General features: G+C 62.3%; 49 protein-coding genes and 2 tRNA genes (2 of these 51 only partly in view). 35 read left to right on the top strand and 16 right to left on the bottom strand.

Features of this window, described 5'->3' with window-relative positions:
• The 16 genes from QQJ96_RS15355 to QQJ96_RS15280 all read left to right on the top strand — a co-directional run.
• Nucleotides 1-2959: the 3' portion of an nSTAND1 domain-containing NTPase gene (locus QQJ96_RS15355; RefSeq protein WP_284332886.1), read on the top strand. 413 nt of this gene lie to the left of the window's left edge; only the last 2959 of its 3372 coding nucleotides appear in the window; its start codon lies beyond the left edge, outside the window; the stop codon is at nucleotides 2957-2959.
• Nucleotides 2956-3366, top strand: a complete 411-nt coding sequence (locus tag QQJ96_RS15350) for a hypothetical protein (protein WP_284332885.1) — start codon at nucleotides 2956-2958, stop codon at nucleotides 3364-3366. The genes QQJ96_RS15355 and QQJ96_RS15350 overlap by 4 nt, the downstream gene beginning before the upstream one ends.
• 491 nt (nucleotides 3367-3857) lie before the next feature.
• Nucleotides 3858-4238 carry a hypothetical protein gene (locus tag QQJ96_RS15345; protein WP_284332884.1) on the top strand — a complete coding sequence of 127 codons (381 nt, stop codon included), beginning with the start codon at nucleotides 3858-3860 and terminating at the stop codon, nucleotides 4236-4238.
• A 149-nt stretch (nucleotides 4239-4387) separates the two neighbouring features.
• Nucleotides 4388-5896 carry an undecaprenyl-phosphate glucose phosphotransferase gene (locus QQJ96_RS15340; protein WP_284332883.1) on the top strand — a complete coding sequence of 503 codons (1509 nt, stop codon included), beginning with the start codon at nucleotides 4388-4390 and terminating at the stop codon, nucleotides 5894-5896.
• A 10-nt stretch (nucleotides 5897-5906) separates the two neighbouring features.
• Nucleotides 5907-6830 carry a glycosyltransferase family 2 protein gene (locus QQJ96_RS15335; RefSeq protein WP_284332882.1) on the top strand — a complete coding sequence of 308 codons (924 nt, stop codon included), beginning with the start codon at nucleotides 5907-5909 and terminating at the stop codon, nucleotides 6828-6830.
• Nucleotides 6827-7615 carry a polysaccharide biosynthesis/export family protein gene (locus tag QQJ96_RS15330; RefSeq protein WP_284332881.1) on the top strand — a complete coding sequence of 263 codons (789 nt, stop codon included), beginning with the start codon at nucleotides 6827-6829 and terminating at the stop codon, nucleotides 7613-7615. Before QQJ96_RS15335 ends, QQJ96_RS15330 begins: the two co-directional genes overlap by 4 nt.
• Nucleotides 7612-9597 carry a GumC family protein gene (locus QQJ96_RS15325; RefSeq protein WP_284332880.1) on the top strand — a complete coding sequence of 662 codons (1986 nt, stop codon included), beginning with the start codon at nucleotides 7612-7614 and terminating at the stop codon, nucleotides 9595-9597. Before QQJ96_RS15330 ends, QQJ96_RS15325 begins: the two co-directional genes overlap by 4 nt.
• The gene (locus QQJ96_RS15320; RefSeq protein ID WP_284332879.1) at nucleotides 9597-10766 is read left to right on the top strand and encodes a glycosyltransferase; all 1170 of its coding nucleotides are present in this window, start codon (nucleotides 9597-9599) and stop codon (nucleotides 10764-10766) included. Before QQJ96_RS15325 ends, QQJ96_RS15320 begins: the two co-directional genes overlap by 1 nt.
• Entirely contained in the window at nucleotides 10753-12105 is a 1353-nt protein-coding gene (locus QQJ96_RS15315) for a glycoside hydrolase 5 family protein (protein WP_284332878.1), read from the top strand. Before QQJ96_RS15320 ends, QQJ96_RS15315 begins: the two co-directional genes overlap by 14 nt.
• Nucleotides 12102-13310 carry a glycosyltransferase family 4 protein gene (locus QQJ96_RS15310; protein ID WP_284332877.1) on the top strand — a complete coding sequence of 403 codons (1209 nt, stop codon included), beginning with the start codon at nucleotides 12102-12104 and terminating at the stop codon, nucleotides 13308-13310. Before QQJ96_RS15315 ends, QQJ96_RS15310 begins: the two co-directional genes overlap by 4 nt.
• A complete protein-coding gene (locus tag QQJ96_RS15305) occupies nucleotides 13301-14410 on the top strand; it encodes a glycosyltransferase family 4 protein (protein ID WP_284332876.1) in 1110 nt (369 codons plus the stop codon). Before QQJ96_RS15310 ends, QQJ96_RS15305 begins: the two co-directional genes overlap by 10 nt.
• Entirely contained in the window at nucleotides 14407-15843 is a 1437-nt protein-coding gene (locus QQJ96_RS15300; protein ID WP_284332875.1) for an O-antigen ligase family protein, read from the top strand. The genes QQJ96_RS15305 and QQJ96_RS15300 overlap by 4 nt, the downstream gene beginning before the upstream one ends.
• Nucleotides 15815-16636, top strand: a complete 822-nt coding sequence (locus QQJ96_RS15295) for an acyltransferase (RefSeq protein WP_284332874.1) — start codon at nucleotides 15815-15817, stop codon at nucleotides 16634-16636. The genes QQJ96_RS15300 and QQJ96_RS15295 overlap by 29 nt, the downstream gene beginning before the upstream one ends.
• A gap of 4 nt (nucleotides 16637-16640) precedes the next feature.
• The gene (locus QQJ96_RS15290) at nucleotides 16641-18074 is read left to right on the top strand and encodes a lipid II flippase MurJ (RefSeq protein ID WP_284332873.1); all 1434 of its coding nucleotides are present in this window, start codon (nucleotides 16641-16643) and stop codon (nucleotides 18072-18074) included.
• A 131-nt stretch (nucleotides 18075-18205) separates the two neighbouring features.
• Nucleotides 18206-20008, top strand: a complete 1803-nt coding sequence (locus tag QQJ96_RS15285) for an alkaline phosphatase family protein (protein WP_284332872.1) — start codon at nucleotides 18206-18208, stop codon at nucleotides 20006-20008.
• A gap of 107 nt (nucleotides 20009-20115) precedes the next feature.
• Nucleotides 20116-20646, top strand: coding sequence for a metal-dependent hydrolase (locus QQJ96_RS15280; RefSeq protein ID WP_284332871.1), 531 nt, complete (start codon nucleotides 20116-20118; stop codon nucleotides 20644-20646).
• Between the two features lie 56 nt (nucleotides 20647-20702).
• Here QQJ96_RS15280 and QQJ96_RS15275 read toward each other — a convergent pair whose 3' ends face one another.
• From QQJ96_RS15275 to QQJ96_RS15265, 3 genes are read right to left on the bottom strand one after another with little or no spacing between them, the layout of a single operon-like run.
• The gene (locus QQJ96_RS15275; RefSeq protein WP_284332870.1) at nucleotides 20703-21512 is read right to left on the bottom strand and encodes a DeoR/GlpR family DNA-binding transcription regulator; all 810 of its coding nucleotides are present in this window, start codon (nucleotides 21510-21512) and stop codon (nucleotides 20703-20705) included.
• Nucleotides 21505-22146: an HAD family hydrolase gene (locus QQJ96_RS15270; RefSeq protein WP_284332869.1), complete on the bottom strand. Its 642-nt coding sequence runs from the start codon at nucleotides 22144-22146 to the stop codon at nucleotides 21505-21507. Before QQJ96_RS15270 ends, QQJ96_RS15275 begins: the two co-directional genes overlap by 8 nt.
• Nucleotides 22146-23321, bottom strand: coding sequence for an MFS transporter (locus QQJ96_RS15265; protein ID WP_284332868.1), 1176 nt, complete (start codon nucleotides 23319-23321; stop codon nucleotides 22146-22148). The genes QQJ96_RS15270 and QQJ96_RS15265 overlap by 1 nt, the downstream gene beginning before the upstream one ends.
• A 152-nt stretch (nucleotides 23322-23473) precedes the next feature.
• On the opposite strand from QQJ96_RS15265, the gene metG reads away from it, so the two are divergent.
• The 7 genes from metG (at nucleotide 23474) to QQJ96_RS15230 (ending at nucleotide 34135) form a co-directional block, all read left to right on the top strand.
• On the top strand, nucleotides 23474-25564 hold the full coding sequence (gene metG, locus QQJ96_RS15260) for a methionine--tRNA ligase (RefSeq protein ID WP_284332867.1): 2091 nt from the start codon (nucleotides 23474-23476) through the stop codon (nucleotides 25562-25564).
• Between the two features lie 76 nt (nucleotides 25565-25640).
• Nucleotides 25641-26243, top strand: a complete 603-nt coding sequence (locus QQJ96_RS15255) for an RnfABCDGE type electron transport complex subunit B (protein WP_284332866.1) — start codon at nucleotides 25641-25643, stop codon at nucleotides 26241-26243.
• Nucleotides 26240-26878 (top strand): endonuclease III, encoded by a 639-nt coding sequence (gene nth, locus QQJ96_RS15250; RefSeq protein ID WP_284332865.1) that lies wholly within the window; start codon nucleotides 26240-26242, stop codon nucleotides 26876-26878. Before QQJ96_RS15255 ends, nth begins: the two co-directional genes overlap by 4 nt.
• Before the next feature lie 104 nt (nucleotides 26879-26982).
• Complete coding sequence (locus tag QQJ96_RS15245; protein WP_284332864.1) at nucleotides 26983-28044, top strand: LacI family DNA-binding transcriptional regulator; 1062 nt, start codon at nucleotides 26983-26985, stop codon at nucleotides 28042-28044.
• A 273-nt stretch (nucleotides 28045-28317) separates the two neighbouring features.
• Complete coding sequence (locus tag QQJ96_RS15240) at nucleotides 28318-30870, top strand: TonB-dependent siderophore receptor (protein ID WP_284332863.1); 2553 nt, start codon at nucleotides 28318-28320, stop codon at nucleotides 30868-30870.
• Nucleotides 30871-30896: 26 nt separating this feature from the next.
• On the top strand, nucleotides 30897-32780 hold the full coding sequence (locus tag QQJ96_RS15235) for an alpha-amylase family glycosyl hydrolase (RefSeq protein ID WP_284332862.1): 1884 nt from the start codon (nucleotides 30897-30899) through the stop codon (nucleotides 32778-32780).
• 32 nt (nucleotides 32781-32812) lie between these two features.
• Nucleotides 32813-34135 carry an MFS transporter gene (locus QQJ96_RS15230; RefSeq protein WP_284332907.1) on the top strand — a complete coding sequence of 441 codons (1323 nt, stop codon included), beginning with the start codon at nucleotides 32813-32815 and terminating at the stop codon, nucleotides 34133-34135.
• A 32-nt stretch (nucleotides 34136-34167) separates the two neighbouring features.
• Here QQJ96_RS15230 and QQJ96_RS15225 read toward each other — a convergent pair whose 3' ends face one another.
• The 4 genes from QQJ96_RS15225 to QQJ96_RS15210 form a co-directional block, all read right to left on the bottom strand.
• Nucleotides 34168-35679, bottom strand: coding sequence for a SulP family inorganic anion transporter (locus QQJ96_RS15225; protein WP_284332861.1), 1512 nt, complete (start codon nucleotides 35677-35679; stop codon nucleotides 34168-34170).
• A gap of 10 nt (nucleotides 35680-35689) precedes the next feature.
• The gene (locus QQJ96_RS15220) at nucleotides 35690-36364 is read right to left on the bottom strand and encodes a carbonic anhydrase (protein ID WP_284332860.1); all 675 of its coding nucleotides are present in this window, start codon (nucleotides 36362-36364) and stop codon (nucleotides 35690-35692) included.
• 156 nt (nucleotides 36365-36520) lie between these two features.
• Nucleotides 36521-36889 (bottom strand): hypothetical protein, encoded by a 369-nt coding sequence (locus QQJ96_RS15215; RefSeq protein WP_284332859.1) that lies wholly within the window; start codon nucleotides 36887-36889, stop codon nucleotides 36521-36523.
• 183 nt (nucleotides 36890-37072) lie between these two features.
• Nucleotides 37073-38758, bottom strand: a complete 1686-nt coding sequence (locus QQJ96_RS15210; RefSeq protein WP_284332858.1) for a coiled-coil domain-containing protein — start codon at nucleotides 38756-38758, stop codon at nucleotides 37073-37075.
• Nucleotides 38759-39060: 302 nt separating this feature from the next.
• Here QQJ96_RS15210 and rnt point away from each other — a divergent pair, with 302 nt between their 5' ends.
• The 6 genes from rnt (at nucleotide 39061) to phoU (ending at nucleotide 44686) form a co-directional block, all read left to right on the top strand.
• Nucleotides 39061-39720 (top strand): ribonuclease T, encoded by a 660-nt coding sequence (gene rnt, locus QQJ96_RS15205; RefSeq protein WP_284332857.1) that lies wholly within the window; start codon nucleotides 39061-39063, stop codon nucleotides 39718-39720.
• Nucleotides 39721-39893: 173 nt separating this feature from the next.
• On the top strand, nucleotides 39894-40925 hold the full coding sequence (gene pstS, locus QQJ96_RS15200) for a phosphate ABC transporter substrate-binding protein PstS (RefSeq protein WP_404649132.1): 1032 nt from the start codon (nucleotides 39894-39896) through the stop codon (nucleotides 40923-40925).
• A gap of 110 nt (nucleotides 40926-41035) precedes the next feature.
• A complete protein-coding gene (locus QQJ96_RS15195) occupies nucleotides 41036-42190 on the top strand; it encodes an ABC transporter permease subunit (RefSeq protein ID WP_284332856.1) in 1155 nt (384 codons plus the stop codon).
• Nucleotides 42190-43056, top strand: a complete 867-nt coding sequence (gene pstA, locus QQJ96_RS15190) for a phosphate ABC transporter permease PstA (protein ID WP_284332855.1) — start codon at nucleotides 42190-42192, stop codon at nucleotides 43054-43056. The genes QQJ96_RS15195 and pstA overlap by 1 nt, the downstream gene beginning before the upstream one ends.
• On the top strand, nucleotides 43049-43852 hold the full coding sequence (pstB, locus tag QQJ96_RS15185) for a phosphate ABC transporter ATP-binding protein PstB (protein ID WP_284332854.1): 804 nt from the start codon (nucleotides 43049-43051) through the stop codon (nucleotides 43850-43852). Before pstA ends, pstB begins: the two co-directional genes overlap by 8 nt.
• Before the next feature lie 99 nt (nucleotides 43853-43951).
• A complete protein-coding gene (gene phoU / locus QQJ96_RS15180; protein ID WP_284332853.1) occupies nucleotides 43952-44686 on the top strand; it encodes a phosphate signaling complex protein PhoU in 735 nt (244 codons plus the stop codon).
• Between the two features lie 94 nt (nucleotides 44687-44780).
• On the opposite strand, the gene QQJ96_RS15175 is transcribed toward phoU, so the two are convergent.
• Genes QQJ96_RS15175 through rnr form a run of 3 tightly spaced genes read right to left on the bottom strand, consistent with a single transcriptional unit; the run spans nucleotide 44781 to nucleotide 48411 of the window.
• Nucleotides 44781-45068 (bottom strand): CBU_0592 family membrane protein, encoded by a 288-nt coding sequence (locus QQJ96_RS15175; RefSeq protein WP_284332852.1) that lies wholly within the window; start codon nucleotides 45066-45068, stop codon nucleotides 44781-44783.
• Complete coding sequence (gene rlmB / locus QQJ96_RS15170; protein ID WP_284332851.1) at nucleotides 45065-45808, bottom strand: 23S rRNA (guanosine(2251)-2'-O)-methyltransferase RlmB; 744 nt, start codon at nucleotides 45806-45808, stop codon at nucleotides 45065-45067. Before rlmB ends, QQJ96_RS15175 begins: the two co-directional genes overlap by 4 nt.
• A complete protein-coding gene (gene rnr / locus QQJ96_RS15165) occupies nucleotides 45805-48411 on the bottom strand; it encodes a ribonuclease R (protein WP_404649131.1) in 2607 nt (868 codons plus the stop codon). The genes rlmB and rnr overlap by 4 nt, the downstream gene beginning before the upstream one ends.
• A gap of 149 nt (nucleotides 48412-48560) precedes the next feature.
• Between rnr and QQJ96_RS15160 the strand changes: the two genes are divergently transcribed.
• A tRNA-Leu gene (locus QQJ96_RS15160) sits at nucleotides 48561-48645 on the top strand.
• A gap of 123 nt (nucleotides 48646-48768) precedes the next feature.
• On the opposite strand, the gene QQJ96_RS15155 is transcribed toward QQJ96_RS15160, so the two are convergent.
• Both QQJ96_RS15155 and QQJ96_RS15150 read right to left on the bottom strand, forming a co-directional pair.
• A complete protein-coding gene (locus QQJ96_RS15155) occupies nucleotides 48769-49758 on the bottom strand; it encodes an alpha/beta hydrolase family protein (protein WP_284332850.1) in 990 nt (329 codons plus the stop codon).
• 102 nt (nucleotides 49759-49860) lie between these two features.
• Nucleotides 49861-50307: a hypothetical protein gene (locus QQJ96_RS15150; protein WP_284332849.1), complete on the bottom strand. Its 447-nt coding sequence runs from the start codon at nucleotides 50305-50307 to the stop codon at nucleotides 49861-49863.
• Nucleotides 50308-50849: 542 nt separating this feature from the next.
• Here QQJ96_RS15150 and QQJ96_RS15145 point away from each other — a divergent pair.
• Nucleotides 50850-51764 carry an EamA family transporter gene (locus tag QQJ96_RS15145; RefSeq protein WP_284332848.1) on the top strand — a complete coding sequence of 305 codons (915 nt, stop codon included), beginning with the start codon at nucleotides 50850-50852 and terminating at the stop codon, nucleotides 51762-51764.
• A 2-nt stretch (nucleotides 51765-51766) separates the two neighbouring features.
• Nucleotides 51767-52735, top strand: coding sequence for a mannuronate-specific alginate lyase (locus tag QQJ96_RS15140; protein WP_284332847.1), 969 nt, complete (start codon nucleotides 51767-51769; stop codon nucleotides 52733-52735).
• 36 nt (nucleotides 52736-52771) lie between these two features.
• Here the strand turns inward: QQJ96_RS15140 and QQJ96_RS15135 are convergent, their stop codons facing one another.
• Nucleotides 52772-53062, bottom strand: a complete 291-nt coding sequence (locus QQJ96_RS15135; protein ID WP_284332846.1) for an NIPSNAP family protein — start codon at nucleotides 53060-53062, stop codon at nucleotides 52772-52774.
• Between the two features lie 118 nt (nucleotides 53063-53180).
• Entirely contained in the window at nucleotides 53181-55130 is a 1950-nt protein-coding gene (locus QQJ96_RS15130; RefSeq protein WP_284332845.1) for a formylglycine-generating enzyme family protein, read from the bottom strand.
• A 106-nt stretch (nucleotides 55131-55236) separates the two neighbouring features.
• Here QQJ96_RS15130 and rnd point away from each other — a divergent pair, with 106 nt between their 5' ends.
• From rnd to QQJ96_RS15115, 3 genes are all read left to right on the top strand, one after another.
• Complete coding sequence (gene rnd, locus QQJ96_RS15125; RefSeq protein WP_284332844.1) at nucleotides 55237-56352, top strand: ribonuclease D; 1116 nt, start codon at nucleotides 55237-55239, stop codon at nucleotides 56350-56352.
• A gap of 54 nt (nucleotides 56353-56406) precedes the next feature.
• Nucleotides 56407-56482 (top strand) — tRNA-Ala (locus QQJ96_RS15120).
• A gap of 200 nt (nucleotides 56483-56682) precedes the next feature.
• On the top strand, nucleotides 56683-57144 hold the full coding sequence (locus QQJ96_RS15115; protein WP_284332843.1) for a hypothetical protein: 462 nt from the start codon (nucleotides 56683-56685) through the stop codon (nucleotides 57142-57144).
• A 66-nt stretch (nucleotides 57145-57210) separates the two neighbouring features.
• On the opposite strand, the gene QQJ96_RS15110 is transcribed toward QQJ96_RS15115, so the two are convergent.
• Nucleotides 57211-57636, bottom strand: a complete 426-nt coding sequence (locus QQJ96_RS15110; protein WP_284332842.1) for a DUF5615 family PIN-like protein — start codon at nucleotides 57634-57636, stop codon at nucleotides 57211-57213.
• A protein-coding gene (locus QQJ96_RS15105; protein WP_284332841.1) for a DUF433 domain-containing protein crosses the window boundary here: on the bottom strand, nucleotides 57617-57671 show its 3' end. The gene runs 680 nt beyond the window's last position; the window shows 55 of its 735 coding nt (coding positions 681-735); its start codon lies off the right edge, out of view; the stop codon is at nucleotides 57617-57619. Before QQJ96_RS15105 ends, QQJ96_RS15110 begins: the two co-directional genes overlap by 20 nt.

Below are 57671 nucleotides of genomic sequence, written 5' to 3'. Positions count from 1 at the left end.
GGCGGAACGATCACCCTACGTCGGCCTGGATTCTTTCGATACCGAGCACGCCGCCGTCTTCTTCGGCCGCGACCATGCCATCCGCCAGCTGCACGAGGCCATGCTGGCCCAAGCCAAAACCGGCCGCGCTCTGATGCTGGTGTTAGGTCCCAGCGGCAGCGGCAAGACTTCGCTGATCCAGGCCGGCCTGTTACCCGCGCTTTCCCGTCAAGGGGGGCGCTTCCAAGTGACAAGCACCGCCATCCTGGACCTCGGCGGCATCGGCGACGAAGCGTTGATGACCGCGCTGGGGGCCGCGCTGATCGACCTGGAGGTGGACGATCAGCCCCTGCTGCGCGGCCATAGCGCCGAAAGCCTGGGCCAAAAGCTATTGCAAGCCCCCGACGCCATCCTGGGTGAACTGCGCAGTATCAGTGCACGGCAACCGCAGGCACGCGCCGCGCTGTTGATCGATCGCCTGGAAGCCCTGTTCACCTCATCCAGGGTCGATGACAGCCTGCGCGACGCGTTTCTGGTCACACTGGACCGCCTGGCGCGCAGCGAGTCGATGATCGTATTGCTCGCCTGCCGCAACGATTTCTATGCGCAAATCGCCCGCGAACCGATGCTGATGGAGAGCAAGTCGTTGGGCGGACACTACGATCTGTCCCCGCCCACCCGCGCGGAAATCGCACAGATGATCCGCCTCCCCGCCGAAGCCGCCGGCTTGCGTTTCGGCATCGACGAACAAAGCCACGCCCGCCTGGACGACCTGCTCTGCGAAGCCGCCGCCCACAGTCCTGACGCGCTGCCGCTGCTGCAATACACCCTGCACGAGTTGTATCTGCAGCGCGAACACACCGGCGAACTGAGCATCAACGCCTATCGTGCCCTGGGTGGGCTGGAAGGCGCGATTGGCCGGCGCGCAGAAACCGTGCTAGCTGGCTTGCCTGCCGCTTCGCAAGCAGCGCTGCCGCGCATTCTGTCGTTGCTGGTAACGCTAAGCGCCAACGGTGATACCGTCAGCGGGCACCATGCGTTGTGGTCGGCCTTGCAGAGTGAAGCCGAGCACGCACTGGTGCATACGCTGGTGGAGCAGCGCTTGTTCGTCAGCCTGGTGATCGATAGGCAGCCCGCGTTTGGCGTGGCGCATGAAGCCTTGCTGCGACAATGGCCGCGCGTGGTGGAGTGGATTGCTGTGCATCGGCAGGCACTGAGAGTGCGTAGCCGCGTGGAGGTGCAGGCCCGGCAGTGGCTGAGCGACGGCCGACATGTGCAGCGCTTGTTGCCACGCGGGAGGCAGTTGGAGGAAGCGCGGGAGTTGCTGGGACAGGAGTCGATTCCGCTGGAAGCGGAGGTCGAAGGCTTTATCGGGGCATCCGTCAGCAGGGTGAAAAGAGGGGAACGGCTGCGCCTGGCTGCCATCGCCATCTTTGCCGTAGTGAGCCTCGTAGCGGGAGGACTTGGCCTGTTCGCTCATCACGCTGAGGAAATGGCGCGGCAACACCAGCAGGAAGCAGACGAACTGATGGGTTACATGTTAGTGGAGCTGGCCGACAAACTGCCGCCCCTTGGCCGTGAAGATCTGCTTGCCGATGTCGGGCGGAAGGCACTTTCATACCTGCTCCGACAACACCCTGAAGAGATCAGCTTCGATGAGCGTACGCAGCAGGCACGTGCTCTGCGACTCATTGCCGATGCCGCACTAGCCCGACATGATACCGGCACTGCACAAGGCGCCCTGTCGCAAAGCCAATCCCTACTAGAGCGCAATTTGGCGAAAAACCCTACCTCGCCCGGATTGCTGCGGGAATTCGCCTTGAACGAGGACCAGTTGGGGCAGCTCCGGTTCCAACTAGGTGACTTGAACGGTGCAACAAAACACCTGAAGCAGTTTCTCTATACAACCGAACAACTACATCACATAGCTCCGGCGAATTCGGATACCGACGCACTACTTTCAGGTGCCCACAATTCACTGGGCTCGATCGCATTCCAGCAGGGAGATGAGGAAACGGCCATTCATGAATTTGCCATCTCCTCTCAACTGAAACGGGACGTCATCGCTCGGCATCCGGCTGACATACACTTTTACCGCGCTGAAGTTGGAGAACTGGCCGACACACTGACCTGGCAGGCCTCGGCACAAGAAGCCACTGGGCATCTGCAACAAGCACTGAGCCTCGACGAACAAGCGATCACCGAGCTGCTCACTCTACAAAAAGATGCTCCAGAAGAGCTCATGTGGACATACCGATTGGCGATCGCTCGATATTGGCACGCCCTTCTACTGAAAGTGCTCGGCCACGAAGAGCAAGCCGGAACCGAGCTGTCAGCCGCTCAGACGCTAGCGACCGACCTTCTTCACCACGACCCCAACAATGGTCCCTGGTTACATATCAGCATGATGATCGCCATGCTGAGCGGCGACGTTCATGCTGATTTGGAGCCATTACCTCTAGCCCTTACGGAACAGCGCGCAACGGCAGCAAAGCTCGATGAATTAATCAAAAGCAATGCGAAGCATGACAGCTTCAAATCGCTGAATGCCCTGAGCCAGGTGTATCTCGCCAATACGCTGCAACGATTGAAAGACCCCTTGAAGGCCCAGGCACTATTGCAAGCAGCACTGGAGGAATTGCCGCCAGCGCAACAAGACTCCCTGACGCCAGAGGTGGCAAGCCGCCGTCCGTTTGCACTCATCCAACTCGCACAGGTGCAAAATATGCTAGGCCAGACAGACGCGTCACATGCGAGTTGCCAACGCGCTGCAAGCTTGCTCGAACCGCTGGTTCTTCGGCGTCCTCACGATTACCACCTGCTCTCGCCATGGATACTCGCCAATGACTGTCTCGGTAAAGGCGAAGCCGTCGAATCTCAAAAAAACTGGCTAGCGCGGATAGGTTATGCCGACCCTCAGTACTTGCGTGACCTGCTCACCTTTTCCCAACCACCGTCAACCGCCAAGGAGACGAAATGAAAGAAGAAAACGTAGTGACCATGGCTAGCGAAGAAGCGAGAGCCCAAGACGGTTCTGTACAGATCCAAGTCACGGTGTGCAAGGATACATTGATCCCCTTTTTGGTCTTCAACCCTGACACGGCGACGATCAATAGCAAACAACGCGTTACCTATGTAATGGAAACCTACGGTTATGCGTTCACGAGCATTTCGTTCACGATGGGCGGGGAAAAACCACCTAAATACAACCCCCACCCGTCTCCCTTCGCCTCACCCACTACAAGCGTTGATGTACATGGGTCCCAATGCGGTAGTGGAGGTTCTTACACTTACAGCGTGACGCTAACTGCCTTCCTTTGCGGTGACGGTGGGGTGGAGGAAGACCCGGTCACAGGTAATACGCAAATTCACAATGTGCCGGAATAAATCGCGGGCTGATTCCGGACGACGAACCAGCCGTCATAACAGGGCAAGACATCGCCACTAACGCCATTGGGCCATCCGATGGGGACAGCCACGACTTGCCCTGTCACGCACAAAGCTGCCGCCATCGCCTGATGGCGTCAGCTTTTTTGATGGGTGGCTATCGTGATGCGTTCCGCAAGCTTCCATCTTCAGCGGGGCATGTAAGGGTTAAGGCGAGTCCGCGAAGTCTTCCTAGGTAGTCATAGCTTCACAGTACCTCGTCGTCATTCCGGCCTTCTCCAATGACGACAAGGCGAGACTGACACTGCGCGGTAGCTGGTACAAATCATCGACACACCACGCCCGTCGGGCGCAGAAAAAGGCTCGCGTAGAAAGCTACCCAATCCTCAAAAATCGTCATTTGTTCAATAGCTTACATAAGAAGAAAATCAGAAGACCAATACCCCTCAGCTTCAGCTAGCTTGGCGCCATCCAATGCAGGGAAGACCGCCATGCACAACACCATCCGTGCGTACCAACTGTGCGGAACGGCCTGGATGATCCACGAATCCGAGGGCCGCTTCGAACCGTTTGCCATTCGATTCACCCGGGACGAAGCGCTCGAGGACGACGCCAACGGGGCCCTTCCGGCCAGGGTGACCTGGAGCAAGGAAGACAGCTTCGGCTTCGTGGTCCAGTACCAGCCGTCCACGCGACAGGAGCCGTGCTATCTCATTTGCTCCATCCGCGACGGTTCGTGGGTCGGTCACTACGCGATGACCGATAGCCAGGATGTGCTGATCGGACAGTTTTCCATGTACATGCATCTGCCGGCCGTCGAGGTGACGCATCGCGCGGCTGGAGCTGGCGCTCATCCGGCCCGGTTGCCATGACCGCCGATAGCGCGCGCAGACCGTTTCACTCATAGGGGAAAACTTTCGTGTACCTACATCGGCTGGACCGGCTTCGCGCCGGCCTGGACAGGACGTTGCGTGCCTTCCGCGACCTGACTTTGAGCAGATGCGCGCCATGGCTCTTGGGCATGTCACCCGATTCGCACGCCATCCGTGCGAACCAGGCTAGGGCATCCAAGCCGCTGCCGTCGCTCCACACTTCAGTCCGGCCAGGATCGATCGCCTTTGCCAGACCTACCGCGCTGCGCAATGCACGCCTGCTTACGCGCCTGGCCCATGGCCTGATCGCCTTCTTGCCCTGTCTGCTGGTGCTCCAAGTACTGCATATCCACGATGCGCCGCTGATCCACCGCTATCTGGCGCAATCGGTGTTGTTCGGGCTGTTGTGCGTGCTGGTCTTCCAGTGTCTGGGCATGTATGGCGAGGACATGTTCAGCAATCGATGGTGCATACGCAAAATATTCTTCGCCTGGTGCCCGGCTTTCGGCTTGCTGCTGATCATGCATGCGCTGTTCCACTACTCGGCGCATATCCCGGTGGCGCTGTTCCTGTGCTGGTTTGCAGGCAGCTACGCTGGCTTCATCGCCTTGCGGCTGGGCACGCTGGAAGTATTCCGGCGCCTGACCCACAAGGGCCATTTCCTGCAGCGTTCGGTCATCCTCGGCTGCACCGAGAACGGCATCCGCCTGGCGCACTATCTGCGCCAGCACAGCGACCTGCGCGCAGTGGTGGTCGGCTTTATCGACGACCGCGAACCAAGCCGGCTACCGCCGGAGGCCAGCCAGCTGCTGCCGCGGCTGGGTGGCATGGCCGACCTGGAACGGCTGGTGCGCGAGCAGCATATCGATCAAGTGCTGGTTGCCCTGCCCTGGTACGCCGAGGCGCGCAACCAGCACTACGCCAAGATGCTGCGCCGCCTGCCGGTACGTGTGCAACTGGCGCCGGACATGCGTGTGTTCCGTTATGCGGGAAGCCGCATCACGCCCATCGCCGGCGTGCCGATGTTCACCATGTCCGAACTGCCCCTCACCGGCTGGTCGCCGCTGCTCAAGCGTGCCGAAGATCTGTTTCTGGGAACGCTCGCCTTGCTGCTGCTGATGCCGCTGATGGGTTTGATCGCACTCGCCATCAAGCTGGACTCATCAGGCCCGGTACTGTTCCGGCAAAAGCGCCATGGCTTCAATCATCAATTGATCGAAGTCTATAAGTTCCGCTCGATGCATCACCACCTGCACGATGCCGATGCGACAAAGCAGACCGGCCGCAACGATGCGCGCGTTACCCGCGTCGGGCGCTTCATCCGCAAGACCAGCCTGGACGAACTCCCGCAACTGTTCAACGTGCTCCGTGGCAGCATGTCATTGGTGGGACCACGCCCGCACGCTACCGCCACCAAGGCAGCCGATATGTTGTTCGGGGATGCGGTGGAGGAATACGCCTCGCGCCATCGCGTCAAACCCGGCATGACCGGCTTTGCGCAGGTCCATGGATTGCGTGGCGAAACCGACACGCTGGAAAAGATCGAACGCCGCGTCGAATACGACCTGGCCTATATCGAGCATTGGTCGCTCTGGCTGGATCTGTACATCCTGGTGCGCACCATACCCGCCGTGCTGCTGGCGCGCGAAGCGTACTGAGGGCGACCACATGCGCACCGCCCTTATCATTCCCACCCGCAACAGCGGCGCCTATCTCGAACGCCTGCTGCCAGCATTGGACCGACAGACCCTGCAACCGGACGAATTGCTGGTGGTCGACAGCGCCTCCACCGATGGCAGCCCGGAACGCTGGCTGCAGTTCGGGGCCCGCGTCGTCTCCATCGACGCGAACCATTTCAATCATGGTGGCACGCGACGCTGGGCCAGCACCCTGGTGAAGGCCGATTGCCTGATCTACATGACTCAGGATGCCGTGCCCTGGCACAAGAACAGCCTGCGGCGTTTGCGCGCCGGGCTGTATGCGGCTCCCGATATCGGGGTCGCCTATGGTCGTCAGTTGCCTCACCCAGGCAGCAGCGTACTGGCAGCACTCGCGCGCAACTTCAACTATCCGCCGCAAAGCCGAGTGAAGCGTTGGTCCGACGCAACGCAATTGGGTATCAAGACCTGTTTCAGCTCCAACGCGTTTGCCGCGTACCGACATGATGCCCTGCTCGTGTCGGGTGGCTTTCCCACGGACGCAATCGGCAGCGAGGACGCGTACGTCGCCGCACGCATGCTGCTGGCCGGCTATGCCGTGCACTACGCAGCCGATGCGCTGGTCTGCCACTCGCACGACTACACGCCGGCGGAAGAATTTCGCCGCTATTTCGACATCGGAGTTTTCTACAGCCGGGAGCGCTGGATCGGCCAATCGTTTGGAACGGCCAGCGGCGAAGGTCTGCGCTTCGTCAAACAGGAGCTACACGCGCTTTGGCGATCCGGCCAGGCTTGGCGTGCACCGACCGCCTTGTACCGCAACGTGCTCAAGCTGCTCGGTTACTGGCTTGGCCGCAGGGAACGGCACCTGCCTGCCGCACTGAAACAACGCATCAGCATGTTTCCCAACTACTGGATGAGGCAAAACCCATGATCAGACCCGCTCCGCTCGTCATCCTGCTGGCGGCGCTGCTGCTCGGGGCATGCGCTCCGCCCGGCACCGTCAAGATGCCCAGCGACCAGCACGAGCTGAAACAGCGCGACATCAGCTTCCGTCCCGATCAACTCCCACCGCCAAAGCTGCTGATCTATCCCAACGATACCTTGCGCATTGTGCGCGATGCGCAAAGTCCGGCCAATGCCGATCAGGTGGATCTATACATGGTGCGTCCGGATGGCAAGTTTGCCTATCCCTTCATCGGCACCGTGCAGGCCGCGGACCGCACACCGGAGGACGTCTCCGCCGATATCAGCAGGCGGCTCGCCTCCATCTATCGCGAGCCCCAGGTCACCGTGAACATCGCCATAGCACCCAGCAATCGCATCTATGTGGGGGGTGCAGTGCGCAATCCGGGCAGTTTCGAGCTTGGCGCAACCGGCACGGCGGAGCAGGCGCTGACCAGTTCCGGCGGTGTGCTGCCGATTGCCGACAGCCGGCATGTGGCATTGATCCGGCTCGACGCGCAAGGGCGACGCCAGGTGTATTTCTTCGATTACGCCTCGCTGCTGTTGCCTCAGTCCAACGGCGTGGCACCGGTGCGTTTGCAGCGCGGCGACATTCTGTTCGTACCTGTCTCGCGGCTCGGCAATGCCGTGCAGGACATGGATCTGTACATGACGCAGTTGATGCCCTTCTTCCGCGGCTTCGGCATTGGCGCCAACTACCAGATCAACCAGCCATCCACACAGGTTCAAATCACCGGAGGCGGCGCGCCATGATCGAGATTCGCAGCTTTCGCGACGTCCTGCGCCTTTTTTTCATTTTCAGGCGCGAATTCATCCGTGCCGTTGCGGTCACCGTGGTGGTGGCCGTACTCGGCGCCCTGCTGTTACCTACACGCTACGCCTCCGACGTACGCCTGCTGGTCAAACCGGGCCAGGCCGACAACCTGATGCAGCCGCAACTGAATGGCGATCAAGGCTACATCCAGCCAAGCAGCCAGCGTGACCCGCTACTGGACGAAGAGAAGATGCTGACCAGCGAGCCGGTGGCTCGCCGCGTTGCCAATGCCTATCTGCAGGCCATGGCCTCGGCACCTGCGCCAAAAGGTATCTGGAAGACCATCAAGCATCGCATCAAAAATGCTACCGAGGCCGTGCTCGAAGACATGCGCGTAGCCCTGGTGAAAGTCGATATCCTGGACGATGCACCACCGACCGATCGGATGGCTGCCAAATTACTGAAGGCTTTCCAGGTCAGCCATGACCCTGGCTCTAATGTCATGGACGTGCAAATCACCTGGGACGATCCGGCGGTGGCGCAGATGATCGCCCAGGCCTGGGTGGACGCCTATTACGAGCAGCGCGCAAACGCAGCTGGCAGTCGCCAGCTGTATGACTTCTATGCAAAACAGTCCAACGAACTGGGCACGCAAATCGCCGGCTTGAAGAAGCAGCTGCTGCAGGGTCTGCACGATCTGGGCGCCACCAGCGTGCAACAGCGAATGGACAGCTTGTCCGATCGATTGCAACGCCTTTACAAGCAGCGCGAGGACGCGGTGGGCGAACTCGATTCGCTGCCCGGCGCACTGAGCGAAGCGCGCCAGCAATTGCTCAAGCTACCGGCTGAGGTGGTGTCCGAACGCGAGGTCAGCCTCAATCCCACGCAACAGGATCTGCTGCTCAAGCTCAATGGCTTGAAAGCGCAGCGGCTGGAGCTGCTACGCACTTACCGCGAGGGCGCACCGCCGATCCGCGAAATCGACGGCAGCATCCGGGCCATGCAGGCGCAGATCGAGGCGATCGACACCAACGTGCAGCGCTCGGAGAACCTCCAGCCCAATCCGCTGGCCACCAAGCTGCGCCAGGACATCCAGGATTCCACGCTGCGGACCGCCGAACTGGGCGCACACATCAAGGCCTACGACGAACAGATCGCGCAGTTGCAAAAGGCGCGCGAAGATACCATGGCGGCCGATTCGTCACTCGCACCGCTCGCACTCAGGCTAACCGCCGCCGAGAAGAACTTCGCGCAATACATGGACTATCTGATGCGCGAGCGGGTGATCCGCGATCTCAACGACAATCGTCTCAGCAACGTCGCCCTGATCGAACCGGCCACCTACTCCCCGGCACGGATTTTCCCCAAGACCGCGATGATTCTGCTCGCAGCGCTGCCGGCGGGCATTGCGGTGGGTCTGTTCGTGATCCTCCTGTGCTACCTGCTTGACCAACGCATTCACGATGGCGGACGGGTCCAAGCGCAATTCGGCGTGCCGTTGTGGGCCAGCCTGCCGGAGCTGGATGCACCCGATGCCCTGCCCTGGCGTGCCCAATTGAGCGTGCTGTATCGCATTTACAACCTGCTGCCGCACGAACTGGTGGCCGAGCGAGGGATCACGGTCGGCCTCACCTCCGCACACCCGGGTGAGGGCGTGCGCTTCGTCGCCCAGCACCTGCAGAAAATGCTGCTTGAACACGGGCATCAGGTCAGCATCGGCGAACGCAGCGCCGGGCCGGGCGAGATCGTGCTGATCACGGCGGCGCCGCTCAATGATGGCCGGGCGCTCCTGCAATTACGTCCAGCAAGCGTGCGCGTGCTGGTGGTGGAAGCACGACGTACCAGCGTGCCGGCAGTGGATCAGGCCCTCATCATGCTGCGCCAGGCGTTCGGCCAGATCGACGGCGTGATCGTCAATCGTCGCCGCTACGAAGTGCCGCAACAGGTAATGGCGTGGCTGGCTCGCTGGCGGGAAGGTTGATGCGTATCGCCCTGCTGTCACCGCTGCCGCCGGTACAGAACGGCATCGCCGACTACGCCGGCCATTGGCGCGCCGCGCTGGAGGCGCGCGGCGTGGAAGTACTCACGCCGCTCGCTAGCGCTTCCGTCGACGCGGCACTGGCAAAGTTCGACTGGCGCAAGGTGGATGTGGTGCACGCGGAGCTCGGCGGCGGCCGCAGTCGCGAATTCCTGCTGCTGGAAGCGCTAAGCAAACAACAGCCGAGCCTGCCGCTGAGTGCCACGGTGCATGATCCGGAACGTCTGATCTGGCGTGCGCCGCAAGGGCTGGCATGGCATCGCCTGCCGCGTCCGCTACCGCAAGTTGCCGCGCTGCTCGGCGACCATCGCACGCTGGCGCGCGAGCGCGCGCTTGCCAAGGCGCTCCATACGCTGGTCACACTCACCGATACCGGGCGCACGACGCTATGCGAACGCATGCGTCTGCCACCCGAACGCGTCAAAGTGATTCCGCATGGCAATGCCTCGCTGGATTTCGTACCGCCACCGGCGGAGGGACCGCTACGCCTACTGTATTTCGGTTTTCTCTACCCCGGCAAAGGCATCGAGGACCTGTTGGATGGATTGTCCCGCTGCTTCGCGACCGCACCCGGGCTGCGCGACCAGCTGCAGCTCACGCTTGCCGGCGGCAGCAAGCCGCAACTGGCTTTCGGCGGCGATCGCGACTACCTCGCTGAACTGCGCTCGCGCGTCAATCGGCTAGGCCTCCACGACGCCATCAACTGGCGACTTGATCTGGCAAGCAGCGATATCCCCACGCTACTGCAAGCGCATCACGCGCTGGTGCTTCCTTATCGCGATTCGCGCAAGCTCGCGCTGCTGGGCCGCATGCGTGGCACCAGCGGCGCATTGTCCTGGGCCAACGCCTGCGGCCGCGGCGCGCTGGTTTCCGATGCGCGTGCGTTAGCCGAGGAGGTCGCGCATGGCAATGGCGTCACCTTTCCGCAGGGCAACGTGGAGGCGCTGGCTGCGCGCTTGATCGAGCTGGCCCGCGATCCGCAGCGTTGCCGCCAGTGGGCTCAAAGTGCCGCGCGGATCGGCCAGGCCCGTCGCTGGGATGCCGTGGCCAGCCAGTTCCAGGCCCATTTCGAATCGCTGTGTCGCGGAGGCATGCGCCATGCGTATTCATAGTCGCCGTCGCTGGCTGGCACCTGCCGCCATCGTCACCTTGTTCCTGTTGTTGCTCCTGCTTGGACAATCACGCAAAAACGAAGCGCTGGCCGCGCCGCTGGAACTGCGCGCGCCGCGTACCGTGGTATGGAAGGATTTTCTTGGCGTCAACGCCCACTTCCTGTGGTTCACGCCGGAGGTCTATCGCCTGCAGATGCAACGTTTGCAGGCGTTAGGTCTGCAATGGACACGCATCGACTTGCACTGGGACCGGATCGAGCCCAGTCGCGGCCAATTCCGCTGGGACGTGCTCGATCCCCTGATGCAACGATTGGTCACGGATCGCCTGAAGGCCGAGGTCTACCTGGTTGGCTCCGCACGCTATGCAAGCAGCGCACCGGCCGATGCGTCCAACAGCGACCAGTATCCACCGCAAGGTCCGCAGCTGTATGCCAACGTGCTGGTGCAACTGGCCAGGCGCTATCCGCAGGTGTCGGCCTGGCAGGTGTGGAACGAACCCAACCTGCCCTCGTTCTGGTATCCGCGCGAAGATCCGCAGGCCTATGGACAACTGCTGCTGGCCAGTAAACAAGCCCTGGATCGAGCCGCTCCAGGTCGCCAGCTGGTACTGGGCGGTATGGCCTATTTCAGCCAGATGCCGGACCAGCATGGGCGGTTGATGGTGCAATCACTAGGAAATCTGGGCCTGTTCTCGTTCCCCATCGTGATTGCCTACCACCCGTATTCGCTCGCCCCGGAAGGCGACGACCCGGCGCAACGGGATTTTATTTTGCGTGCCGAGCAAGGCAATCAAGCACTGCGCGCGGCAGGCGTCAAACAGATCTGGGCCGACGAATGGGGCTGGTCCAGCTATGCCGGCCCGGTGGAACAACAACCCATCATCGGCGAACAAGGCCAAGCCGACTATTTGCTACGGCGCCTGGTCTTGATGAGCGCACTGGATTACGACCGCATTTTCCTGTTCGCGCTGAGCGACCTGGATGACCGGGCCACCGCGCGCGACCGCCATTACGGCCTGCTCGACGAACATGCCCAACCGAAACCGGCTTATTACGCGCTTGCGCGCTTCCTGGCCATCACCGGGCCGCGCGTGCAACCGATCGATCCACCGCATCCCGCTACGGCGCCCCCAGGACTGATCAGCGTGGCCTGGCGCCGCGACGACGGTCATCAACTGTGGATGTTCTGGGCCGCGCAGCCCGGCCAGCTCACCCTGCCCGGCATCCGGCTGGCGACGCTGCACGATCCGCTACGTGGCACCCAGCGCCAGCTGCGTGCCAAGCAGGATCCATTGCAGGTGCCGGTTCAAACCTCGCTGCAAATCCTGGAGTGGCCATGAATCCATCGTTGCGAATGCTCTGGGCCCTGCCCTACCTGCCCTGGCCGACCACCAGCGGCGGCAAGCTGCGCCAGTATCACTTGCTGCGCGAACTCGCTGCACGCGGCCATCGCATCACCTTGCTGGCGCAGTCCAAGATACCCCTGGACGATGCCGCACGGCATGCGCTCGAACCCTTGCTGGATCGCTTGATCGTGCTGCCGCGCCGTCCGCTGAAATCCTTCACCACCATGGCCGCCGCCTTGCTGTCGCCATTGCCCTTGCTGGCGACCGTCAACGGTTACGCGGCACCACTGCAGCGGCGCTTCGAGCAACTGCTGGATGAGCGATGGGACATCGTGCAGATCGAACATTCGTACGCGTTGCAACCTTATGCGCGCAGCCTTGAGCAACGCAGGCAACCGTTTCTGCTCAGCGAGCACAATATCGAGTCGCAACTAGGCAACATCACTTACCAGCGCCTGCCCGCTGCACTGCGCCCGCTGGCGCGACTGGATAACTGGCGCTATCGCCGCTGGGAGCAGCGGGCGCTGCACCAGGCACAGCAGGTGATCGCCGTGACCGAAGCGGACGCGACGGCGTTCAGGGCACTGACGCCGCGGCCGGTACGCGTGGCGATCAATGGCGTCGATGTGCAGGCTGCTGCCCACGTGCGGCCTGACGTACACACGCAGCGCATTCTCTACGTGGGTAATTTCGAGTACGCCCCCAACGTGGATGCGGTGGAATGGGCCGTGCAGGAAATCATGCCGCGGGTCTGGGCCACCCGCCCCAAGGCGCTCCTGTGTGTGTGCGGCTACGCCCTGCCGGAACGCTGGCGCAGGCACATGGAAGATCCGCGCATCGAATGGCTGGGCTACGTGAAACGGCTCGATCACGTGCAAGCGCAAGCCAGCGCGTTCCTGGCGCCATTGCGCGACGGCGGCGGCTCGAAGCTCAAAGTGTTGGAAGCGATGGCGGCCGGATTGCCCCTGGTCAGCACGGCCCAGGGTGTTTCAGGATTGAACGTACGGGAGGGCATCCACTACCGGCGCGGTGACCATGCCGCCGCCTTGGCACAGGCCCTGATCGAATTGCTGCAAGCACCAGAGCAGGCCGTGGTACTGGGCGAAGCCGGCCGCCGCTACGTACGCGAGCAGCATGACTGGCGCATTGCCGCCGACCAACTGGAAGCGGCCTATCGGGAGCACACGGCATGCGCGTAGGCCTCGACTACCGTCCGGTGACCGTCGCACCCAGCTCGGGTATCGCAAGGCAGGTATTGGCCTTGGAACGGGCATTGCAGCAGCATGCGGACGATCTTCTGCTTCGGTTCACCGCCGCCCCGCTGCAACATCCGCACCGGCAGTTTGCGCACTGCCCGATCGAGGGCAGCCCCTTGCACGGCCTGCACCGACCGGCCCAACGCCTGCGCTTCGAACACGCATTTCTGCCCGAGGCACTGCGCGCGAAACGCATCCAGCTATACATCGCAACCGCCAACAGCGGACTACCGATCGGTCGCCGGCCAGTTGGAATGCGCCAGGTGCTGATGCTGCACGACGTATTCCAGTTGACGCTTCGCAACCGTCACACGTCGCTGCTGAAGGCAGCACTGTACTGCGCACTGGATCGCGCCGCGATCCGCTATGCGATAGCACGTGCCGATGCGATCTGGGTGCCTTCGCGTTATACCGCCAAGGAAACAACGCGGATGTTTCCGGCACATGCCAGCAAACTGCGTGTTTTGCCGAACGCTGTGGCGCCATTGCCGGACGCGCCTGCGCCGGCCAGCTTCACTGCCACGCTACCCGGACGCTACTGGCTGGTGGTCGGCAGTCGCGAGCCCCGTAAAAACATCGCCTGGTTCTTGCGGGTGTGGCATGCAACGAGCCGCCATCGGCCCAGCTTGCCCCAATTGCTGATCGTCGGTGCCGCCACCGACGTGCCGACCGAGCTACGCCATCTGCCGGGCTTGCATTGGCGCACTGACGTGGACGACGTTGCGCTGGCTCAGCTTTACCGTGGCGCCGAACGCTTATGGCAGCCGTCGTATGCCGAAGGATTTGGTCTGCCGGTGGTGGAAGCATTGAGTTGCGGTACACCGGTGGCCGTGGCGCAAGGCTCGGCGCTGGATGAAGTGACACCGCTTCCGGCTCCACGCTTCGATCCGCACGATGGCGCCGCATTGGCACGGCTGATGATGGCTCTCGATGGTGCTGCACCTGAACTGTCCGCGCAGGCGTGCCGAGCTGCTGCAGCCGCCTACACACCGGCGGCCTATACGCAGCATGTCGGCGAATTGCTCGAGGAGTGGCGTCGATGAATCCGCGCTTCGCACTTGCCGGGCTGTGCGGCCTGCTGTTCGGTGGCTTGCTGTCGATCGCTTCGCCCGGCCAATTCGCCATGGCGATGGCCACGGCTTTCGTGCTGCCGGTCATACTGCGGCAACCCTATCTTGGCCTTGCGCTGTTCGCCTTCACCGCTACCTTCATGCCTTACTCCACGGTTGAGCTCGGTGTGCGCATCACCCTATCGGAGGCGCTGCTGGCGATGGCATGCCTGGGCACCTTGTGGCAATTGTGCATGCATCGATTGCATTGGTCCTGGGGCCCCACCGAAAAGGCCGTGCTATTGCTGATGGTATTCAGCGCACTGCCGTTTGCGGTAGGGCAGCTCACCATCCATACCGATGACAATGGCCTGGTGAACTGGGCGCGTTGGCTGCTGAATCTGTCGACGATCTTCCTGGTGCCCTTGCTGCTGGCCGACGCCGAGCGGCGCGAGCGTCTGATCGTCGTGTTGCTGGCCGGCAGCCTGGCCTTGCTGTTGTTGTCGCTCACGGAGTTTCTGCGCCACCAGAGCACCCAGGACATGATTTCGCTGCTCACCCGCATGCACTACGCGCATACGGATGCCGTGCGAAGCATTTTCACCGTCGAACATGCTCGTCTGGCCACACCATGGGTCCATCCCAACCTGACCGGCGGCGCCCTGGTGTTGTTCGTTCCATTGGGCCTGAGTTTCGCGCTGGTTCGAGAGGGCTGGAAACGCTGGCTGGGTAGCGCCGTAGCGTTGCTTGGCGGCGTGGCCTTGCTGCTCAGCAGTTCGCGCGGCGCCATGCTCAGCCTGGCGGCGGTCCTGATCTGGATGGCTTGCCTGAGGGTCCCGGCGACACGCCAGATCCTTCTCGCTGCCGCGGTGATAGGCGTGGTGTTGGTGCTGTTCTACCCGCCGCTGCATGCGCGCATCGCCACCATGTTCTCCGCCGGCAACGCGAGCACCCAGGTGCGCATGGACGAGTACCGGCGGTTTCCGGAGGCGGTAGCCCGTTATCCGCTGGGCATCGGCTTCAAGGCTGACCCGCCGGTGCCTGGCAGCGGCCTGCTTGGCATTTCCAATCTGTGGCTGAACTATGTCTACAAACTGGGCCTGCTGGGCATGCTGATGTATTGCGCCGTGATCTGGCGGTGGTGGCGCGAATGCCGGCCGCGCGGAGCGATCGACAAGCTCGGACCAGCCAACGGAATTTGGCTGGGCAGCCTGGCAGGCATAGTCGCGGCCCTGCTGACTGGCCTGTTCGATCATTACTACAGCTTCACCGTGGTGTTGGTCGCGCTGTTCTGGCTGATGCTCGGCATCAATCTGCAGGCTGCACGCGAGCTGTATGGCGTGCGGCGTGCGCAGCGCAACCCTTCTCTTCTCCCTTTCACGGCACGGCTACCCGCGAATGAAACATCGCATCTACCACTCCACTGATCTGCCAGCCCGCCTGGGCGAATATGCGCCGCGTCTCAAGGTCGATGAAACCTCGTTGCGCGCTGCCTACGAATGGCTGCTGCAGCATGATGCCGCGTTCGAGGAATCCTCGGCGGACGGCATCAAGGTTTCGATCTGTTCGGTCGACATCGAGACGTGCATCGAACCACCGCTGGCACGCCGCCTGTACGCCCAATTGAAGCATGAGATTCCCACGCAATTGATCCCGCGCTACGGCATCAACTGGCCTACCTTCAAGGATCGTTGGTTGCGAGCGTGGGAGCAGGTCTACAACATCGTCATCAACAAGATTCCTAGCCACAACCTGCGGCTGCTGTGGCTGCGCCTGGGCGGCGCGAAGATCGGCAAGGGCTCCAGTATCTGGCGGAACACCGAGATTCTCGGCGTCAATAATCTGGTCATCGGCGAAGACAGCACGATCGCCTGGCATTGCCAGATCGACGCACGCGCCGGCCTGCGCATCGGTGACCATGTGGCGATTGCTTCGCATGTACTGATCGTCGCCGGCTCGCACGATCTGGGTGCGGCGGAATTCTGGTCGGTGTCCGCGCCGATCGTGATCGAGGACTATGTCTGGGTGGCCAGCCGCGCCCTGATCGGCCATGGTGCACGCCTTGGCCGCGGCTGCGTCATCACCGCCAATACCTTGGTGACCAAGCAAGTACCGCCTTACAAGATCATCGGCGGCAGCGGGGCCAAGGCAATGGGTGAACGCCCGAGCGAACTCCATTACAAGGTCAACGGCAAAGGCCTGTTCACCCTTCTTCATTGAACGCATGTTTGCCGCGACCTTCAAACTTACCCTCGCTACGCTTGCCGGCTTGCTGGCGGGCTTCGCACGCGAATGGCTGCTGGTTGCCGACTGGGGCAGCGGCGCGCGCACGGATGCCTTCCTGATCGCCATGTTCCTGCCTGAAGCGGTGCGCATGGCGCTGGCCGGCGGCCTGGTCGGAGCCGCGGCGTTGCCAATTTACCAACAGCACGCTGCAGCAAAGCGCGTCGCGTGGCTGCGCGGCCAGAACACGCATTTGTTGTTGCTGGGTTTGCTGTTGGCCAGCCTGATCTGCCTGCTCGCCACACCGTTGAGCAGCATGATCGGTCCCGGCCTGCCCCCGGCAGCTCGTGCACAAGCCGCGGAAAGCTTGCGTGTGCTGGCCTGGTGCTTGCCGGGCATCGTGCTGCAAGCGCTGTGGTCAGTGCCGCATCAGGCCACGGCGCGCTTTGTCGTCGCCGGGATGGGCTCGTTGCTCTACAACGTGCTGCCGGTGCTGGTGCTGCTGATGGGCGGCAGGCACGTCCAGGAAAAGCCCTTGTGCCTGGCCTTCGTCGCAGGCAGCCTGCTGATGGCGCTGGCGTTGTTGCCAGGACTGGGCCGCGATGGTTGGCGCCCGTGGCAGTTGCGTATCGAACGCGCCGATAGCGTCGAACTCTATCGTCGTCTGCTGCCGCTATTGGCCAGCAGCGGCGCCAGCCAGGGTTTGATGCTGGTCGAACGCATCGCCGCATCGTTGTTGGGCGCCGGTGTGATCACCGTCGTCAACCTGGCACGCAAACTGGTCAACCTGCCGTTGGTCGCCTTGATGGGGTTGAACCAGGTCTTGTTGAGCCTGCTGGGACGCCACGACCAGAACCAGCGCCGACTGGGGCTATTGCGCCGAGGCCTGGCCGTTTCCACGTTGCTGACCTTGCCGGCCGCGGTGACCTTGATTGGTGCAGCACCCACCTTGGTCGCCTGGTTACTGCCGCACAATCTCGCCGTCGGGCCGCTACCCGGTCTATTGGCGTGGTTTGCAGGCGTCACCGTATTCGGCAGTTGGAACGCCATGCTGGCTCGCTATGGCTATGCGCAAGGCGACACGCGCACTCCGATGCACTGCGAACTCAGTGGCAGCGCACTGAACGCGCTCGCATTGCTGTTGCTGCCGCACTGGCTGGGCCTACCCGGTATTGCACTCTCGGCCCTGCTTGGCGTGCTACTCACCGGCTGGCTGCTGCTGTGGCGCTTGGACCTGCTCAGCCAGATCAACTTGCTGCGCCAATGGTTGGCTTGCGCCGTGCTGCTGGTGACCACGGCGTTGCTCCTGTTTCCCCTGCATGGCATGCCGTGGTTGCAACTGGAATTGGCTGGCTTGATGGCCTTGCTCACCATCTCTGGAACGGCGTGCTGGTTGCGGCCGGGGAGTCTCGCAGCGTCAGAGCGCCAGCGGTGATGAAAAGCGGCTTCCCTCCCACTCGTCCGGGTCGGCGCCAAGTGCCCCGGGTTGTCCTCTCTCCGTCGCGTGCGCGCAACCACATTGCTGCACAGTCTGGCCCTTCTCATCACAGCAAGGGGAGTTTGCGTATGCGTAACCTGCGTAAGTCATGCGTAAGAAAGGTGCTCGCGACGGCCTGTCTGAGCGGCCTGTTCGCCACACCGGCGTTCGCCACCAACAGCGGCAACCTGCTGGTGAACGGCGATGGCGAAGCCGGCACCTGCACCACCGACTGGTCCGCCGTGAATACCGTGCCGGGCTGGACGGTGACGCAAGGCAACCCGTCGACGGTTTGCTATTCGATCGGCAGTTTCAGCACGCCGGGCGGTGCATCACGCGGCAATGCGTTCATTGCCGACGGCCCGTACGGCGACTCCGCGCTGCGCCAGAACGTGGACGTTTCCAGCGCTGCCGGCGCCATCGACGGCGGCAACATCAGCTACACGCTTTCGGGTTGGCTGGGTGGCTATACCGTTTACAACGGGCAAGCCATCGTGACGGCCACCTTTCTCGACGCCAATGGCAATCCGCTGGGCACGCCGGCGCAGTTGGCAGGCGTGAATGCCTCGGCGCGCAATAGCAAGAGCGGCTTTATCGCCAAATCGGCTACCGGCAACGTGCCGGCAGGCACGCGCACGATCTCGGTGCTGCTGCAGTTCAACAATACCTCGGCGTCCTACAACATCGGCTATGCCGACAATCTGTCGCTGACGCTGTCCACACCCCTCGCCGCGCCTAGCCTGCAGGCACCCGTCTCACAGGTACCGGCGTTCGATCACGTCTTCGTGGTGATGATGGAAAACACCAATTACGACCAGGTGATCGGCGACACCACCGATGCTCCCTTCATTAACAGTCTCGCCAACCAAGGCACCCTGCTGGACAACTACAGCGGCGTCTACCACCCCAGCGACGAAAACTATCTGTCGATCGCCGGCGGCGATACCTTCGTGAAGGGCGCGATCTATTTCCCCAACATCAAGGTGACCGCCCAGCACATCGGCGACGAACTCGAAGCGGCCGGTCAATCCTGGAAAGCCTACGAGCAAGGCATGGGCACGCCATGCAACACCAGCAACAACAACGACAGCTACTACGAGCCGGATGACGCGCCGTTCATCAATTTCACCAACATTTCCTCCAACACCACGCGTTGCGCCGCGCATCTGTTCGATACCACGCAGCTGAGCACCGACCTGCAATCGGCCGCCACCACGCCGAACTTTGCCTGGATCGCCGCGGACGACTATTACGACGGCGAAGCTTCCGGCAACGGTTCGGCGCAGAGCCTGCAGGTGCAGAACGGCTGGCTGCAGCAGACCTTGCAGCCGATCTTCAATTCGCCCGTATGGACGCAGCAGCGCTCATTGCTGATCCTTACCTGGGACGAATCCGAAGCTTCCGGCAGCAATCATGTGGCAACCTTCGTACTGGGCTCGCCGGGTACGGTGCAAGCGGGCTACGTCAGCAACGCCAGCTACAACCACTACAGCATTGGCAGCACCATCGAAAGCGCGCTGGGCATCGCACCGCTCACGCACAACGACCAGTACGCGCAGCCGATCAACGATGCTTTCGTCGCGACACAAGCCATCAGTACGCCAAGCCTCAGCAACACCATGCCGAGCGTCAGCCAGGGCACCTATGTGCACTTCGACTACGCCACGCCGGTGAGCCAGCTCAATAGCCAGAACTGGATCGGCATCTACAAGCCGGGCAGCAGCCCCGGCAACAGTGCCTCCACCAGCTGGCAGTACACGCCGAGCGCCAACGGCACGGTGACGTTCGACACCTCCAGCCTTGCTCCAGGTACTTACAACGTGTGGTACCTGTACAACAATGGTTATACCGTGCTGGCAGGACCGGTTACCTTGACCGTGACCAATCCGTAACGGTTGCATCCTCCCCTACGTGTAGTAGGGGAGGATGCTGGATTGCGCGCACTATGCGCGGACATGCCGGCCAGGGCATGCTAAGCGTCCCAGGGATTGGAACCGCCATGCCCACCATCTTCACCCACGCCGCCGTCCCTGCCCTGCTTGGTGCCGCCGCAGGCAAACAACGCATAAGCAGGAGATTGCTTTGTACCGGCGTGATCGCAGCCATGTTGCCGGACGCCGACACGCTGAGTTTCAAGCTCGGTATTCCCTATGCCGATGCGTTCGGGCACCGCGGCGCCATGCATTCACTGCTGTTTGCTGTATGCATTGCCATGCTTGCCGCACTGCTGCATCGCCCGCTGCGCAGTACGGCCACACGCACGTTTGCATTTGTCGGCCTGTCCGCCGTGTCGCATCCCCTGCTGGACATGCTCACCGACGGCGGCCTTGGCGTTGCCATCGCCTGGCCGTTCAGCACCCAGCGCTATTTCTTCCCTTGGCATCCGATCCACGTTTCGCCCATCGGCGTGCATTTTTTCAGCGCGAGAGCCTGGACGGTGATCGCCTCGGAGCTGCTTTGGGTATGGCTGCCCATAAGCGTGATCGCCCTAGTCGTGTGGCGTTGGCGAATAACCCGTAGGCTGGGATGACAATCCCAGAATCGCTTGGGCCTCGAACAGGACAATGCTGGGATTGTCATCCCAGCCTACGCCCCTGATACCGCCTCGGCTCGATGCACCATCACACCGTGCGCCGCGAAAGCCGCACGTACGGCACGGTCCGCCGAGTGCTCCACCACCAGGTGTTGCACACGCGCGAGTTCCGCCACCTGATGGGCGGCCACGGCGCCAAGCTTGTCATCGCTGGCCACCACCACCGTTTCGTCGCTGGCTTCGATCATCGCCCGCTTGAACAGCGACTCCTCGCTGTCGAAACCCCACAGGCCGTGCGCGGCGTCGATGGCGCAGGCGCCGGGAAAGCACAAATCCGCGCGCATCCTTCTCACCTGCTCCACCGCTTGCGCACCGATCGCGCCGCCGATGGACGGGTCGATACGGCCACCGACCAACAGCACTTCGAAACCTTCCCGGTCGAGCAGCAGCTGCGCGATATGCGGCGCATTGGTGATCACGGTGAGCCGCGCATCTACCGGCAACGCTGCCGCGATGGCGGCATTGGTGGTGCCGGCATCGATCAGCAGCGTCTGCCCCGGTTTCGACAGGCTCACGGCTTTGCGTGCAAGCGCCTGCTTGCGCAACGGATGTTCAGTGCGCCGCTGCTTGAGCGGTGTCAACGTGACCGTGGGCAACAATGCCCCGCCGTAAACACGTTTGCACAAGCCTTGTGCCGCCAGTTCGCGTAAATCGCGCCGGATCGAATCCTCGGAGACCTCGAAGGCCTCCGCCAGCTCGGCCGCCACTACGCGTCCTTCACTGCGCAGCCGCGCCAGGATGCGCTGTTGACGCTCCTCGGGCAGCGCATTGCGATCGATGACCGAAACGGGAGGTTTAGCCATGGCCGGCCACCTGCGTCTCGCGTTCAAGCAGGCCCAGTTCTACGAGGTGCACGCGCAACCCGGCCGGCTCGCGGAACCACCAGCCGTGCAGCCCCAAGGCTTCGGCTGCCGCCACATTGCCCTGGGAGTCGTCGATGTACAGCGCAGTGGCAGGGTCGACTGCATAACGTTGCAGCAGGCGTTGATAGATGCGCCGGTCCGGCTTCAGCAGGCGTTCCTCGCCGGACACCACAATGCCTTCGAACCACTGCAGAAAGGGATAAAGCTGCCGCGCAATCGGAAACGTTTCCTGCGACCAGTTGGTGAGCGCCAGCAGGCGCACGCCGCGCGCTTTCAGTTCCGCCAGCAGCGCGACGCTGCCCTCGATCGGGCCGAGCAGGGTTTCTTTCCAGCGCAGGTGATAGGCGTCGATCAGTTCGGCGTACTCGGGAAACTGCGCGCGCAATAGCGCCGTGCCTTCGACCCAGGGACGGCCCTTGTCCTGCTGCTCGTTCCATTCGCCGCTGCACACCTCGCGCAGAAACCATTCCATCTGCGCTTCGTCCTCGATCAATTGACGGTACAGGCGCCGCGGATCCCAGCCGATCAGCACATTGCCAAGATCAAAGACCACTGTATCGATACGTCTGCTCATCACCGCGCTATCCTCGCCGACAAAGCCACCAGCACCAGCAACCCGGCCATTCCAACGAAGGCGGCCGACAGGCTGCTGGCATGCGCCACAAAGCCGATCAGTGCCGGTCCGCTCAGCAGCCCTACATAGCCCAGCGTAGTGGCGGTGGCGATCGCCACCGCCGGCGGCGTGCCGGCCAGGCGCCCGGCCGCGCTGAACATCACCGGCACAATGTTCGACGCGCCCAGGCCGATCAACACGAAGCCGAGCAAGGCAACAGCCGGTACCGGCACACAGGCCACCAGCAGAAAACCCGCCGCGGCAAGGCCCGCGCCCACGCGCATCGCCCACGCCGGGCCATGGCGCGCAATCAGCCGGTCGCCGGAAAAACGCCCTGCTGCCATCGCCACGGAGAAGCATGCGTAGCCGAACCCAGCCGACGCCGGTGCGACGCCGCGTACGTCGCGCAGGAATACCGCGCTCCAGTCCAGCATCGCACCTTCGGCCATGAAGCTGACAAAACACAACAGGCCAAGCAAGCAGGCGCGTGCATGCGGCAGGCCCAGCCGGCTTTTCCGCCCGATATCAACGCTGGCCGAGTTGGCGTCGCCACGCAGGTCATCACGCAACCACAGCACGGTCAACGCCAGTGCGACGGCGATGGCCACCGCGGCAAAGGGCAAAGTCAGTCCAAGCGCCAGCAAAGCGCTCAACAATGCCGCGCCCGACAGGCCACCAACGCTGAACAGGCCATGGAAACCGGACATCAGGCGATCGCCGCTGCGGCGCTCCACTTCGACGGCATACGCGTTCATGGCCACGTTCAGCGCCCCCAGCATCGCGCCGAAATACAGCAAGGTGACCACCAGCATCACCACGCTGGATACCCGCGCAAGCATCGGCAGAGCCAGGCACGTCAGCAGCCCGGCCGCCATGATCATCGTGCGATTGCCCAGCCGATGCGCCAGCAAGCCCACGAACGGCATCGACAGCATCGAGCCGCCGCCGAAGGCCAGCAGGGCACTGCCCAGCTGCGCATCGTCCAGCCCGAGACGAAGCTTGACGTAGGGCACCATCGGCGCCCAGGCCGACATGGCCATGCCGGAAACCAGAAAAATCAGCCGCGTCGCCCGGCGGGCGGCAGGGTGCGAAGCCGTTTGGCTGCCTGCGGCTGCCGCTTCGTGAGTGGTCTTCACTGCTCGATCGTCTTGCTCGCAATGCGAATAAATGTACACAAACGTGCATAATCATGCAATCGTGCGGAAATCGCTTCCTGACACCGCTCGCCGCAAAGCGTCGTCGACGCCGCATGCCATAATGCACGGCCCACTTGGAGCCGCTGCCATCCATGAGCCGTCGCCTACTTGTCACCCACGCCTTGCCCTATGCCAACGGCCCGCTGCACCTGGGCCACATGCTGGGCTACATCCAGACCGACATTTGGGTCCGCGCGCAGCGCATGATGGGTAGCGAGGTGCATTTCGTAGCGGCGGACGATGCGCACGGCACGCCGATCATGCTCGCCGCGGAAAAGGCCGGCGTCTCTCCGGAAGCCTTCATCGAGGGCATCCGCGCCAGCCATGAAGCCGACTTCGCCGGCTTCCATTTCAGCTACGACAACTACTACACCACCCACTCGCAAGAGAACCGCGAGCTGGCCTCGCAGATCTACACGCGCCTGCGCGATGGCGGCTACATCGCCAAGCGTGACATCCAGCAGCTGTTCGATCCGGACAAGCAGATGTTCCTGCCGGACCGCTACATCAAGGGCACTTGCCCCAAGTGCGGCACGCCGGACCAGTACGGCGACAATTGCGAAAACTGCGGTGCCACCTACGCTCCCACCGATCTGATCAATCCCTATTCGGTGGTTTCCGGCGCCACGCCGGTGCTGCGCGATTCGGAGCATTACTTCTTCGAGCTGGGCAAGTTCGAGGCGCTGCTGCGTGACTGGTTCGCAGGCAAGCTCACGCAGGGCAAGCCGGTGGCCAATCCCGGCGTGGTGGCCAAACTGAAGGAGTGGCTGGACGGCGGCCTGAAAGACTGGGACATCTCACGCGATGCGCCCTACTTCGGCTTTCCGATTCCCGACGCGCCGGGCAAGTTCTTCTATGTATGGCTGGACGCGCCGGTCGGCTACCTGGCCAGCTTCAAGCACCTGTGCGACCGCACCGGCCTGAAGTTCGAGGATTTCCTGGCGCCGGACAGCGGCGCGGAAATGCACCACTTCATCGGCAAGGACATCATCAATTTCCATGGCTTGTTCTGGCCGGCAATGCTGCATGGTGCGCAGTTCCGCACGCCCACCGCGCTGCACGTCAACGGCTACCTCACGGTAAACGGCGCAAAGATGTCCAAGTCGCGCGGTACCTTCATCCAGGCGCGCACGTATCTGGATGTCGGCCTGAATCCGGAATTCCTGCGCTACTACTTCGCCACCATGCTCAACGATGCGCCGGTGGACGTGGACCTGGACCTGAAGGCGTTCGAGGAGCGCGTCAATTCGCACCTGATCGGCAAATGGGTGAACATCGCCAGCCGCACCGCGGGTTTCGTGCACAAATTCTTCGACGGACGCCTGGCCGCCGGCTTCTCGGACGAACAGAACGAGCTGTGGCGCGCGCTGCTTTCGCATTACGAAGAAGTGCCCAAGCTGTATGAAAGCGGCGAATTCGCCGAGGTGATGCGCAAGTTCGTGCTGATGGCCGACCTGGTCAATGGCCACATCGCCATCAAGGCGCCATGGGTGATGGCGAAGGACGAAGCGCAGCGCAATGAGCTGCACCAGGTCTGCTCGTTTGCGCTGGCCGCCTTCCGCCTGCTTGGCGGCCTGCTCAAGCCGGTGCTGCCGGTTACGGTGGCTGCAGCGGAGAAATTCCTCGACGCACCCATCGTGCAATTCGATGCAGCCTGCGCCACCTTGCACAACCACACTATCCAAGCCTTCGAGCCGTTGCTGTCGCGCATCGATGTCAAGCTGATCGAAGCGATGATCGAAGCCTCGAAGGAATCGCTGGGTTCCGCGCCGGAACCCGCCGCAACCAAGCCACCTGCCAAGAAAGACCGCCAGCCCATGACCGAAGCCACCGCCACTACCCAAGAATCCAACGTCATCAGCATCGACGATTTCGCCAAGCTCGACCTGCGCGTCGGCAAGGTGCTGGCATGCGAATTCGTGGACGGCTCGGACAAGCTGCTACGTTTCGAACTGGATGCCGGCCCACTCGGCAAGCGCCAGATCTTCTCCGGCATTCGTGCCGCCTACGGCGAGCCGGAAAAGCTGGTGGGCCGCAATGTGGTATTCATCGCCAACCTGGCGCCGCGCAAGATGCGCTTCGGCCTGTCCGAAGGGATGATTCTTTCGGCCGGCGATGGCGGCAGCGACCTGTTTCTGCTGGATGCGGATCAGGGGGCGAAGCCGGGAGCGACAGTGCGCTGAGCAAGCCCGAGCACCCCATCCTCATTCCGGCGCAGGCCGGAATGAGGATACGGCAAGACAACACATTGCCTGGAATATGACTACCCTCGCCGACCGCATCGATGCCCTGCTGCCGCAAACGCAATGCGAACAATGCGGCTACCACGGCTGCCGCCCGTATGCGGAGGCAGTGGCCAAAGGCGAAGCTGAGATCAACCAATGTCCACCCGGCGGCAGCGAAGGCATCGCCAAGCTCGCTGCCCTGCTCGGCCGTGCACCGCTGCCGCTGAACCCGGAAAATGGTGTCGAAAAACCCCGCACGCTGGCGCGCATCGTCGAGGCCGATTGCATCGGCTGCACCAAATGCATCCAGGCCTGTCCTGTCGATGCCATCGTCGGCGCCAACAAGCTGATGCATACGGTGCTCGCTGACGATTGCACCGGCTGCGAACGCTGCGTGCCAGCCTGTCCGGTCGATTGCATCGTGCTTGAGCCTATGCCGCTCGCACAAGCGAATGATCCCGCCCATGCCGATGCGGCACGCACGCACTTTCAACGCCACGAAGCACGCTTGTCGGCGCAGCTCGCGCAGCGTGAAGCGGAACTTGCTGCACGCAAGGCCGAGGTGCACCGTGCCAGCCAGAATGTGCTCGACGCGCTCGCCCGTGCCAAGGCGAAAAAACAGGAGCCCAAGCAGTGAAGAAAACGGATGCGGTCGAACTGTTCACCCGCCTGCGCGAACTCAATCCGCATCCCACCACCGAGCTGGCCTACACCACGCCGTTCGAATTGCTGGTTGCGGTAGTGCTGTCCGCGCAAGCCACCGACGTAGGCGTCAACAAGGCCACGCGCAAGCTTTTTCCGGTGGCCAACACGCCGCAAGCCATCCTCGACCTGGGCGAGGAAGAGCTAAAGCGCTATATCAACACCATTGGCCTGTACAACGCCAAGGCCAAGAACGTCATCGCGCTGTGCCAGATCCTGGTGGAGCAATACGAAAGCAAGGTGCCCGACCATCGCGAAGCGCTCGAAGCGCTGCCGGGCGTAGGGCGTAAGACCGCCAACGTGGTACTCAACACCGCATTCGGTCATCACACCATCGCCGTCGACACGCATATCTTCCGCGTCGCCAATCGCACCGGACTGGCGCCGGGCAAGGATGTACGCGCGGTGGAAGACAAGCTGGAAAAAGTAGTGCCGAAGGAATTCAAACAGGATGCCCACCACTGGCTGATCCTGCACGGGCGCTATGTATGCAAGGCGCGCAAGCCCGGTTGTCCGCAATGCGTGATCCGGGACTTGTGCCGATACAAGGACAAGACCCCTGCGGCTTGATCCACCTCCCGGCCCGGAAGCAAGCTTTTGCCTGTCGCGCCCAACATCGCCGCACGTGTTGTACGCTGATACGCGACAACGAAGAGCTCGACAAAGGCCACAGCGTGCCCGCCAAACCTACCCGTAACCGCAAGGCGAGTGCCGCAGAACACCCCGGCCGTATGCAGATGGCCGACATCGCCCGCCTGGCCGGCGTATCCACCTCCACCGTGTCGCGCGCCCTCAAGGGCAGCAAGCTGGTGAACGATGAGACGCGGCAGCGCATCGAGCAGATCGCCAGCCAGTTCCATTACACCGTCAACCAGCTCGCGATGAGCTTGCGTTCCGGCACCAACCGAACCATTGCGGTGGTGGTTCCGTATGAGAAGGATCGCCGGCAGAATTTTACCGACCCGTTCCTGCACGGCATGATCGGCGCCCTGGCAGACGTGCTGACCGAACGCGATTACGAAATGCTGCTGGTGCGCATGGAAGCCGGGCAGTTGCCCAGCATCGGTAGCCTCGTCGATGCCGGGCGCACGGCGGGTATCATCCTGATCGGCCAATGGCATCACCATGATCAGCTCAACACGATAGCGGACCGCCATTTGCCGCTGGTGGTGTGGGGCGCGCAGTTGCCGCAACAGCGCTACCACTGCGTGGGCGGACAAAACACGGTCGGCGGGCGCCTGGCCGGCGAACATCTGCTCGGCCAAGGCTGCCGCAGCATCGCTTTTCTCGGCGACCGCGATCTGCCTGAAGTAGAACAGCGCTATCGCGGATTCACCGCCGCGCTACGCAAGCACGGCGTCAAGCACGATCCCGCCTTGCGCAAGGACATTCCCTTTCTCGCGCCCGATGCGCGACGCGCCACGCTGGAATGGATCGACCATGGCGTCGTGCCGGACGGCCTGTTCGCGGCCAGCGACCTGCTCGCCATGGCGGCAATCGGCGCCTTGCGCGAACGTGGGCTCGATGTACCCAAGGACGTGCTGGTGGTCGGCTACGACGACGTGGATTTCGCCGCACACTTCCATCCCTCGCTCACTACCGTTCGCCAGCCGGTCCAGCTGGGCGCGGAAGCTATGGTCGATACCCTGCTTGACCTGCTTGGGCAGACGCCGGCCGCGCATGCGCCCGAACTGCCGACCCAGTTGATCGTTCGCGAGAGCAGCCAGCGCGCCTGAGCCGTAGCTTGGGGCGCCAACCTTAAAGCTCATTGCAATCGATCGCAGCTTGACTGCCACCAATATCCTACTTTTAGCTAGTTTCTCTTGCAATTTTATGTTGCATCGCAAATTGCAATCGATTGCAAAAGGCGAAAAATGGCCACACTGCCGTCACCGGCAGCACGGCGCGGGGACGTTCCGTGCCAATGGGTCGGGGATGCCGAACGTGGCCAAGCCGTCATTCCAAGGCCGCGCGAGCCGCCCTGCGCAAAAATTTTGGGGAGAAAGCACATGCATCCGTTGTCCACCTTCCGCAGGAACACGCTAACGGCAGCCGTAGCACTCATTTGCGCGGCATCGTTCCAAGCCATGGCCGGCACCACCGATCCTGGCTCGCCGCAAGCCGCCGCCTCGACAGCAGCGAACGCGCAGGCAACCAGCAGCGATGCATCCAACCAGGACAATGGCAAGAAAAAGAACGTAGTGAACCTGCAGCAGACGGTCGTGACCGCCTCGCCGCTGCCGGCCACCGAAATGAACTCCAGCATTTCGGTCAGCACGGTCGACGGCGGACAGATCCAGACCAGCGGCGTGCAGAATGCGGCAGACCTGCTGCGCACCATCCCCGGCATCCGCTCCGAATCGTCCGGCGGCGCCGGCAATGCGAACGTATCCGTGCGCGGCTTGCCGGTCGCCTCCGGCGGCAGCAAGTTCGTGCAATTCCAGGTGGACGGCATGCCGGTGCTGGAATTCGGCGATACCGCCTTCGCCACGCCCGACACCTTTCTGCGCACCGACTACAACATCGACCATGTGGAAGCGGTACGCGGTGGTTCCTCGTCCGTTTTCGCCAGCAATGCACCGGGCGCCATCATCAACTTCATCACCAAGGACGGCAGCTCGCAAGGCGGCAATATCGGTCTCACCGTAGGGTTGGGGCAGTACGATGCGCAGCGCCTGGATTTCGACTACGGTGGCCCGCTAACGGCTTCCACCCGCTATCACTTCGGGGGTTTCATCCAGCGCGGCAACGGCCAGAAGAACACCGATTACACCTCTTCGTCCGGCGGCCAGCTGATGGGCAACCTTACGCACGATATCGATGGCGGCTTCCTGCGCCTGAACCTGCAATTCACCGATACCTACGATCCGGTCTATTTGCCGGTGCCGGTCATGATCGCCGGCAGCAACAGCGACCCGCACGTCAGTTCCATTCCGGGCTTCAACATTCAGAACGGTGTACTGCAATCGCCCTATTTCACCAGCGACACCGCGCTGAACGCGCAAGGCCAGACGATTCACACCAATATTCGCGACGGCTATCACACGCGCGTCAATGCCATCGGCGGCGAAGGCAAATTCTCCCTCGGCGACGATTGGACCCTGCATGAGCAGTTCCGTGCCGCGGAGAATTACGGCAGCTTCGTCGGCCCCTATCCGGCTTCGGTCGGGACAGCATCCAGCCTCGCCCAAAGCATCGGAGGCACCGGCGCTACCCTAGCCTATGCCACCGGTCCGCAGGCCGGACAGAAGATCGCCAATCCGGCTGCGCTGGCCGGCAACGGGCTCGCCTCTGAAACCCATCTGTTCAACGTGAGCTTGCCCAATATGGACAATTTCACCAACAACCTCAGCCTGTCGCGTGCCTTCGACACGGGCTTCGGCAAGGCTACGCTGCAGCTGGGCTACTATCACTCGCAGCAGAACGTGGTGCAGGACTGGCATTGGAATACCTATCTGCAGACGGTGCAAGGCAAGGATTCCGCACTGCTCGATGTCTACAGTGCCAGTGGCCAGCTTGAGACCCAAAACGGCTTGGTGGCTTATGGCGAACCGCTATGGGGCAACTGCTGCAACCGGTATTACAACGCCAAGTACATGATGGATGCACCGTTCGTGTCCATGACCTGGGAAACCGGTCCGTGGCGCTTCGACGGCGGGCTGCGCTTCGACCGCATCAACGGCAGCGGCTACTACAGCGGAGCCACCCAGACCGCCACGGTCGATGTCGATCGCAACGGCGTGATCAGCGTGCCCGAACAAAGCGTACCGGTGTACACCGGCGCCACCTCGCCGATCCACTACAGCAAGTCGCACCTGGAGTATTCGTTCGGCGCCAACTACAGCATCGATTCGAACCTGGCCGTGTTCCTGCGGGCCAGCAGCGGCGCGCGTTTCAATTCCGACCGCCTGCTGTTCGGTGGCGGCATTCTCGCCGACGGCAGCGTGCCGCAAGGCGTTGGCGTCAACGTAGTGAAACAGTACGAAGGCGGTGTGAAATGGAACACGACGCATACCAGCTTGTTCGTCACCGGCTTCATGGCCAACACGCAAGAGCAGAACGAGGACATCACCTCGACCCTTCAGCCATTCATCAGCCGGCAGTACCACGCGCGTGGCGTAGAGTTCGAGGGCTCGTTCAACTACGGGCACTTCTCGCTGGCCGGCGGCATGACCTATACGCACTCGCGCATCGTCTCCGATGCGATCACGCCGGCCGACGTGGGCAACGTGCCGCAACGCCAGGCAAACTGGGTGTATCAGTTCAGCCCAAGCTACAGCTGGCGCGCATTCAACGTGGGCGCCACCGTCATCGGCACCACGAAATCCTATGCCTCCAACCCGAACGGACTAGTGATGCCGGGCTATACGCAAGTGAACACCTACATCAGCTACGACATCAACGACCGCATGACCGCATCGCTTAGCGTGAACAATCTGTTCAACGCCATCGGCCTGACCGAGATCGACGCCAGCCCGGCAACCGTAACGACCAGCGGCATCAATACCGCGCGTTCGATCCTGGGCCGCACCATCTATATCAATTGGCAGTACCACCTGTGAACCAAGCGGACGTTTCGGCCCCTTCCATGGATGTCTCCCTGCTGTCGCGAGCATGCGACCGCTTTCTGGCCGGCGCCGATGTGGCGAGGCAAAGCGAGGCCATGATCCGGTTCGACCGGCATGGCACCCAGCTGCTGCAGCGGCTTTCCAGGCTTTACGGCAGGCAGCCGGGATTCGAGCCATGGTTGCTGTCGCTGTTCACGACCTTGGGCACGTTCGCACGTGCGCGGTCCAACGAGTTGCGCGAACTGGATCGCCGGCGCGAGCAAAACCCCGACTGGTTCATCGACGACAAACGGGTCGGTTATTGCGCCTATGTCGATCGTTTCGGCAGCGATCTCAACGGCGTTGCAGAACGTGTGGGCTACCTGGAAAGCTTAGGTATAGGCTACCTGCACCTGCTGCCGTTTCTGCGCGCACGCAGCGGCGACAGCGACGGCGGCTTTGCGGTAGCCAGCTTCGATGAAGTGGAACCCGCGCTGGGCAGCATGGACGACTTGGAGCGCCTGGCTGCACGATTGCGCAAGGGGCGCATCAGCCTGTGCGCAGACCTGGTGCTCAATCACGTCGCCGATCAGCACGAATGGGCCGTGGCCGCGATGCGTGGTGACCAGCACTATCGTGCCTATTTCCACTTGTTCCCCGATCGCCGGCTGCCCGATCGCTACGAACAAACGGTGGCGCAGATTTTCCCGCAGACTGCGCCAGGCAACTTCAGCTATGTCGACGCACTCCAAAGCTGGGTGTGGACCACGTTCTATCCCTATCAGTGGGACCTGAACTACGCCCATCCGCCTGTCTTTGCCTCCATCGCGAGCGCGCTGCTGCAACTGGCCAATCGCGGGGTAGAAGTGTTCCGGCTGGATTCGGCGCCGTTCCTATGGAAACGCGAAGGCACTTCCTGCATGAATCAGCCGGAGGTGCACCAGATCCTGGGGGCGCTGCGCGCCATGATCGACCTGGTTGCACCGGGCGTCTTGCTCAAGGCCGAAGCGATCGTTGCGTCAACCGAGCTGCTGCCCTACCTGGGCGTGGGCGAAGCGCTGGGCCGCGAATGCCACCTGGCCTATCACAGCGGCCTGATGGCGGCGAGCTGGGTGGCTTTGAGCGAAGGGCGCACCGAACTGCTGCAGCAACTTCTAGACAGCACACCTGCCCTGCCCGCACACACCGGCTGGATGACGTACGTGCGCTGTCATGACGACATCGTTTGGGGCGTGCTGCGCTCCGATGTCGAAACAGCGGGTACTGACTTCATCCAGCGCATCGGCGCCGCTGCCGCCTTTCTGGAAGGGCGCCGTCCCGGCAGCTTCGGCCACGGCACTGCCTTTCAATCTGCCGGCAGCAATGCGGTACATGGCACCAATGGTATGACGTCGGCGCTCGTCGGTCTCGATTCCGTCGCTGGCGACGATGCTTTACGCCGATTGGCCCTGATGTACGGGCTGGCGTTTGTGGCAGGCACGGTCCCCCTGCTCTATATGGGCGACGAGTTGGCCCAATCCGGCAACGAAGCGGAACAAGATGCCGCGTTGATCGCGCTTGATGGTCGCTGGTTGCAGCGTCCTCGCCTGGATCTGGCACGCCTGAAGCAACAATCCGATGCCGACACGCTTGCCGGCAAGGCCCATGCGGTGATCAAGGCGTTGATCGCTGCCCGCCGCGACCCGGCATTTGCTGCGCGCGCGGCGGCCAAGACGCTGGCATCCGATAACGACGCCGTATTGGCGATCCGGCGTGGCGAACGGTTGGTCGCAGCGTTTAACTTCAGCGGAAGGCCACAGCACGTCGACTGGAACCGGTTGAATGCCGGTGACGGCTGGACAACGCTGCTGCAGACCGCCGACGATGCCTCCACCGGCGTCGAGCTGCTGCCGGCATGGGCGATGGTATGGCGGAAGAAAACGTGACGGGCATGCATTCGGCGACGCAGACCGACGGCATGGACGGCAAAGCGCCGGCCATACGCAAACCGCGCCTGACGTTCTGGCAGATCCTCAATATGAACGTCGGTTTCTTCGGCATCCAGTTCAGCTTTGGCCTGCAACAAAGCAATATGAGCCCCATCTACAAGTACCTGGGGGCGCATGACGCCAGTCTGCCGTACCTTTGGCTCGCAGGCCCGATTACCGGCTTGATCGTGCAGCCCTTGATCGGTGCCATGAGCGATCGCACCGTTACTCGCTTCGGCCGCCGCACGCCGTACTTCCTGATCGGCGCGTTGATCTGCAGCATGTGTCTGCTCGCCATGCCATTGAGCCCGGCACTGTGGATCGCGGCCAGCCTGTTGTGGATACTGGACGCCGCCAACAACATCACGATGGAACCCTATCGCGCGTTCGTCGGTGATCGTCTGGATGCTTCCCAGCACGCGGTGGGCTACCTGGCGCAAAGCGCGTTCACCGGCTTGTCGCAGACGCTGGCTTACCTCACGCCATCGATCTTGGTCGGCTTGGGCATGCAAGCCAGTGCCACCAACAGCCACGGCATTCCGGATGTAGTGCTGATCGCTTTCATCATCGGCGCCATCTGCTCGATCACCAGCGTCGCATGGTCTGCCTGGACTACACCGGAACTGCCGCTGTCGGAGCAGGAACGGGAACGCATGCGCCATGCGCCACACAGCCCAGGCGCAACTTTGGCGGAAATCGTCGACGCGATTCGCGACATGCCTGCCACCATGCGCCAGCTTGCGCTGATGATGCTGTTCCAGTGGTACGCGATGTTCTGCTACTGGGAATACATCACGCTTTCCATCACCCGCTCGCTTTACGGAACCACCGTATCGGGTTCTCCCGCCTTCACGCAATCGGCGCTGATCAGCGGACAGATGGGTGGCTTCTACAACTTCGTAGCAATGCTGTCAGCCTTCGCTATGATGCCGCTGGCACGCCGCATCGGCGCCAAGCCCATCCATGTCGTGTGCCTGCTTTGTGGTGGTGTCGGCATGCTGCTGCTACCAGGCATCCATGTGCGTTCCATGCTGTTTGCGCCGATGATCGGCATTGGCCTCGCGTGGGCGAGCATGATGGGCAACCCCTACGCAATGCTTGCCAGCAGCATTCCTCCGCAACGCGCCGGCGTGTACATGGGTTTGTTCAACGTGTTCATCGTGCTACCCATGCTGCTGCAGATTCTTAGCGTGCCATTGATTTACGAAAACGTGCTGGCCGGCAATCCGGAAAATGTGATCCGGCTTGCCGGCGGCATGTTGTTGGTTGCAGCGCTCCTGACGCTAAGAGTGAAAGTACATAGACTGGGATGAAGCCCCTTTTCCGCAGGAAAAGGGGCTGTCGCTCAGGCTGCCCGACGCAAGCCCTCCACGCGCTTGTGTAGCGCCTTCCAATCGACCACCAGCTCGCAGCCGCGCGCTTTGGCATTACTTTCCCATTCGGTCAGCACTTCCAGGCAGGCCTGGTCCACGTGGCGAAGGCGTTCAACGTCCAGCATTACACGAGTGTTCGCAGGCACTTGCTCCAACGTGCGCGTCAAAGCCGGCACCTTGAAGAAAGTCGCCGAACCGTCCAGTTCCAGCCTGAGCATGCCCGGCTCTTCGTGGTCCGTCAGCCCCATCCGTAGCCGCGAGGATTGCAGCGCGAGCTTGAGCACCGACAGCGCAAAGCCCACCAGCACGCCGGTCAGCAGGTCGGTCGCGACGATGGCCAGCGCGGTGACTACATACACCACGAAGTTGCCACGGCCATATTTCGCCAGTGATTTCATCTGCTTGAGGTTGACCATCTTGATGCCGGTGAACACCAGGATACCGGCCAGGCATGCCACCGGTGTGGCGCGGATCAGCCACGGCAACAGCATCGCGAACACCAGCAACCAGCCGCCGTGCAGAATCGCCGCCATCCGCGTAGCGGAACCGGCCTGCACGTTGGCGGCGCTGCGCACGATCACGCCCGTCATCGGCAAGGCACCCAACAAGCCGCACAGCATATTGCCCACGCCTTGCGCAGTCAGCTCGCGGTTGTAGTTGGTACGCGCACCGTTATGCATGCGGTCCACCGCCGCCGCCGAGAGCAGCGTCTCTGCACTGGCAATCAGCGCGAAAGTGAGAGCAGCCACCAACAGTGACGGTTGCGCCAACGAAGCGAGACCGCTGAAGGTCGGCAGTTCCACCGCGGCGAATAGATTCGCCGGGATATTCACCTTCCTCACCGCGGTGCCCGACAGTGTGACAGCGGCAGTAATGGTCACCACGGCCAGCAACGCGCCAGGCACGAAGCGCAAGGCGTGCGGGCGCAGCTTCTCCCAGCCCAGCATGATGACAATGGTCGACAGGCCGACGATGAGCGCCGACACGCTGCCGACTTCGCCCTTGAAGGCACTGGCCAATGCATCCGGCCAGGCAGCGAAGTTCTCCAGACCACGCGCCTTGGGCATGGCATCGATCAGCACGTGCATCTGCGAAGCCACGATCAGGATGCCAATGCCCGACAACATGCCTGCCACCACCGCCGGCGAGATCATGCGGAACCACACGCCCACCCTGCTCGCTCCGGCGATGATCTGGACCAGCCCGGCCAGCAACACCACCGGTCCCAATGCCGCCACGCCATGTTCGCGCACCAGTTCGAACACCAGCACCGCCAGGCCCGCCGCAGGGCCACTTACCTGCAAGGGCGAGCCGGCCATGACACCGACCACGAGGCCGCCGACGATGCCGGTGATCAAGCCCGCCGCAGGCGGCATGCCCGAAGCGATGGCGATACCCATGCACAACGGCAACGCCACCAGGAACACCACGATCGAACCGAGCAGATCACGTCCGAAAAGTCCTTGTGAAAAATACGATCGCATGATCCGCTCCTCAGGTGCCGGTGGCAGCAAAGCGCACGTGTGGGGTCGCATCGGGCAGCTTGCCGGTAGAAGGATCTAGCCGCACGAAGCAGCCGAGTTCCGCATCGAATGCGTCGATCTCCGCATGGGCAATGTCGTAGACCCAACCATGAATGCTCAGATCGCCACGCGCCATGGCTGCAGCCACCACCGGCAGGGTGCGCAGATGTTCAAGCTGGCCGACCACGTTTTCGCGCGTCAGGCAGGCCAGCGTTTCGTGTTCGGACAAGCCATGACTGTTCTGCGCAACCACATACCTGGCTACGTCGCCATGCTTCATCCACGCTACGACCGATGGCATGTCCTTCACCAGTGCGGGGTTTTGCAGCGCCTTCATTGCGCCACAATCGGAATGACCGCAAATCACGATGTGCCTGACCTCGAGGACGCGTACGGCGTACTCGATGGCAGCCACCACGCCGCTCACATGCTGTGCATACGGCGGCACAATGTTGCCGATATTGCGGTAGACGAACAGCTCGCCCGGCTGCGCGTTGAAGATCATCTCGGGCATCACACGCGAATCGGCGCAGGTAATGAACAGGGTGCTGGGGCTCTGGCCTGAGGCCAGCTGCTTGAACAGCTCGCGCTGCTCGGGGAAAACTTCCTGGCGGAAGTACTGGAAACCGTCGATCAGACGTTGCATGGGGAATATCTCCACTAGACGCTTGCATAGCCGCGGCGACCGCGCTGGATGCAAAGGGATACCGCGACAGCCACACGCGCCTACGCGCGAGCAAGCGCTGCCGAAGCAAAGAAAAGTTCAGGGAACTAGCAGCGGCAGGAACGCCGCTGGATGACGTCAGGCGGCGCGTGGTGGCCGCAGCGGGCCGGCAGTGGGCGCAGGCCGCAAGGATGGAGCGATGTCTACCGGAACGCCGGAGCGCACCGGGACCAGCGCGACGTGCACGAGCGCTGGCGAAACCAGCTCGTCGTCTACGCCGCTATCGTCTTCGAACTGGCCGTTGTTGTAGTCGTTGGAGGAATCGTGACCCGCTTCCGCCACGGATTCGTCATCACCCACAACTGCCATGGCCGATGCATGCGCAGTCTGTGTGCAAAGGCTATGGCGTGGCTGCACGCCAAACACTTTGCTCGTGCTCGCCAGCAACAGCAGGGCGAGCGCGCAAAGCGTCAGCAGCAACGAACGATGGCGGTTGAACGACAACATGCTGGGAAAAGTATCGGATTGGTCCCAGGCACTGCAAGCGCGTAGATAAATGCAAATTCATGCATCTGAACAAGTCATGCCGGCTCATTCACTCACGCATGCCGCGCACGCGCAAAAAAGCAAAACGGCGGGACATGCCCGCCGTTTTTCCATCCTTGGGTAGAACTCCCTTCCGATAAACGATTAGAACGGATAGTAACGGAAGCTGGTGAAGAACATGTTGTCCGAAGCGGACGGAGCGTGGCCCGCTGCGTCGGTGAACAGCTGACGCGAGAGATGCGAGAACTGCGTACCGAACTGCACGCGGCCGAACTTGCCCTGGTAGAACTTCCAGAAGAAGCCGAACGATTCTTCCTTGACGCTGCGGTTCTGGCCCGTGCAACCGGTGGCCGCACCATACACGCCGCAGTTGGCGTTGTTGTAGCCGAGAGCGCCGGCGCCATAGCCGAGCGGCAAGCCGTTCACGCCGACCGTCTGGTAGCTGTCCTGCTGCTCGCGGCCACCTTCGACGTACAAATCCAAAGCGTCGGATGCATGCCAGGTCAGCGTGCCGAGCACCATGTTTTCCTTCAGCGGATGCGGAGCGCCGCTGGTCGTGTAGGTAATGTCGTTCAGACCAGAGGTGCCATAACGGCCAATGCCCTTGCCGCTCATGCCCGAAAGCTGGAAGTCCACGACCTTCGGCAGCACCGGCAACAGCACGCCGAAACCGAAGCCGCCGCCGTGCGCGGTCTGGTTGGTGGTGGCGCCCGGACCACCGTTGGCAGCGGTCGGCGTGACGCGGGTGGTGAATTCGCGCGAGATGCCGAACACTTCGTAGTGGCCCCAACCCGGGTCAGCCGCGAACTTCACGAGGATGTCCGGGATCTGGTTGAGCGACACCGAGTTCAGGGTGTCATACAGAGAACCGGCGCCGACCGTGGCGGTCGTCGTCGCATAGCCCTTGGTGCCCGGACCGGCGGTGCCGCCGATGCCCGCGGTCTGCGGATTTTCCACCGACACGCCCAACCACCACTTCTTGTCCCAATCCTTCACGAAGCGCAACTGCGTTTGGCGAGCCCAGTTGAAACCCGCGCCGTACTGCGCGTCGATCGTCGGCGGCAGCACTTCCTTGCCGGCGGTGATGCCCGCGCTGTCGAGCGTCATCAACGACCACGCCTGACCGGCCAGCAGGTGCATGCCGTAGTCGTTCCAGTCGACGTTGGCCCACAACTGACGGATACGCATGTTGAACGAGTTGCTCTCGTTCATGTTCGCCGTCTGGGCGCCACCGAGGAAGTCCGTCTCGTAGTAGCCCGTCACGTGGGTCGTATCGTTGATGTCGCCTTCGGCCTTGATCGACAGGCGGCTCTGGCGCGCGCTGTACACGAACTGGTTGTTCTTGGCGTTGGTGACCGGATAGGTCGTGGTGGCGCCGCTGCTCGTATTGATCGGCGCGGTGCTCGTACCACCGTTGAACGGAATGGCGGTGAACTTGGTCGAGATGTCATCGGCGGTGTCGCGCGAACGGTAGGCCGATTCAGCCGCCAGGAAGCCGCCGAAGGTCCACTTCACACCACCGGTGCCACCGAGGATGTCGCCCTTATGCTCGGTAGTGGCGGCCACCACCTGCTTCTGCGTGGCCTGTACCTGAGCCTGCGTAGCCTGCACGGATTGAGCGGTCTCAACCTGAGCCTGCTGCTGCGCCTGCTGCTGCGATTCCAGGTCTTGAACCTTCTGCTCCAGTGCCGCGATCTCGGCCTTCATCTGCGACAGTTCGGCGGCGCTGACGGTCACCTTCTTGTTCGATGTCTGAGCCGACACAGTCGCCGTAACGCTGGTCAAGCCCAAACCGGCAGCGATGGCCACCGTGAGCATCTTGGAACGCATGTTGTTATCTCCGCTAGATCAAATGAAACCGCGCGGCATCACAGTCCTTCCCCTGGAGCGGCCTGCGGGCTGGGCGCATCATCGAGCGGCAGCTTTACCGTTAGATGGATGTTATGTGACAAAACGAAGACAAACCGTACGGTCCGTCATCTGTGGCGGACGGATTCTTCGGCATGGCCGAACGAGTACCGGTGGGCTGGGATGACAATCCCAGCATCATGAAGCCGCGCGCACAGCCGGGATGGGCATGCCAGTGCCGACGGCAAACGGCAGCGCCACCAGCCGGCTGATATGCTTACTGAATGGAGCTACTCAATAACAGTTTGGCGGCCCGTATGGCCGAGCGTTTCCGCGGCTTCCTGCCGGTTATCGTGGACGTAGAAACCGGCGGCTTCGACGCCGAGCGTGACGCCTTGCTGGAAATCGCTGCCGTCACCGTGGGCATGGATCAGGAGGGCAAACTGTACCCTCACCCGGCGGTGTCCACCCATGTCGAACCCTTTCCCGGCGCGAACATCGACCCACGCGCGCTGGAGATCACCGGCATCGACCCGGACAATCCTTTACGCGCCGCCTTGAATGAGCGGGCCGCGTTGGACCATATCTTTCAAGCGGTACGCGCAGCCGTGCGCGCCAACGAATGCCAGCGCGCCATCCTGGTAGGGCATAACGCCGCATTCGACCTCGGATTCCTCAACGCCGCCGTGCGTCGCGTCGGTCACAAGCGCAACCCGTTCCATCCTTTCAGCTGTTTCGACACCGCCACCTTGAGCGGCCTGATGTACGGGCAGACCGTGCTGAGCAAGGCCGTGATTGCCGCTGGCTACAGTTTCGATTCCAGTGAGGCGCATTCGGCGGTGTACGACGCCGAGCGCACAGCCCTGCTGTTCTGCCGGATCGTGAACCGGCTGCACTCGTTGCAGGTGCTGGAGCTGGAGCGGGTAGGCACGGCGTTGCCGTAGCTCAGCGCCTGCTAATCCGGAACTGGCGTAGCGAGGGTTACGCCCGGTTTCTCGCAAGATTTTACGCTTGTCATCAAGTTGACACATTCATCACATCTCATTGCAACACCTAACCTCTGCAATAGGCGGGTCGTAGGTATTACTTTGCCACTGCCCTCCAAGGAGCCACTGTGTTGACCTCTCTGAAACTTCCGTCTCGCCTCGGCACGCTCGCCTTCGCGGTTGCCGCGTCCCTGCTTGGCACGACGGCCCAGGCCACCGACATCACCGGTGCGGGCTCCAGCTTCGTCTATCCCGTGATCTCCAAGTGGTCCGCCTCGTATGCGGAGAAGACCGGCAATCACATCAACTATCAGTCGATCGGCTCGGGCGGCGGCATCGCGCAGATCAAGGCCGGCACGGTGGACTTCGGTGCGTCCGACATGCCGTTGAAGGCCGAAGACCTGGCCAAGTTCGGCCTGGGTCAGTTCCCTGACGTGATCGGCGGCATCGTGCCGGCGTTCAACGTAGCCGGCGTTGCGCCGGGCGCACTGGTGCTGGACGGCCCGACCCTGTCGGAGATCTATCTGGGCAAGATCACCACCTGGAACGATCCGGCCATCGCCAAGCTCAACCCCGGCCTGCACCTGCCGAGCGCCAAGATTTTCGTGGTGCATCGTTCGGATGGCTCGGGCACGACCTTCAACTTCACCGACTACCTCTCCAAGGTGAGCGCGGACTGGAAGGCGAAGGTGGGTGAAGGCACCGCCGTGCAGTGGCCGACCGGTATCGGCGGCAAGGGCAACGAGGGCGTGTCCGCTTACATCAAGCAGATCCCCAACTCGCTCGGCTACGTGGAATACGCCTATGCCAAGCAGAACAAGCTCGGCTACGCGAAGATGAAGAATGCCGCCGGCAGCGTGGTCGAGCCGACCATCGCCAGCTTCCAGGCCGCCGCCAACACGGCCGACTGGAAGAGCGCGCAGGACTTCAACCTGCTGATGACCAACGCCCCGGGCGCCGATGCGTGGCCGATCACCGCCACCTCGTGGGTGATCATGTACAAGTCGCCGAAGAACGCCGGCAACACCAAGGTGTCGTTCGATTTCTTCAAGTACGCTTACGAACAGGGCCAGGACGCCGCCCGTTCGCTGGATTACGTACCCCTGCCCGCTTCGCTGGTGCAGCAGATCGAAGCCTACTGGGCCAGCCAGTACAAGAAGTAAGCTTGAGGCCTGGTGCAAGGACGCACAGCCAAAGCGACTGAAGCGACGCGCGCAACGCCTTGTTGCGCGCGTCGTGCTGACTGAAACCATCGCAAAAAATCACGCCGCACATGTCAGCCCTAAGCGCCGAACCGATCCCCCGCGATACTGAACATCGTTCGCGCACCGATGCCCGCCACGACCTGATCTTCCGGCTCGCGCTACGCTTTTGCGCGCTGCTGGTGCTGGCGGCCCTGCTAGGCGCGGCGCTCTCCACCCTCTGGGGCGGCCGAGATGTGCTGTTCCACGATGGCCTGCACTTCCTGCTCAGCTCGGACTGGAACCCGGTCGAGAACCAGTTTGGTGCCTTGGCGCCCATCGTCGGCACCCTGGTCACTTCGCTGATCGCGTTGATCCTCGCTGTACCGGTGAGCTTCGGCATCGCCCTGTTCCTCACCGAGATCGCGCCCCGCTGGATGCGCGGACCGGTGGGCGCAGCCATTGAACTGCTGGCGGCGATCCCCTCGATCATCTACGGCATGTGGGGCCTGTTCGTGTTCGTGCCTTTCATGTCTACCTATGTCGAACCCTGGTTGAGCGACTACTTCGGCGACGCGTCGCCAAGCGGTGGCGTGCAGGCCGTGCGGCTCGTCATCGGCACACTGATCTTGCTGATCCCGACGCTACCGATGTTCTATGGCGCGCTGCACCGCTGGTTGCATGGCATGGCACTGACTGCCACGGCCTTGGTGCTGGCGATCTCCCTGAGCGGCGCACTCTCCTATGTGCTGATGTTCAGCGTGCTGCCCAATCTCTTCAACGGCCCCCCCCTGGGGCTTGGCCTGCTGACCGCGGGCATCGTGCTGGCGGTGATGATCCTGCCGTTCATTTCCTCGGTGATGCGCGAAGTGTTCCAGACCGTGCCGGCGCGGCTGAAGGAATCCTCCTACGCGCTGGGCTCCACCACCTGGGAAGTGGTGTGGGACATCGTGCTGCCGTATACCCGCTCGGCGGTGATCGGCGGTATCTTCCTCGGCCTGGGGCGCGCACTCGGCGAAACCATGGCGGTGACCTTCGTGTTGGGCAATTCGTACAACCTCACCGCCTCGCTGCTGATGCCCGGCACCTCCATTTCCTCCAGCATCGCCAACGAATTCAACGAAGCGGTCGGCCTGCACCGTTCCGCGCTGATCGCGCTGGGCTTCCTGCTGTTCGTGGTGACCTTCATCGTGCTGTTGATCGCGCGTCTCATGTTGCGCCAGCTGGCGCGCAAGGAGGGCCGCTGATGTCCGCCGTCTACGCACGCCGCGCCGTCGTCAACATCGTTGCCTTGGCGTTGAGCGGGCTGGCCACCCTGATCGGCCTGGTGTTCCTGGTGTGGATCCTGTGGATCACCGCCCAGAATGGCCTGGAAGCGCTCAAGCCCACCCTGTTCACCAAGATCACCGCCTACGCCGACCAGGGCGGCCTGGCCAATGCCATGGTCGGCAGCCTGATCATGGACTTGATGGCACTGCTGATCTGCGCGCCAATCGGCGTGCTGGCCGGCACCTATCTGGCCGAATACGCCAGCGGCAGCCGCCTGGGTGCATCGATCCGCTTCCTCAACGACATCCTGCTGTCGGCGCCTTCGATCGTGCTCGGCCTGTTCGTCTACGTGATCGTAGTGATCCCCACCACGGAACTTACCGACGGGCGCATCACCTTCTCCGGCTTCGCCGGCAGCGTGGCGCTGGCGTTGATCGGCCTGCCGGTGATCGTGCGCACCACCGACGAAATGCTGCAGCTGGTACCCGGCACCTTGCGCGAAGCGGCGCTGTCGCTGGGCATTCCGCAGTGGAAGCTGACCATGCAGGTGCTGATGCGCGCGGCGTTGTCCGGCATCCTCACCGGCGTGCTACTGGCGCTCGCCCGCCTGGCCGGCGAAACCGCGCCGCTGCTGTTCACCGCGTTCGGCAACAACTTCATGACCGCGCACCCGCTGGACAAGATGGCCAGCATGCCGGTCACCATCTATCAGTACACCAACGACCCCAATCCAGCGCTGCATGCGATCGCCTGGGCCGGCGCGCTGTTGATCACCCTGTTCGTGCTGGCGCTGAGCCTGCTGACCCGCATCATGTTTTCGCGCAAGAAGGTGAGTTATGAATGACCTCGCCGCCGCCTCTGCGGCCGCACTGACCGGTGCCTCGGCCCCCGCCAAGCTGAAAGTGCGCGACGTGCACTTCTACTACAACGGATACCAGGCGCTGAAAGGCATCAACATGGATATCCCGGAGAAGCAGGTGACGGCGATCATCGGCCCCTCCGGCTGCGGCAAATCCACCCTGCTGCGCATCTTCAACCGCATCTATGCGATCTACCCCAAGCTGGAAGCGAAGGGTTCGATCGAGCTGGACGGCGAGAACATCCTCGACCCGGCCTACTCGATGAACCGCCTGCGCACCAAGGTCGGCATGGTGTTCCAGAAGCCGGTGCCGTTCCCGATGACCATCTTCGAGAACGTCGCCTACGGTATCCGCCATCACGAAAAGCTGTCGCGCGCGGACATGGAAATCCGCGTCGAACAGGCGCTGCGCAGTGCGGCGCTGTGGGACGAGGTGAAAGACAAGCTCAAGCAGAGTGCGCTGGGGCTTTCCGGCGGCCAGCAGCAGCGTCTGTGCATTGCGCGCGGCATTGCGCTGCGTCCGGAAGTGCTGCTGCTCGACGAGCCGACCTCGGCGCTTGACCCCATTGCGACCGGCCGTATCGAACAGTTGGTGGAAGAACTCAAGCACGAATACACGATCGTCATCGTCACCCACAACATGCAGCAGGCGGCGCGCGTATCCGACCGCACCGCCTTCATGTACATGGGCGACCTGATCGAATTCGACAACACCGAAAAGATCTTCACCAAGCCCGGCAAGAAGCAGACCGAGGATTACATCACCGGTCGCTTTGGTTAACCTTCCCCCTTTTCCCACTCCTCTTGGGGAAGTGGGCTGGGAGAGGGGCCAATCTCGCGAAAATCCCCTTCCCGACTTCCGAATCGCACGAGGCCTTCCATGAGCGGCAGCAGCAAGGAACACATCATCAAGAGCTACGACGACGAACTGCTGCGCCTTACCGGCGAGCTGGTTCGCATGGGCGAGCTATCGGTGAGCCAGCTGGAAGCGGCTATCGACGTCGTGGACCGTCGCGACGAACGCGCCGCGCAGCACGTCGTCAACAACGATGAAGCGATCGACCAGCTGGAGCAGGAAATCAGCCACGACGTGGTGCGCCTGCTGGCCCTGCGCGCACCGATCGCGGGTGACTTGCGCCATGTGTTCGCCGCGCTGCGCATAGCCGCGGATATCGAACGCATCGGCGACTACGCCGCCAATGTGGCCAAGCGCTCCATCCCGCTGTCCATGGCCGCCCCGCTCACGCCCACCGGTGGCCTGGCCCACCTGGCCGAACTTGCTGCCGAGGAAATTCGCGGGGTGCTGCGCGCCTACCGCGACCGCGACGCCGAACTGGCCTACAAGGTGTGGCAGGACGACGTGCAGCTCGACGAAGCCTATACGGCCTACTTCCGCGAGCTGCTCACGTACATGATGGAAGATCCGCGCGTGATCACACCCTGCACGCATCTGCTGTTCATGGCCAAGAACATCGAACGCATCGGCGACCACGCCACCAACATCGCCGAGAACGTGTGGTTCCTGGTCAAGGGCGAGCCGTTGACGGCACAGCGCGACAAGCGCGACCTGACCTCCAGCCCGGAGCCGGTGAAGCTCGGCAACCGGCCGGACTGAACCTGCTCCCGCCGCGTAGGCTGGGATGATAATCCCAGCGCTTCGATGAACGGATGTTCGGCAATGCTGGGATTATCATCCCAGCCTACAGGTGTTACCAAAGCGAAGTCTTATGCCCCGCCTCACGTGCTTCCCTACGCACGCGCGCGCTTCGCCCAATGCCGTAGATGCCAATCAACAGCCAGGCCACTTCCATGAAGAACGCCGAGGCATTGAACGCACCGAACAGCAGCGACAGCATCACGCCGAGCGCGCCCAGCACGTTCATCAGCTGATAGACCAGGCCATTGCCGCGCAGCTTGTGCGCCTGCAGCAGCAAATAGGCCAGCAGCATCAGCACGACGCCGATGTAACCGGCCCAATCATGCCAATGGAATGTCATCGCACACTCCTTTGACGCAACGCTTCGAACAAGACGACGCCGGTGGCCACTGATACGTTGAGGCTTTCCATGCTGCCGGGCATGGGGATCTTCGCCACGAAATCGCAAGTCTCGCGCGTGAGCCTGCGCATGCCTTCGCCTTCGCTACCCAGCACCAGCGCCACCGGGCCTTTCATATCGACCTCGTAGATGGACTGTTCCGTATCGCCGGCCAGGCCAGTGATCCACACGCCGGCATCTTTCAAGGCCCGCAGGGCGCGCGCGAGATTGGTGGCCGCCACCAGCGGTACGCGGTCCGCACCACCGGCCGAAGCGCGACGCACCACCGGCGTGATGCCAACAGCGCGATCCTTCGGCACGATCACCGCTGTCACTTTTGCTGCCGCCGCGCTGCGCAGGCACGCGCCAAGGTTATGTGGATCGGTCACACCGTCCAGCACCAGCACCAACGCATCGCTGCCAGCCTGCTCAAGCAGCTCCGGCAAATCTTGTTCGCTGGCCACAGGCGGCGCCTGGTAGCGCGCCACGACGCCTTGGTGACGTGCCTCACCGGCCACGTGATCCAACTGTTCGCGCGGCCGATGATGCACGGGAATCTTCAAGGCCTTCGCCTTCTCCGCCAGTTCGTGCACACGCGGATTGCGCTGGCCATTTTCCACCAGCACCTCACGCACGCGCTCGGCGTCGTTGTTCAACGCCCCCTCGACGGGATTGATGCCAACGATCCAACTCTCGCTCATCGCTTGCCCTTCGGTTTCGGCGCACGGCTCTTGGCCGTTTTCGTACCGCGCTTGCTGGCCGGCTTACTGCCTGCCGCCTTGGCTTTGCTCTTGCCTTGAGGCTTGTCCGCCGCCGTCTTCTTGCCCGGCTTGGGGGCGCCGCGTTTCTTCGCACCGACGCGCTCGGACTCCGGCAGCGGCGGTAGCGCAGGAAGCGGCTGTCTCCCCGACGGCAAGGAATAACGATCCCCTGCCGCAGCATAGTCGTAAGCACGTGGCGTGGAGGGTGGCGACGCCGCTGCGGCCTCGGGCTCCGGCGCCTTCTTCTTTTTCGGCTGCACCATGCGGAAATCGATCTTGCGGTCCTCCAGGCTCGCGCGCAGCACCTGGATGCGCACGTGATCGCCAAGCCGGAACTGCAAGCCGGTACGCTCGCCCTTCAGCAGGTGACGGATCGGATCGAAGTGGTAATAGTCGTTGGACAGCTGGCTGATGTGCACCAACCCGGAAACCTTCGACTCCTCCAATTCCACGAACAAGCCGAACGAAGTGACACCGGTGACCACGCCGTCGAACTCTTCGCCGACGTGCTTGGCCATCCAAGCGCAACGGAAGCGCTCGTCCACGTCGCGCTCGGCCTCCTCGGCACGGCGCTCGCGCTGCGAGCAATGCACGGCCATCGCTGCCATGGCCGCTTCGGAGTAGTGATAAGCGGAAGGCTTGCCTTCCTTCAAGGCGTAGCGGATCGCGCGATGCACCAGCAGATCCGGATAACGGCGGATCGGCGAGGTGAAGTGCGCATACGCCTCCAGCGCCAGGCCGAAATGGCCGCGGTTATCCGGCTGGTAAGCGGCCAGGCTCTGCGCGCGCAGCAGCACGGACTGGATCAGCTCGCGCTCGGGGCGATCCTTCACCTTGCGCAGCACCTCGGAGAAATCGCCGGGCGTCACATCCTCCAGCGGCGGCATGCTCAGCTTGAACTCGCGCAGGAACTGCTGCAGGTCTTCGTATTTTTCCGCCGGCGGCGGCTCGTGCGCACGGTACAGCGCGGGAATCTTGCGCTTGCTGAGAAACATCGCCGCCTGCACGTTGGCGGCGATCATGCATTCCTCGATCAGCTTGTGCGCGTCATTGCGCTCCACCGCTCCCACCGATTGCACTTCGCCCGTCGCATCGAGGCGGAACTTCACCTCGGCGGTTTCGAAATCGATCGCACCACGGCGGCGGCGCTGTTCGGCCAAGGCTTGGTACAGCGCGTGCAGGTTTTCCAGCTGCGGCAGCACATCCGCCAGTTCATGCCGCGCATCGGCCTCCTTCAGGCCGATCGCTTGCCACACCTTGTCATAGGTGAGGCGCGCATGCGAAAGCATCACCGCATCGTAGAACTTGGCCCGCGTAACGTCACCGGTGGCACTTACCTGCATGTCGCAAACCATGCATAGGCGTTCCACCTTCGGGTTGAGCGAGCAGATACCGTTGGACAGCGTTTCCGGCAGCATCGGCACGACGAAGCCGGGGAAATAGGTGGACGTGCTGCGCTCGTAGGCTTCCTTGTCCAGCGCAGTGCCTACCGGTACGTAGTGGGATACGTCGGCAATCGCCACGATCAGTCGCCAACCGCCGGCACGCTTGGGCTCGGCATAGACTGCGTCGTCGAAATCGCGCGCATCCGCGCCGTCGATGGTGACCAGCGGCAGCTTGCGCAGGTCGACACGGCCTTCGCGTTCGGCCGCGGTGACTTCCGGCTCCACCTCTTCGGCTGCCCTCAATACTTCCGGCGGCCATTCATGCGGCAGGTCGTAACTGGCGATCGCCATATCCACCAGCAGCGAGGGCTGCAGGCGTTCGCCCAGCACGGAACGAATCGCGCCGAGCGGGCCGCGATAAGGCGTGGGCGGATCGGTGATCTCGGCCACCACGATCTGGCCCGAGCGCGCACCGCGCTCCTGGCCCGGGGGAATCATCACGTCCTGGTGCAGGCGACGGTCATCCGGCACCACCAGGGTGACGCCGTTTTCGATCACCACCCGGCCAACCAGCCGCGACGAACGCCGTTGCAGCACCTCGACAATCGAGCCCTGCCGCCGTCCGCGCCGATCAACACCCACCACGCTGGCCAGCACCCGGTCACCGTGCAACACGCTGCGCATCTGGTACGGCGAAAGGTAGAGGTCGTCGCCGCCCTCGTCGGGGCGCAGGAAGCCGTAGCCTTCGGCATTGGCCAGCACCACGCCGGGGATCAGGTCCAGCTTGCGGGCCGGCGCATAGCCACCACGGCGGCCGAGCAGCAATTGGCCATCGCGCACCATTGCCGTAAGGCGCTTGGTGAGGGCGGCGATGCCGTATTCGTCGTAGAGCTCAAGCGCTTCGGCGATGCGTGCCTGGGTGAGCAGTTCGCCACGTTCTTCCAGCAGCGCGAGTATCGCCTCGCGGCTGGGAATGGGCCGCTCGTAGCGTTGCGCCTCACGCTCCGCAAACGGGTCCTGCTGCCGCTTGGGCTCGATGGCTTCACCGGTTCCCTCACCGCGGCCGCGACGCGCCTGCCTGGGCGCGCCTGCACGGGTTTTCGGGGCCTTGGCCGACTTGCGCGGCGCCTGTCCTTTGGGTTTCTTGGTCTTGGTCACGCCCTAGTATCGCCTCTTCGCATGTGTTCAATAAATGGTTGGCTGCGCCAGACACGACCGCAGCAACGAAGATGAAGAAATAGTTGACAACATGTCGATCGCCCCCTAATCTACGCGGCTCGCACAGCCCGAAAGGCAACGCGACACCTGCCCAGGTGGCGGAATTGGTAGACGCACTAGTTTCAGGTACTAGCGGGTAAAACCGTGGAGGTTCGAGTCCTCTCCTGGGCACCAAATACTAAAGCCAAGGCATTCAACAGCCTTGGCTTTTTTTATGCGGTTTACCATAGCCTTCCCGCTCGTTCCCGACGCCTCACTTCTTGTTACGGCGTGCGCAGCGGCAATGGCATCCGATGCTCAAGGCAACGGATGCGCCTTGAAGAACTCGAGCATCTGGCTGGCCAACACTTCCTTCTGCGGCCAACGAATATGCTCGTACAAGCCGTGCACCTTCCCGCAGCTTTGAGCGCATTGTGCATTCGATGCGGCTTGCTTGCCGCTCCAGTCCAGATTGACGCGCCGAAATGGCCAATTCTTTTGCTCCAGCGTGTTGCTCCAGCTACTGGTTTCGCTACACGTTGCGAGTGCATCGCACATGTTCCGCAATAGCGTGAGCGGCACCTGCCGGCCCGACGGCATCGCTACAGGACAAGGCGTGCGCTGCCATGGGTCGGTACCGGCATATTGGCCTACAGCCGCGATGCGCTCCGCGCGCCATGTGCCATACAACACCGCCATATCCGCGCCGTTGCTCCAGCCGAACACGTAGATCTGCTTCGCATCGACAAGGCCTGTCGCAATCGCCTGGTCGACGAAGCGATCGATCGCCTGCACATCGAGGTTCTTCGTTGGATCGCGCTGCCACTCGTCCCAGTGAAAACCCGTTCCCGTATGCGGGCCGTCTGACGCCCATGCCTTGGCACGCCGTCCTTCCGGCGCCAACAGGATGAATCCCTTGTCGCCGGCATGCGTCGATAGCGGATAATCATGACTCAATTCGAACAGCGCTCGGCCATCCCGGTACAGGCTGTCGGGATTGGTCATCGAGCCGTGCAGATACACGATCATCGGCCACCTCGATGCGCTGGAGCCGGCATGTGGCGGCAGATTGAGGCAGGCGTAGCGCGTCACGCCACTCTGATCGAACGACAACACCTGGCCGTCGGTGCAGGCTGGCCGCTCGGTGACTGGCTCGACGGTTTCCAGCGGCGGCGTACCTGTTGCCGAGCAGGTTGGCTGGGCTATGGCGGCACCGGTTGCACTAGCGGCAGTGACGAAGGCAAACGGTATAAGCGAGATCAGAGCACGAATAAACGCCGTGGCTTGGACAAGACGATGTTTCGGCATGGTCTTCCTCCCAGAGTTTGAATGCATTCGGATCAGACACCCAGCTGTCGCCGCGTTTTTTCACTCCACGGTCGTGAGCAAATCAAGAACATCGCGCTTGCATCAACGCGCCTGTTCATACGTCGGGCCCGGCCCCAGGCGCAGCGAATCGGCCATCTGCTTGATCACCGGCGCCCACCTCGCCTGCCCGCCTGCGCCGTATTCGAAACGCAGGGTAGCCAAGGTATCGCCAAGAATGACGACTTTCTCGTAGACGATGCGGCCCTTCGGGCTCAGGCAGGAATACGCCACCAGGCTTGGCTTGCTCACCCGATAGGTTATTTTGTCTTGCGCGCAGTCGTCCTTGGTATTGAATTGCAGCATCTCCGCCGGCGATTGCTCCAACGCGTTGTAACTACCATAGGCGCGGATATCGGCGTCGTCGACCTTGGACGTGAATTGCAATCCGTCGCCGTTGTCCGCCTCTTGTCCTGGCACCAGCAGGTTCGGCGGATAAGCGACGGCGAAGTCGAAGCGGACGTTGTGATACGTGCCAGTCTCGGTCGACACCCCACTGTTGACTGTTGCCTCATGAGACGGCGCGCTGGAACTCGACGGCTGAGGGGCATGGTTCGTAGAGCTGACCGCCGCTTGGCGATGCATGCCGGAATGTGACATCCATACGTAAGTAGCGATGGCCAAGCCGATTAGGAGCAGCGCCAGGCCAATTACCTTTGTTTTCTTCGCAGACATCCGTTTACTCCGCAGTCCATCACCCGACAAAACACGTTTCGCCACCCGGATACCGGTTGAGCGGGAATACCTGGAGATTGGAGCAAAATGCGAGGCGTTCCATGCGGCTTTGCGCACAATGTCGGAACACACGCCCCCTTAAGCGTGCCGCCATCCCCTTGATTTCCCACACATCGCTACGCACGAAATCTATGGCATGGCCAAACGCATGTCGAGGGAAAAATCTCCGGTCACGGCGCTCACCTGAGCGCCTGCCCTCAACTCATGTCCTAATGACGCTTGGTCTTTGCGCAGAGTATCCTCGCGCCTGATATCACCGGCATGATGATGCCTACAAGCTGACATTGGTCTTCGCACACATGCCACGCTCGCCTACTTCTTCGCTCGCCCCCGTCTTGTTCGCGATCGGCGTCCTGCTGATCGCGATGGCTTCCTATCAATGCGGGGCAGCCATTGCCAAGTCGCTTTTCCCGGTGGTGGGTGCGGAAGGCGCCACGGCTTTTCGCCTGGTACTGGCGGCTTTGATCCTGCTCGCCCTGCGGCGGCCATGGCGATCGCGGCGAACGGCAAGCAACCCACGCGTGCTATGGGGTTACGGCTTGTCCATCGGCATCATGAACCTGGTCTTCTACATGGCGCTGCAGCGCATACCGCTGGGTATCGCAGTGGCAGTGGAGTTCACCGGGCCGCTGGCGCTGGCGTTGTTTCATTCGCGCCGGTGGCTGGACGTGGTGTGGATCGGCCTAGTGGTGGCAGGGTTGCTGTTGCTGTTGCCGCCGGGCAACGCGCCAACGCGGCTCGATCCGGTCGGTGTGGGATACGCGCTTGCGGCCGGCGTCGGCTGGGCTTTTTATATCGTGCTGGGCCAGAAAGCCGGCGCGGTGTATGGCACAGATGCCGTGGCTTGGGGCACTTCGGTGGCCGCCCTGGTGGCATTCCCGATCGGCTTGGCGCACGCGGGCCATGCACTGTTTTCGCCGAACCTGCTATGGCCTGCGCTGGGCATAGCCATACTTAGTTCCGCCCTGCCCTACACGCTGGAAATGATGGCGATGACGCGCCTGCCAACACGTACCTTCGGCACGCTGCTGAGCCTGGAACCGGCCTTCGCCGCCTTGGCCGGCATGATCTTTCTCAGTGAACACCTCAGCTGGCTGCAGTGGTTTGCTATTGTCGCGATCATCGTGGCGTCCGCCGGGACGGTGCTGAGCGCGCGTCAAGCCACAGTGGAACCGGTGCTTTGCCCTGAACCATCCCCTCCACCCAAGGAATGACCATGTATCGGCGAGTGTTGCAAATCGTGATTGCGTTCGTACTTATGGGCATGACTTGGATGTTTCCGCGCACGGCCCACGCATGCGAAGTGCCTGCACCCGTGAAGAGCATCGATCCACCCGGTTTCTACGATGATGCGGCAGGCTATGCGAGCGCCGTGAAGCCCATGCGCGGATTCATTGCCCAACTCAACAAATCGGCTGATGCCGGCCAATGGTCTTGCGCCGTCGATCAGCTCACGGCATGGGCCCGCGCCAATGCGCTGATGGGTCCGATCACCGGCTACCAGGGTTATTACGAGCGTTCCTGGGCGGGCACCGATTTCGCGCTGGTGATCTTGCGCATACCCACTGCGGTGAAAGCCGCCAACGCCGAAAAATTCGCACTGATCGATCCATGGCTGCAACGCATCGCCATCGCCACCCGCGACGCCGACGCCATCAATCATCTGCACAACAACCTGGTCTACTGGGCCGGCTTGAACCTGGTTGCGATCGGAACGGTGACCAACAACGCGGACCTGATCGATTCGGGGCTATTGCGCGCCCGCGAAGGCATCCGCGACATCCGTCCGGACGGCTCGCTGGAACGAGAAGTGAAGCGCGGCAACCGTGCCCTGCACTACCACACCTTTGCCTTGCTGCCGTTGGTGTTCACGGCCGAACTCGTCCAACGGCGCCATATCGATCTTTATCGGGAAAACGACCACGCCATCGCGCGCCTGGCGAACCTGGTGATAGCCGCGGTACGCGACCCGGCAAGCTTTGCCAAGATCACCCCAGTCAAGCAGGACTTGTTCCCGTGGACGTTCCAGGACGAGCTGGCGTGGATGGAGCCCTACTATGCCCACACCAAAGATAAGCGACTCCCTGCCTTGATCGCGCCGCGTCGGCCGTTCAGCGAATGGCGGTTGGGCGGGAACGTCACCGAGGCATGGGGCATTTCATTGCCAAACGGCCCTGCGCAATGAAGGTGCGCGGGCAGGGATTGGCATCCCAGCCCGCGTTCACGACAACACAGGACGGAAAAAGCTGCGTTCGTAGCTCAACACGCACTTGCTCTGCGCGGCAAACGCGAAGGCAGCCTGGCAATCCGGATCACCCAGGGAGTCTGCGCGATATTTTTCGTAGGCGGCGAGACTGGGGAAGGAGAACAGCGCCAGCGCAATGTTGTTCGCGCCTTCGGAAGGCAAGAAATACCCATGATGTTGCCCGCCAAACTTCTCCACTAACGGTATCCACATTTTCGCGTAGGCTTCAAATTCGGCCAGCAGGCTCGGATCGAGAACGTAGCGCACGTAGCAGGTGATCATGATTTGGCGAATCCAAGAAGGATTCCTCGCATCTTACAGGTAGGCTGGGATGCCTATCCCAGCATCAGGACGATTCAAACAAAGCTGGGATTATCATCCCAGCCTACAATTCGCGCACGATACGAAAGCCTACGCGGCCACTGCGAATGCTCGCATCCGCGCCCTGCCGATACGCCGAATTCGCCTGCTCCGGCGAGCTGCCCCACGAACCGCCGCGCACCACGCGTACCGAACAACCAGGATTGATCCACGCTGTGCCATCCACGGGCGCACGCACGTAATTGTCGTGCCAACAGTCGGCCGTCCATTCCGACACGTTGCCATCCATGTCGTAGAGGCCGAACGCATTTGGCGCATAACTCATCACCGGCGCGGGCCCCCAATGACCGTCGCCATAACCATCGAAAGCATGACTCCAGCGCCGCCCGCTGGGCGAACGGTCGAGCGAGCCGGTAAGGTTTTCCACCTTGGTCTTGGGTACACCGCCACCCCACCAATAACGCGTGGTACTGCCGGCCCGCAGCGCATATTCGAATTCCGACTCGCTGGGCAGGCGATACTTCTTGCCGGTGCGCTGGCTCAGCCATTGAACATAGGCACGCGCATCGTTCCAGGAAATGTTCACCACCGGCAGGTTGTCGGCGGCGGCGTGCCCGGCATAGTCGTCGGCCCAAGTCGCATCGGAAACGTCGCGCATCACGCCGGTGCGTTCGTCGTACACGCTGGCGCCGCCCTGCGTAACGGATTCTGGCTTATAGCCACTGGCGCGCACGAACTCCTTGAATTCGCCCACGGTAATATCGGTTTGCGCGAACGCAAAGCCCTTGTCGATCTCCACTTCATGCTGCGGCGTCTGCGAATCGGTACGGCCAGGCTCGTTGTCCGGCGCCCCCATCATGAACTTGCCGGTGGGCACCACCACCATGGTGGGCGATTGGCCGCTCATGTCCACGTAGCGGTCGGTGAACACCTGTCCGGGCTTGAAGCTGGCGTAGAGCCGCGCATTGGTGAGGCGCACCTCGAATTCATCCAGGCCGGCCAATTGCGGGCTGATCGATTGCGCCTGCCCGGCCAGCTGCTTGGCGAGATCGATGTTGCCGGCATCCAGCGCCGAGCGCGCCTGGGCCAGCACGTTAGCCGCGCGCTGCTGGCGGATGTTGTCGATCTGGCTGCGCACATCGTGCAGTTGCGGTGAATCGGGCTGGATCGGCGTAGCCTCGGTCATCGACTGCTCCGCACCGGCGAAGTCGTTTTGCGCCACCGCGGCCAGCGCGCGATCAAGCACCACGTGCTGCACTTGCAGAACGCCTTGCACCGCCACGGCGTTCTGTGGATCGAGCTTCTGCACCTGGCGATACAATTCCAGCGCGTTGTTACCGGCCGGCTTGTCCGCCTTGCCTTGCTGTAGCAGCGAGGCGGCCTGCGCCAGCATTGGGCGCACTTGCAACAGCGTCTTCATGCTTGCTTCGAGCGGTGCGACGTCGTTGGCGGTATTGGGCAAGGCCTTCAGATTGTCCAGCAGCGTGCCGGCCGACTCGGAATCGCCGACCGCGATGTCCTGTGTGACCTGCGCAATCAGATGCGTGCGTACCTGATCCAGCCCCTGCACGGCGGCGCGGCTATCAGGCTTGAGCTTGAGCGCCTGCAGGTACAAGGCCGCCGCACTGTTCTTGTCGCCGGCAATGCGCCCGGCCAGGAACGCCTTGTCCGCGCGCTCCACCAGTGCCTTCACCTCAGGAGGATCGGCACTGGTCTGTTCGGGCAGCGGTGCCGGCTTGCGCGTCAGCCGTGCGGCGATTACCGCCGTGGGCGCCAGCGTCAACGGTGGCCCGGCGTTGATTTCATCCTGCTCGGACGGCGCTGCGGGGCTCACGCGAGGGTGGGCCACCGGCGCCGCTCGCCCAGCACCGGGTGCGCTGGGATTGGCCACCTCTTCCGGGCTCACGTGAAAAACCCGGGGAAAAAAGTGATAGGTGAGCCCGAAAGCCAGCACGAGCACGCCGAGCGCCCCGCCGAATGCGCGTTGGCGTTGTACGGTTTCCTTGCTCGGCATGGTGGGCGTTCCGTGGCTGGCCTGCTATGGTTCGCTGCTTACCATATGGCACCCATGATGACGGAGCAATCGTATTTGCTTGTTCCGTGATCTCGAAGGAACGCAAATGCCCCTGCCCTTATCGCCGCCCAAGGCTGATTGGATCGAACAACGCAGCGAACTTGAACAGTGGCTGGCCGAGCTGTCGCCCCACGCGGTGCTCGGCCTAGACACCGAATTCATGCGTCGCAACAGCTTCTATCCCCAGCTGGCCCTGCTGCAGCTGGGCGTGAATGGCCGCTACGCGCTGGTCGATCCGCTGGCCTTTGACATCGGCAGCGCCTTGCAGCCGCTGGACAGCACCAACGTGATCAGCGTGATGCACAGCGCCAGTGAGGATCTGGAAACGCTCTCTCCATGGCTGCCGGAGGGTCCGCGCGTGCTGTTCGACACGCAGATTGCTGCGGCCTTCGTCGGCATGGGCCTGGGACTGAGCTATCGCGCCTTGGTGGCGGAGCTGATCGGCGTGGAACTGGACAAAGGCGAAACCCGCTCCGACTGGCTGCAGCGCCCACTCACCGCCTCCCAATGCGATTACGCCACGCTGGACGTGGTCTATCTCGAAGCGGTCTACCACGAGCTTGCCCAACGCCTGACGCAACGCGACCGCGCCGCCTGGCATGCGGAAGACTGCGAACGGCTCAAGCGCAAGAGCTGCCCGCGCGAAGGCGATCCACAAGCACAGCTCGGCTTTCGCGGCGCTGCCGAGTGGCCACGCGAGCAGCAGGCCTTGCTGCGCCGTATCCTGCTGTGGCGCGATGCCACCGCCCGGCTGCTGGACAAGCCGCGCCCGTGGCTGCTGGAAGATGCCTTGGCACTGAGCATCGCTCAGCAGCCACCGAAGAAACTGGACGAGCTGGAACGCCGCTGCGCCGGCCAGCGCGCCCTGCGTTCGCAGCAGCGCGCCGAACTATTCGAGCTGCTGCAACCCGCCGTCAGCCCGGAAGAAGTCGCGCACACCGCCGCCATTCCGCCGTTTCCGCAAGGCAAGGCCAAGCAAGCCCTGGCTGAGATGAAACAATGCGTGGACACCCTGGCCGCCCAGATGGACCTACCCCCGGGCCTGCTGTGCTCGCGCCGCGTGCTGGAGGAATTCGTGGTCTCTGCCCGCTGGCCGGAAGCCCTGGAAGGCTGGCGCCGCAGCGTGCTCTACGACCGCCTCACCGGCCTCCTGCCCGGCTAGCCGACCAGGGCTTGGCGCTCCCCCCGCTGCGCTGCTACCATGTGCAGCTCGCGTGGGGCGGTAGCTCAGCTGGGAGAGCGCTGCGTTCGCAATGCAGAGGTCGGGAGTTCGATCCTCCTCCGCTCCACCAATTCATTCCAGTTCAAGAAGCCTCGGAAATTTTGTGTTTCCGGGGCTTTTTTGCTGCTATCAGCCGTGGATGATCTGTGCGTGAAGCGAAGGCCGATGGTCTCCGCCCCTGGGAATCCGGAATTGGGCTCAACTTCCCGCATACAAAAACCAAATCCGAGGCGGCGCATGCTACTTGGCACAATCGACGAGGCGCGCGCCATGAGCGACGTATCCCTGTTTCGCCTGTATCTGCTGCGCGCCACTTACCTTCTATTGGTGGTCGGCCTGGGAACACAGATATGGCCCGACATCATCGAGCACACTCGCGACGCAACCGTGCTTGGGTCGGACAAATACGGCGTAGTTCATGCGCTGCTAGCGGCCGTTTCGGTTCTCGCCCTGCTGGGATTGCGTTATCCGCTGCAAATGCTGCCTTTGCTGTTCTTCGAAATGGTTTGGAAATCGACCTGGCTCCTGGCGTTTGCGCTGCCGTTCTCGCTGGCGCATCAAGTCGATGCGCATCTCGCCGAGACAATCAATGCCTGCCTGATGGGAGTCATCTTTCCCATCGTGATTCCCTGGGGCTATGTCTGGACGAATTACGTGAAGAAACCTGGAGATCGCTGGGGAATGGGAAACCGGGGTGGAACGCTCCGTTCCATTACATCGCACCACTCTTGATCACTCGTGCCGCAAGAACGAGTCCATTTACTTAATCGGCGCCGCCACCCAGCCAGGCGAACCACATCAGGGCTTGGGCAAGTCATAGCGCGTAATGTTCACCCGATCATCCTCATCACTCTCCCCCTCAATCAAGGTGATGTCGAGAACGGCATTGACTAAATCTGGATCGTGGTCCAACGCATCCAAGGCAACCTCAAAGAGGCTGGTCATCATGTCCAGATCCATATGGACTGGACCATTCAGACAAACCAGCCCAGCATGAATCTCGGTCTTGGCATACAGCCCACCGCTACCAGAACTCCCGCGAAAGTCGCGGGAATTCTTCGTCACAAAAGTCCAATCCTCATTCAAAATGATGGGCATCAGATCCCAGTCTTTTTTGCCAGAAAGCCCGCGCCATTCGATATGAACTGAATCAAGGTAACCGCGTGCTTGTGCTTGTGTTGCAAGAGCAGGACTGAGGCATTCATCAATGAGAAATTTCATCATCTCGCTCTCGCTTCCTTGCTGAGCTGTGCTTCACC

It is taken from the genome of Dyella flagellata (assembly GCF_030160275.1).
In the GTDB taxonomy this organism is placed as follows: domain Bacteria; phylum Pseudomonadota; class Gammaproteobacteria; order Xanthomonadales; family Rhodanobacteraceae; genus Dyella_B; species Dyella_B flagellata.
The sequence above is the reverse complement of the archived record's forward strand: the minus strand, read 5'-3'. Positions and strand labels throughout refer to the sequence as shown.

What these genes read in the sequence shown, in the direction of transcription:
- QQJ96_RS15345 (WP_284332884.1), top strand. Translation starts at nt 3,858, where the DNA reads ATGCACAACACCATCCGTGCGTACCAACTGTGCGGAACGGCCTGGATG.
- QQJ96_RS15310 (WP_284332877.1), top strand. Translation starts at nt 12,102, where the DNA reads ATGAATCCATCGTTGCGAATGCTCTGGGCCCTGCCCTACCTGCCCTGG.
- metG (WP_284332867.1), top strand. Translation starts at nt 23,474, where the DNA reads ATGAGCCGTCGCCTACTTGTCACCCACGCCTTGCCCTATGCCAACGGC.
- QQJ96_RS15330 (WP_284332881.1), top strand. Translation starts at nt 6,827, where the DNA reads ATGATCAGACCCGCTCCGCTCGTCATCCTGCTGGCGGCGCTGCTGCTC.
- QQJ96_RS15220 (WP_284332860.1), bottom strand. Translation starts at nt 36,364, where the DNA reads ATGCAACGTCTGATCGACGGTTTCCAGTACTTCCGCCAGGAAGTTTTC.
- QQJ96_RS15255 (WP_284332866.1), top strand. Translation starts at nt 25,641, where the DNA reads ATGACTACCCTCGCCGACCGCATCGATGCCCTGCTGCCGCAAACGCAA.
- QQJ96_RS15350 (WP_284332885.1), top strand. Translation starts at nt 2,956, where the DNA reads ATGAAAGAAGAAAACGTAGTGACCATGGCTAGCGAAGAAGCGAGAGCC.
- QQJ96_RS15175 (WP_284332852.1), bottom strand. Translation starts at nt 45,068, where the DNA reads ATGACATTCCATTGGCATGATTGGGCCGGTTACATCGGCGTCGTGCTG.
- pstB (WP_284332854.1), top strand. Translation starts at nt 43,049, where the DNA reads ATGAATGACCTCGCCGCCGCCTCTGCGGCCGCACTGACCGGTGCCTCG.
- QQJ96_RS15155 (WP_284332850.1), bottom strand. Translation starts at nt 49,758, where the DNA reads ATGCCGAAACATCGTCTTGTCCAAGCCACGGCGTTTATTCGTGCTCTG.
- QQJ96_RS15240 (WP_284332863.1), top strand. Translation starts at nt 28,318, where the DNA reads ATGCATCCGTTGTCCACCTTCCGCAGGAACACGCTAACGGCAGCCGTA.
- QQJ96_RS15290 (WP_284332873.1), top strand. Translation starts at nt 16,641, where the DNA reads ATGTTTGCCGCGACCTTCAAACTTACCCTCGCTACGCTTGCCGGCTTG.
- pstA (WP_284332855.1), top strand. Translation starts at nt 42,190, where the DNA reads ATGTCCGCCGTCTACGCACGCCGCGCCGTCGTCAACATCGTTGCCTTG.
- QQJ96_RS15320 (WP_284332879.1), top strand. Translation starts at nt 9,597, where the DNA reads ATGCGTATCGCCCTGCTGTCACCGCTGCCGCCGGTACAGAACGGCATC.
- QQJ96_RS15225 (WP_284332861.1), bottom strand. Translation starts at nt 35,679, where the DNA reads ATGCGATCGTATTTTTCACAAGGACTTTTCGGACGTGATCTGCTCGGT.
- rnt (WP_284332857.1), top strand. Translation starts at nt 39,061, where the DNA reads ATGGAGCTACTCAATAACAGTTTGGCGGCCCGTATGGCCGAGCGTTTC.
- QQJ96_RS15295 (WP_284332874.1), top strand. Translation starts at nt 15,815, where the DNA reads ATGAAACATCGCATCTACCACTCCACTGATCTGCCAGCCCGCCTGGGC.
- QQJ96_RS15210 (WP_284332858.1), bottom strand. Translation starts at nt 38,758, where the DNA reads ATGCGTTCCAAGATGCTCACGGTGGCCATCGCTGCCGGTTTGGGCTTG.
- QQJ96_RS15215 (WP_284332859.1), bottom strand. Translation starts at nt 36,889, where the DNA reads ATGTTGTCGTTCAACCGCCATCGTTCGTTGCTGCTGACGCTTTGCGCG.
- QQJ96_RS15280 (WP_284332871.1), top strand. Translation starts at nt 20,116, where the DNA reads ATGCCCACCATCTTCACCCACGCCGCCGTCCCTGCCCTGCTTGGTGCC.
- QQJ96_RS15285 (WP_284332872.1), top strand. Translation starts at nt 18,206, where the DNA reads ATGCGTAACCTGCGTAAGTCATGCGTAAGAAAGGTGCTCGCGACGGCC.
- QQJ96_RS15275 (WP_284332870.1), bottom strand. Translation starts at nt 21,512, where the DNA reads ATGGCTAAACCTCCCGTTTCGGTCATCGATCGCAATGCGCTGCCCGAG.
- QQJ96_RS15130 (WP_284332845.1), bottom strand. Translation starts at nt 55,130, where the DNA reads ATGCCGAGCAAGGAAACCGTACAACGCCAACGCGCATTCGGCGGGGCG.
- QQJ96_RS15235 (WP_284332862.1), top strand. Translation starts at nt 30,897, where the DNA reads ATGGATGTCTCCCTGCTGTCGCGAGCATGCGACCGCTTTCTGGCCGGC.
- QQJ96_RS15335 (WP_284332882.1), top strand. Translation starts at nt 5,907, where the DNA reads ATGCGCACCGCCCTTATCATTCCCACCCGCAACAGCGGCGCCTATCTC.
- QQJ96_RS15140 (WP_284332847.1), top strand. Translation starts at nt 51,767, where the DNA reads ATGTATCGGCGAGTGTTGCAAATCGTGATTGCGTTCGTACTTATGGGC.
- rnd (WP_284332844.1), top strand. Translation starts at nt 55,237, where the DNA reads ATGCCCCTGCCCTTATCGCCGCCCAAGGCTGATTGGATCGAACAACGC.
- QQJ96_RS15145 (WP_284332848.1), top strand. Translation starts at nt 50,850, where the DNA reads ATGCCACGCTCGCCTACTTCTTCGCTCGCCCCCGTCTTGTTCGCGATC.
- QQJ96_RS15300 (WP_284332875.1), top strand. Translation starts at nt 14,407, where the DNA reads ATGAATCCGCGCTTCGCACTTGCCGGGCTGTGCGGCCTGCTGTTCGGT.
- QQJ96_RS15195 (WP_284332856.1), top strand. Translation starts at nt 41,036, where the DNA reads ATGTCAGCCCTAAGCGCCGAACCGATCCCCCGCGATACTGAACATCGT.
- QQJ96_RS15305 (WP_284332876.1), top strand. Translation starts at nt 13,301, where the DNA reads ATGCGCGTAGGCCTCGACTACCGTCCGGTGACCGTCGCACCCAGCTCG.
- QQJ96_RS15115 (WP_284332843.1), top strand. Translation starts at nt 56,683, where the DNA reads ATGAGCGACGTATCCCTGTTTCGCCTGTATCTGCTGCGCGCCACTTAC.
- phoU (WP_284332853.1), top strand. Translation starts at nt 43,952, where the DNA reads ATGAGCGGCAGCAGCAAGGAACACATCATCAAGAGCTACGACGACGAA.
- QQJ96_RS15270 (WP_284332869.1), bottom strand. Translation starts at nt 22,146, where the DNA reads ATGAGCAGACGTATCGATACAGTGGTCTTTGATCTTGGCAATGTGCTG.
- QQJ96_RS15230 (WP_284332907.1), top strand. Translation starts at nt 32,813, where the DNA reads ATGGACGGCAAAGCGCCGGCCATACGCAAACCGCGCCTGACGTTCTGG.
- QQJ96_RS15110 (WP_284332842.1), bottom strand. Translation starts at nt 57,636, where the DNA reads ATGATGAAATTTCTCATTGATGAATGCCTCAGTCCTGCTCTTGCAACA.
- rlmB (WP_284332851.1), bottom strand. Translation starts at nt 45,808, where the DNA reads ATGAGCGAGAGTTGGATCGTTGGCATCAATCCCGTCGAGGGGGCGTTG.
- QQJ96_RS15340 (WP_284332883.1), top strand. Translation starts at nt 4,388, where the DNA reads ATGTCACCCGATTCGCACGCCATCCGTGCGAACCAGGCTAGGGCATCC.
- QQJ96_RS15325 (WP_284332880.1), top strand. Translation starts at nt 7,612, where the DNA reads ATGATCGAGATTCGCAGCTTTCGCGACGTCCTGCGCCTTTTTTTCATT.
- QQJ96_RS15315 (WP_284332878.1), top strand. Translation starts at nt 10,753, where the DNA reads ATGCGTATTCATAGTCGCCGTCGCTGGCTGGCACCTGCCGCCATCGTC.